Origin of the sequence: Flavobacterium sp. (assembly GCF_041392005.1) — a bacterium.
Classification (GTDB): domain Bacteria; phylum Bacteroidota; class Bacteroidia; order Flavobacteriales; family Flavobacteriaceae; genus Flavobacterium.
The window spans coordinates 1-57,671 of record NZ_JAWKMX010000009.1 but is presented as its reverse complement, the minus strand read 5'-3'; the positions used below and the strand labels follow the sequence as shown (position 1 = coordinate 57,671).

At 31.8% G+C, this 57,671-nt stretch carries 56 protein-coding genes, 1 tRNA gene and 1 CRISPR repeat array (1 of these 58 running past the window's edge); of the genes, 35 read left to right on the top strand and 22 right to left on the bottom strand.

Annotation, left to right across the window (positions count from 1 at the left end; genetic code table 11):
• From R2808_RS06350 to R2808_RS06330, 5 genes are all read left to right on the top strand, one after another.
• Positions 1-544, top strand: partial view of a ZIP family metal transporter gene (locus R2808_RS06350; protein ID WP_371270124.1) — the 3' portion only. The gene continues 173 nt to the left of window position 1, outside the view; only the last 544 of its 717 coding nucleotides appear in the window; its start codon lies beyond the left edge, outside the window; its stop codon occupies positions 542-544.
• A 111-nt stretch (positions 545-655) separates the two neighbouring features.
• Entirely contained in the window at positions 656-1,480 is an 825-nt protein-coding gene (gene murQ / locus R2808_RS06345; protein ID WP_371270123.1) for an N-acetylmuramic acid 6-phosphate etherase, read from the top strand.
• A complete protein-coding gene (locus R2808_RS06340; protein ID WP_371270122.1) occupies positions 1,480-1,980 on the top strand; it encodes a hypothetical protein in 501 nt (166 codons plus the stop codon). The genes murQ and R2808_RS06340 overlap by 1 nt, the downstream gene beginning before the upstream one ends.
• Positions 1,980-2,207, top strand: coding sequence for a DUF6095 family protein (locus tag R2808_RS06335; RefSeq protein ID WP_371270121.1), 228 nt, complete (start codon positions 1,980-1,982; stop codon positions 2,205-2,207). The genes R2808_RS06340 and R2808_RS06335 overlap by 1 nt, the downstream gene beginning before the upstream one ends.
• Positions 2,194-2,580, top strand: coding sequence for a DNA topoisomerase IV (locus R2808_RS06330; RefSeq protein ID WP_371270120.1), 387 nt, complete (start codon positions 2,194-2,196; stop codon positions 2,578-2,580). Before R2808_RS06335 ends, R2808_RS06330 begins: the two co-directional genes overlap by 14 nt.
• A 44-nt stretch (positions 2,581-2,624) precedes the next feature.
• Here the strand turns inward: R2808_RS06330 and R2808_RS06325 are convergent, their stop codons facing one another.
• The 4 genes from R2808_RS06325 to R2808_RS06310 form a co-directional block, all read right to left on the bottom strand.
• Entirely contained in the window at positions 2,625-5,273 is a 2,649-nt protein-coding gene (locus tag R2808_RS06325) for a DNA gyrase/topoisomerase IV subunit A (protein ID WP_371270119.1), read from the bottom strand.
• A 35-nt stretch (positions 5,274-5,308) separates the two neighbouring features.
• A complete protein-coding gene (locus R2808_RS06320) occupies positions 5,309-7,177 on the bottom strand; it encodes a DNA topoisomerase IV subunit B (RefSeq protein WP_371270118.1) in 1,869 nt (622 codons plus the stop codon).
• A 147-nt stretch (positions 7,178-7,324) separates the two neighbouring features.
• Entirely contained in the window at positions 7,325-8,419 is a 1,095-nt protein-coding gene (ychF, locus tag R2808_RS06315; RefSeq protein WP_371270117.1) for a redox-regulated ATPase YchF, read from the bottom strand.
• A 125-nt stretch (positions 8,420-8,544) separates the two neighbouring features.
• Positions 8,545-8,895, bottom strand: a complete 351-nt coding sequence (locus R2808_RS06310) for a 4Fe-4S binding protein (protein ID WP_371270116.1) — start codon at positions 8,893-8,895, stop codon at positions 8,545-8,547.
• Between the two features lie 120 nt (positions 8,896-9,015).
• On the opposite strand from R2808_RS06310, the gene R2808_RS06305 reads away from it, so the two are divergent.
• The 6 genes from R2808_RS06305 to R2808_RS06280 all read left to right on the top strand — a co-directional run bounded on the left by R2808_RS06305 (position 9,016) and on the right by R2808_RS06280 (position 13,862).
• Positions 9,016-10,074, top strand: a complete 1,059-nt coding sequence (locus R2808_RS06305) for an acyl-CoA reductase (RefSeq protein WP_371270114.1) — start codon at positions 9,016-9,018, stop codon at positions 10,072-10,074.
• 171 nt (positions 10,075-10,245) lie between these two features.
• Positions 10,246-11,316 (top strand): 3-phosphoserine/phosphohydroxythreonine transaminase, encoded by a 1,071-nt coding sequence (serC, locus tag R2808_RS06300; protein WP_371270113.1) that lies wholly within the window; start codon positions 10,246-10,248, stop codon positions 11,314-11,316.
• A 138-nt stretch (positions 11,317-11,454) separates the two neighbouring features.
• A complete protein-coding gene (locus R2808_RS06295; RefSeq protein ID WP_371270112.1) occupies positions 11,455-12,411 on the top strand; it encodes a D-2-hydroxyacid dehydrogenase in 957 nt (318 codons plus the stop codon).
• A 41-nt stretch (positions 12,412-12,452) separates the two neighbouring features.
• Positions 12,453-13,028: a hypothetical protein gene (locus R2808_RS06290; RefSeq protein WP_371270111.1), complete on the top strand. Its 576-nt coding sequence runs from the start codon at positions 12,453-12,455 to the stop codon at positions 13,026-13,028.
• A gap of 76 nt (positions 13,029-13,104) precedes the next feature.
• Positions 13,105-13,533 (top strand): DUF6146 family protein, encoded by a 429-nt coding sequence (locus R2808_RS06285; protein WP_371270110.1) that lies wholly within the window; start codon positions 13,105-13,107, stop codon positions 13,531-13,533.
• A complete protein-coding gene (locus tag R2808_RS06280) occupies positions 13,533-13,862 on the top strand; it encodes a DUF6787 family protein (protein ID WP_371270108.1) in 330 nt (109 codons plus the stop codon). The genes R2808_RS06285 and R2808_RS06280 overlap by 1 nt, the downstream gene beginning before the upstream one ends.
• A gap of 392 nt (positions 13,863-14,254) precedes the next feature.
• Here the strand turns inward: R2808_RS06280 and R2808_RS06275 are convergent, their stop codons facing one another.
• The 3 genes from R2808_RS06275 to msrA all read right to left on the bottom strand — a co-directional run bounded on the left by R2808_RS06275 (position 14,255) and on the right by msrA (position 16,513).
• A complete protein-coding gene (locus R2808_RS06275) occupies positions 14,255-14,524 on the bottom strand; it encodes a hypothetical protein (RefSeq protein WP_371270107.1) in 270 nt (89 codons plus the stop codon).
• Positions 14,525-15,611: 1,087 nt separating this feature from the next.
• Positions 15,612-15,914 (bottom strand): hypothetical protein, encoded by a 303-nt coding sequence (locus R2808_RS06270; RefSeq protein ID WP_371270106.1) that lies wholly within the window; start codon positions 15,912-15,914, stop codon positions 15,612-15,614.
• Between the two features lie 53 nt (positions 15,915-15,967).
• Positions 15,968-16,513, bottom strand: coding sequence for a peptide-methionine (S)-S-oxide reductase MsrA (gene msrA, locus R2808_RS06265; protein ID WP_371270145.1), 546 nt, complete (start codon positions 16,511-16,513; stop codon positions 15,968-15,970).
• Between the two features lie 181 nt (positions 16,514-16,694).
• On the opposite strand from msrA, the gene R2808_RS06260 reads away from it, so the two are divergent.
• Both R2808_RS06260 and R2808_RS06255 read left to right on the top strand, forming a co-directional pair.
• Positions 16,695-17,354: an ABC transporter ATP-binding protein gene (locus R2808_RS06260; RefSeq protein ID WP_371270105.1), complete on the top strand. Its 660-nt coding sequence runs from the start codon at positions 16,695-16,697 to the stop codon at positions 17,352-17,354.
• A gap of 96 nt (positions 17,355-17,450) precedes the next feature.
• On the top strand, positions 17,451-18,215 hold the full coding sequence (locus R2808_RS06255) for a TIGR02757 family protein (RefSeq protein ID WP_371270104.1): 765 nt from the start codon (positions 17,451-17,453) through the stop codon (positions 18,213-18,215).
• A 38-nt stretch (positions 18,216-18,253) separates the two neighbouring features.
• Here R2808_RS06255 and R2808_RS06250 read toward each other — a convergent pair.
• A tRNA-Ala gene (locus R2808_RS06250) sits at positions 18,254-18,327 on the bottom strand.
• A 72-nt stretch (positions 18,328-18,399) separates the two neighbouring features.
• Here R2808_RS06250 and R2808_RS06245 point away from each other — a divergent pair.
• Genes R2808_RS06245 through R2808_RS06210 form a run of 8 tightly spaced genes read left to right on the top strand, consistent with a single transcriptional unit; the run spans position 18,400 to position 26,384 of the window.
• Positions 18,400-19,302, top strand: a complete 903-nt coding sequence (locus R2808_RS06245; RefSeq protein WP_371270103.1) for an ABC transporter ATP-binding protein — start codon at positions 18,400-18,402, stop codon at positions 19,300-19,302.
• Positions 19,303-19,307: 5 nt separating this feature from the next.
• Complete coding sequence (locus R2808_RS06240) at positions 19,308-20,147, top strand: ABC transporter permease (protein ID WP_371270102.1); 840 nt, start codon at positions 19,308-19,310, stop codon at positions 20,145-20,147.
• A 15-nt stretch (positions 20,148-20,162) separates the two neighbouring features.
• Positions 20,163-22,181 (top strand): choice-of-anchor L domain-containing protein, encoded by a 2,019-nt coding sequence (locus R2808_RS06235; RefSeq protein WP_371270101.1) that lies wholly within the window; start codon positions 20,163-20,165, stop codon positions 22,179-22,181.
• Between the two features lies 1 nt (position 22,182).
• Positions 22,183-22,554, top strand: a complete 372-nt coding sequence (gene crcB, locus R2808_RS06230; protein WP_371270100.1) for a fluoride efflux transporter CrcB — start codon at positions 22,183-22,185, stop codon at positions 22,552-22,554.
• Between the two features lie 3 nt (positions 22,555-22,557).
• Entirely contained in the window at positions 22,558-23,571 is a 1,014-nt protein-coding gene (locus R2808_RS06225; protein ID WP_371270099.1) for a bifunctional oligoribonuclease/PAP phosphatase NrnA, read from the top strand.
• Positions 23,568-24,122: a gliding motility-associated peptidyl-prolyl isomerase GldI gene (gene gldI / locus R2808_RS06220; RefSeq protein WP_371270098.1), complete on the top strand. Its 555-nt coding sequence runs from the start codon at positions 23,568-23,570 to the stop codon at positions 24,120-24,122. Before R2808_RS06225 ends, gldI begins: the two co-directional genes overlap by 4 nt.
• A 7-nt stretch (positions 24,123-24,129) precedes the next feature.
• Positions 24,130-25,248, top strand: coding sequence for a peptidylprolyl isomerase (locus tag R2808_RS06215; RefSeq protein WP_371270097.1), 1,119 nt, complete (start codon positions 24,130-24,132; stop codon positions 25,246-25,248).
• Positions 25,249-25,256: 8 nt separating this feature from the next.
• Entirely contained in the window at positions 25,257-26,384 is a 1,128-nt protein-coding gene (locus tag R2808_RS06210) for a peptidylprolyl isomerase (RefSeq protein ID WP_371270096.1), read from the top strand.
• A 52-nt stretch (positions 26,385-26,436) separates the two neighbouring features.
• Here the strand turns inward: R2808_RS06210 and R2808_RS06205 are convergent, their stop codons facing one another.
• A complete protein-coding gene (locus R2808_RS06205; RefSeq protein WP_371270095.1) occupies positions 26,437-27,885 on the bottom strand; it encodes a glyceraldehyde-3-phosphate dehydrogenase in 1,449 nt (482 codons plus the stop codon).
• A gap of 127 nt (positions 27,886-28,012) precedes the next feature.
• Positions 28,013-29,410, bottom strand: a complete 1,398-nt coding sequence (locus R2808_RS06200; protein WP_371270094.1) for a Do family serine endopeptidase — start codon at positions 29,408-29,410, stop codon at positions 28,013-28,015.
• 187 nt (positions 29,411-29,597) lie between these two features.
• On the opposite strand from R2808_RS06200, the gene R2808_RS06195 reads away from it, so the two are divergent.
• The 7 genes from R2808_RS06195 to R2808_RS06165 all read left to right on the top strand — a co-directional run bounded on the left by R2808_RS06195 (position 29,598) and on the right by R2808_RS06165 (position 34,910).
• Positions 29,598-30,041, top strand: a complete 444-nt coding sequence (locus tag R2808_RS06195; protein ID WP_371270093.1) for a SlyB protein — start codon at positions 29,598-29,600, stop codon at positions 30,039-30,041.
• Positions 30,042-30,051: 10 nt separating this feature from the next.
• Positions 30,052-30,834 (top strand): diaminopimelate epimerase, encoded by a 783-nt coding sequence (gene dapF, locus R2808_RS06190; protein WP_371270092.1) that lies wholly within the window; start codon positions 30,052-30,054, stop codon positions 30,832-30,834.
• 102 nt (positions 30,835-30,936) lie between these two features.
• On the top strand, positions 30,937-31,569 hold the full coding sequence (locus R2808_RS06185; protein ID WP_371270091.1) for a hypothetical protein: 633 nt from the start codon (positions 30,937-30,939) through the stop codon (positions 31,567-31,569).
• A 7-nt stretch (positions 31,570-31,576) separates the two neighbouring features.
• On the top strand, positions 31,577-32,107 hold the full coding sequence (locus tag R2808_RS06180; protein ID WP_371270090.1) for a GNAT family N-acetyltransferase: 531 nt from the start codon (positions 31,577-31,579) through the stop codon (positions 32,105-32,107).
• A gap of 3 nt (positions 32,108-32,110) precedes the next feature.
• Positions 32,111-33,151: an endolytic transglycosylase MltG gene (gene mltG / locus R2808_RS06175; protein WP_371270089.1), complete on the top strand. Its 1,041-nt coding sequence runs from the start codon at positions 32,111-32,113 to the stop codon at positions 33,149-33,151.
• Between the two features lie 6 nt (positions 33,152-33,157).
• The gene (locus R2808_RS06170; RefSeq protein WP_371270088.1) at positions 33,158-34,162 is read left to right on the top strand and encodes a DUF2279 domain-containing protein; all 1,005 of its coding nucleotides are present in this window, start codon (positions 33,158-33,160) and stop codon (positions 34,160-34,162) included.
• Positions 34,163-34,259: 97 nt separating this feature from the next.
• Positions 34,260-34,910, top strand: a complete 651-nt coding sequence (locus tag R2808_RS06165) for a peptidoglycan-binding protein LysM (RefSeq protein ID WP_371270087.1) — start codon at positions 34,260-34,262, stop codon at positions 34,908-34,910.
• 1 nt (position 34,911) lies between these two features.
• Here R2808_RS06165 and R2808_RS06160 read toward each other — a convergent pair whose 3' ends face one another.
• Complete coding sequence (locus R2808_RS06160; protein WP_371270086.1) at positions 34,912-35,634, bottom strand: SAM-dependent methyltransferase; 723 nt, start codon at positions 35,632-35,634, stop codon at positions 34,912-34,914.
• Between the two features lie 221 nt (positions 35,635-35,855).
• Between R2808_RS06160 and cas9 the strand changes: the two genes are divergently transcribed.
• On the top strand, positions 35,856-39,218 hold the full coding sequence (gene cas9, locus R2808_RS06155; RefSeq protein WP_371270085.1) for a type II CRISPR RNA-guided endonuclease Cas9: 3,363 nt from the start codon (positions 35,856-35,858) through the stop codon (positions 39,216-39,218).
• Positions 39,219-39,301: 83 nt separating this feature from the next.
• Positions 39,302-43,647: a CRISPR direct-repeat array (repeat unit 36 nt; unit sequence GTTGTGGTTTGATTAAAGATTAGAAATTACGATATT).
• A gap of 106 nt (positions 43,648-43,753) precedes the next feature.
• On the opposite strand, the gene cas2 is transcribed toward cas9, so the two are convergent.
• The 4 genes from cas2 to dnaA all read right to left on the bottom strand — a co-directional run bounded on the left by cas2 (position 43,754) and on the right by dnaA (position 46,935).
• Positions 43,754-44,083 (bottom strand): CRISPR-associated endonuclease Cas2, encoded by a 330-nt coding sequence (gene cas2 / locus R2808_RS06150; RefSeq protein ID WP_371270084.1) that lies wholly within the window; start codon positions 44,081-44,083, stop codon positions 43,754-43,756.
• Positions 44,074-44,958 (bottom strand): type II CRISPR-associated endonuclease Cas1, encoded by an 885-nt coding sequence (gene cas1 / locus R2808_RS06145; protein WP_371270083.1) that lies wholly within the window; start codon positions 44,956-44,958, stop codon positions 44,074-44,076. Before cas1 ends, cas2 begins: the two co-directional genes overlap by 10 nt.
• Before the next feature lie 89 nt (positions 44,959-45,047).
• Positions 45,048-45,488 carry a low molecular weight protein-tyrosine-phosphatase gene (locus R2808_RS06140; protein WP_371270082.1) on the bottom strand — a complete coding sequence of 147 codons (441 nt, stop codon included), beginning with the start codon at positions 45,486-45,488 and terminating at the stop codon, positions 45,048-45,050.
• Between the two features lie 19 nt (positions 45,489-45,507).
• On the bottom strand, positions 45,508-46,935 hold the full coding sequence (gene dnaA, locus R2808_RS06135) for a chromosomal replication initiator protein DnaA (RefSeq protein ID WP_371270081.1): 1,428 nt from the start codon (positions 46,933-46,935) through the stop codon (positions 45,508-45,510).
• 236 nt (positions 46,936-47,171) lie between these two features.
• On the opposite strand from dnaA, the gene R2808_RS06130 reads away from it, so the two are divergent.
• Positions 47,172-47,573, top strand: coding sequence for an acyl-CoA thioesterase (locus tag R2808_RS06130; protein WP_371270079.1), 402 nt, complete (start codon positions 47,172-47,174; stop codon positions 47,571-47,573).
• On the opposite strand, the gene R2808_RS06125 is transcribed toward R2808_RS06130, so the two are convergent.
• From R2808_RS06125 to ribD, 4 genes are read right to left on the bottom strand one after another with little or no spacing between them, the layout of a single operon-like run.
• Positions 47,568-48,194 (bottom strand): YigZ family protein, encoded by a 627-nt coding sequence (locus R2808_RS06125; RefSeq protein WP_371270078.1) that lies wholly within the window; start codon positions 48,192-48,194, stop codon positions 47,568-47,570. The two genes, R2808_RS06130 and R2808_RS06125, sit on opposite strands and share 6 nt — an antisense overlap.
• A gap of 1 nt (position 48,195) precedes the next feature.
• Positions 48,196-49,053, bottom strand: a complete 858-nt coding sequence (locus R2808_RS06120; protein WP_371270076.1) for an EamA family transporter — start codon at positions 49,051-49,053, stop codon at positions 48,196-48,198.
• Positions 49,046-49,657 carry an HAD family hydrolase gene (locus tag R2808_RS06115; RefSeq protein WP_371270075.1) on the bottom strand — a complete coding sequence of 204 codons (612 nt, stop codon included), beginning with the start codon at positions 49,655-49,657 and terminating at the stop codon, positions 49,046-49,048. The genes R2808_RS06120 and R2808_RS06115 overlap by 8 nt, the downstream gene beginning before the upstream one ends.
• A complete protein-coding gene (ribD, locus tag R2808_RS06110) occupies positions 49,650-50,693 on the bottom strand; it encodes a bifunctional diaminohydroxyphosphoribosylaminopyrimidine deaminase/5-amino-6-(5-phosphoribosylamino)uracil reductase RibD (protein ID WP_371270074.1) in 1,044 nt (347 codons plus the stop codon). Before ribD ends, R2808_RS06115 begins: the two co-directional genes overlap by 8 nt.
• 79 nt (positions 50,694-50,772) lie before the next feature.
• Here ribD and R2808_RS06105 point away from each other — a divergent pair, with 79 nt between their 5' ends.
• Genes R2808_RS06105 through R2808_RS06095 form a run of 3 tightly spaced genes read left to right on the top strand, consistent with a single transcriptional unit; the run spans position 50,773 to position 52,563 of the window.
• Complete coding sequence (locus tag R2808_RS06105; RefSeq protein ID WP_371270073.1) at positions 50,773-51,249, top strand: GNAT family N-acetyltransferase; 477 nt, start codon at positions 50,773-50,775, stop codon at positions 51,247-51,249.
• The gene (prmC, locus tag R2808_RS06100) at positions 51,250-52,152 is read left to right on the top strand and encodes a peptide chain release factor N(5)-glutamine methyltransferase (protein WP_371270072.1); all 903 of its coding nucleotides are present in this window, start codon (positions 51,250-51,252) and stop codon (positions 52,150-52,152) included.
• Positions 52,153-52,194: 42 nt separating this feature from the next.
• Positions 52,195-52,563, top strand: a complete 369-nt coding sequence (locus R2808_RS06095) for a four helix bundle protein (protein ID WP_371270071.1) — start codon at positions 52,195-52,197, stop codon at positions 52,561-52,563.
• Between the two features lie 54 nt (positions 52,564-52,617).
• Here the strand turns inward: R2808_RS06095 and R2808_RS06090 are convergent, their stop codons facing one another.
• Positions 52,618-53,859, bottom strand: coding sequence for an ABC transporter permease (locus R2808_RS06090; RefSeq protein ID WP_371270070.1), 1,242 nt, complete (start codon positions 53,857-53,859; stop codon positions 52,618-52,620).
• A gap of 162 nt (positions 53,860-54,021) precedes the next feature.
• Here R2808_RS06090 and hisS point away from each other — a divergent pair, with 162 nt between their 5' ends.
• Together hisS and R2808_RS06080 are read left to right on the top strand one after the other, a co-directional pair.
• Positions 54,022-55,395, top strand: a complete 1,374-nt coding sequence (gene hisS / locus R2808_RS06085; RefSeq protein ID WP_371270069.1) for a histidine--tRNA ligase — start codon at positions 54,022-54,024, stop codon at positions 55,393-55,395.
• A gap of 1 nt (position 55,396) precedes the next feature.
• Entirely contained in the window at positions 55,397-55,750 is a 354-nt protein-coding gene (locus R2808_RS06080; protein WP_371270068.1) for a hypothetical protein, read from the top strand.
• A gap of 363 nt (positions 55,751-56,113) precedes the next feature.
• Here R2808_RS06080 and R2808_RS06075 read toward each other — a convergent pair whose 3' ends face one another.
• Entirely contained in the window at positions 56,114-56,752 is a 639-nt protein-coding gene (locus R2808_RS06075) for a response regulator (protein WP_371270067.1), read from the bottom strand.
• Complete coding sequence (locus R2808_RS06070; RefSeq protein WP_371270066.1) at positions 56,749-57,516, bottom strand: sensor histidine kinase; 768 nt, start codon at positions 57,514-57,516, stop codon at positions 56,749-56,751. The genes R2808_RS06075 and R2808_RS06070 overlap by 4 nt, the downstream gene beginning before the upstream one ends.
• Positions 57,517-57,671: the final 155 nt, after the last annotated feature.

Sequence of the window (57,671 nt, the reverse complement as noted above, 5' to 3'; positions counted from 1 at the left end):
AGCAATCGCACATGAAAATCATAACCATAACGAACATATACACAGTAGCATTGGAATTTTTATCATGATTGGAATTATTTTTCAAATCATTTTAGAATATTTTTCAAAAGGTGCTGAGCACGGTCATGTGCATTCGCACGACCATCATTATTCCATGCCTTGGTTATTGTTTTTAAGCTTATGCTTACATGCTCTTTTAGAAGGAATGCCAATAAACCAAAACCATCATTTAGCTTACGGAATTGCTATTCATCACTTTCCAATTGCTATAATTTTAACTGCGTTTTTACAACAAGCTAAACTAAACAGTAAAGCGATTTTCTTTTTTATGATGGGCTTTGCGTTAATGACGCCACTGGGCACTTACTTATCTGGAAATTTACATTTTCTAACGCATTATTATACTCAAATTTCAGGCATTGTAATTGGTATTTTATTCCATATTTCATCAACAATAATTTTTGAAAGTAGCGAAGGTCATAAATTTAATTTAGCTAAATTGTTAGTAATTGTTCTTGGTGTAGTTTTGGCTTATTTTATGTGATTTTTAAGAAAAGTATTAAAGTTAACAGAACTTACTTATTTTGAAATCTAAAATTGTTAATCTTCATATAATTTCAATATTTTATATCTTTGAATAGAAAATAGGCTACTAATGAATTTTATCAAAACCACAGAACAATCTTCAAAATACAACGACTTAGAAAAAATGTCGGTTATTGATTTGTTAGAAAACATAAACAATGAAGATAAAACCGTGCCATTAGCTGTTGAAAAAGCTATTCCACAAATAGAGCATTTAGTTAATCAAGTTGTTGCAAAAATGAAGCTTGGCGGGCGATTATTTTATATTGGTGCAGGAACTTCAGGGCGTTTAGGAATAGTTGACGCCTCGGAATGTCCCCCTACATTTGGCGTTTCTTTCGATTTAGTAATTGGATTAATTGCTGGTGGCGATAATGCAATACGTAAAGCCGTAGAATTTGCTGAGGACGACTCAAAACAAGCTTGGAACGATTTGCAAGAATGGAACATTACTCAAAATGATGTAGTAATTGGCATTGCCGCTTCTGGCACTACACCTTATGTAATTGGTGGATTAGCAAAGTGTAACGAAAACAATATTATAACTGGCTGTATTACATGTAATGAAGGAAGTCCATTGGCAAAAACAGCTCAATTTCCTATTGAAGTAGTAGTTGGTCCTGAGTTTGTTACAGGTAGCAGTCGTATGAAAGCAGGTACGGCACAAAAATTGGTTCTAAATATGATTTCTACAGCTACAATGATTCAACTTGGCCATGTAAAAGGCAACAAAATGGTTGATATGCAATTAAGCAATAATAAACTTGTGGATAGAGGCATTCGAATGATTATGGAAGAACTTTCGATAAATTATGAAGAAGCTAACAAATTATTGCGTAAATTTGGAAACGTACGAAATGCAATAAAAAATTATAAATTAAAAAATAACCCATAATGAAAACGTTTTTTTCTCTTATACTTCTTTTTGTTGGTTTGTTATCTTTTGCTCAACGCAATGTAGAAGCGAAGACTATTCCTGCAAACAAACCTATTGAAATTCAGAATGGAAAATTTTATATTGAAGGCGATTACTATTCGCATTACGATATAAAAAATCATTTAATGGTAACTAATAGCGATGCTTACAAAGCATACAAATCGTACAAAACAAAATCGTCTGTTGGCGGATTTTTACTAGGCGCTGGCGGTGCATTAATCGTTTGTGATGTAATTCGCGGACTTGCCTCTGATGTTGATTATCCGAGTAGCTTTACCTATGTTGGTGCTGGTTTAGTTGCGGTTTCAATTCCTGTTTTATCGGGCAGAAAAAAACGCTTGCAACAGAGTATTGATACCTACAATGAAACTATAACTCCTAACAAAACAATGGGTTTAAATGTTGATGTTTTACTTGTAAGTAATAGAAATGGAATTGGCTTAACTGTTACATTTTAATGGCAACAAATCGAAAATTAGCCTATAAAGCAATTCGCTATTTAGCCACATCTTTGCCTTTAATGGCAATTGGGCCAATTGTTATAAATAATGCTTTTAAAAACGAAGATCATCCTTTCTATTTCATAGTTTTAGCTATTGGAATTCTTCTTTGTATAACAGCTGTATTTTTAGCTTTTAAAGGTTTAGTAACACTTACCAATAGTTTTTTTGATGATACCAAATAAATATATAAAATTAAGCCTAATTACTTTCTGTTTTTTTTTAACATCGTGCTACGAGCAACAGCGCAATTGTACCGATTTTAAAAATGGAGAATTTCAATTTTCGCAAGAAATAGATGGAAAACTAGAAACCTCAACTTTTATAAGAACTGACAGTTTACAAATTGAAACTTTTAGAGGCATTACCGATACTTCAACCGTTCGCTGGATAAACGATTGCGAATTTGTACTACAAAAATTACACCCAAAAAATAGAGCAGAACGCAAAAGTATTCATATGAAAATTTTAACCACAACTACCAGCGGCTATACTTTTGAATACTCGTTTGTGGGCGAAACAGCTAAACAAAAAGGAAAAGTTACCTTTATAAAATAAACACCTATTTTTAAAGAAAACAGGTGTTATTTATTTTGTAAAAACTATTCTAAACTCAATGTTATTTGGCCGTCGTCTTCCAAATCGGTTTTAATATCGTCCGAAACGTTTTCTTCATCTTTTACTTCTATAGTTTCAGGTTCAGGCTCGGCTGGCTCTTCAAATGGCAACGATTCTAACAAATTAATTTGCTTAATTTTATCGGTTGTTAGTTGGTTCCCTAAAGCTTTAATCCCTTTAACCGCAATAAATTCTTCCAAATTAACTTCTAAATTTTCTTTTTGAACACCTTTTACTTTTGCAAAAATAACTTCGGCAATCGGACGCCAATCGGTGGAAATAATTTCTAAATGCGATTTTTCATGTTCCGAAATAAAAATTTCTTCTTTATTTTCGTTTTCCACTAAAAAGCGTTTTACATAATAGCGTTCTTTTTCGCCATCGTAGTAAATTGCAGATATTGGTTTGTTTGGTTTCCATTTTTCCAAAACAATCATATCGTCATCAAAATGCGTGGTCAACTCAGGAATAATGGCTTTTATTTTTCCCGATTGATTGATGATTAATAATCTATCATTAGGCTTAAATTCGCCCAAAAGTTCACCTCTTCCATCAACATTTAAACGCTGAACGGTATCATCGAACCAAATTTTACGCGGACGCAAGGTAGAAATTCCTTTTTCCTTAAGTTCAATTTTTTTGATAGCATATTTGGTAACTGTATTTCCTTTCGAACTTCGACCTTTTATTAAAATATCGGCAAAATCTAAATCCCATTTCAGTTTTTTTATACTGCCTACTTGGCGCAGTAATATAGTAACTACTTCGGCTTCTCCATTCGGATTGGCAGAAAAATAGGAAACCATACTTCCTGGTTTTTCTTGTGTTAAATCGTATTCTTTATCACGAGTAATACTCGAAACGTTGAATCGTTTTACAAATGAAGCGCCATTTTTGCCATCACGATAAATCATATTATAAATGGTTCGTTTGTCGTTTTTATCGAAAACCGCTATATGAATAATGTCTTTGCCTACAAATTTTTTATCATCCACTTTTGTAATCATCATTTTACCATTTCGTAAAAACACAATTACGTCATCAATATCAGAGCAATCGGCTACGTATTCATCTTTTTTTAGACTGGTACCAATAAAACCTTCTTCACGATTAACATACAGTTTCGTGTTTCGCAATACCACTTTTGTTGCCTCGATAGTATCGAAACTACGCAATTCGGTTTGACGTTCTCTACCTTTACCATATTTTTCTTTTAAAGTGGTAAAATAGTCAATTGCAAAATCAATTAAATGATCTAAATGATGTTTTACTTGTTCAATATCAGCTTCTAATTTTGCAATGGCATCATCGGCTTTATCCGAATCGAAACGCGTAATACGAATCATTGGAATTTGCGTTAATTTTTGCAAATCGTCATCAACAATATCTCTGATTAATATTTCTTTAAACGGTTCAAAACGCTTGTATAAATATTGGTATAAGGATTCTCTATCGCTATACAACTTGAAGTCGATGTACATTTCTTCGCGAATAAATATCTTTTCTAAATTCGCAAAATGCCATTTATTTTCAAGTTCGTCTAACTGTATTTCGAGTTCACGTTTTAAAATTGAAACCGTACGATTGGTTGATATTTTTAACATATCAGAAACACCAATAAACAAAGGCTTATTACAACTTTCGATAACACAACCTAGCGGTGCAATTGATGACTCGCAATCGGTAAAGGCATACAAAGCATCAATCATTTTATCTGGCGAAGTTCCTGCTTGTAAATGAATGAGAATTTCTACTTCGGCAGCGGTATTATCTTCAATTTTTTTAATTTTTATTTTACCTTTTTCGTTGGCTTTCAAAATACTATCAATCAATTTTGAAGTATCAGACCCAAAAGGAATTTGTGTAATTACTAAAGTGTTTTTATCTAAAGTTGAAACTTTTGCTCGTACACGTACACGACCGCCACGCATACCATCGTTATAATTGGAAACATCTGCGATACCAGCCGTTGGAAAATCAGGAAATAATGTAAAAGGTTTTCCTTTTAATATCTTAATAGAAGCATCAATTAATTCGTTGAAATTGTGTGGTAAAACTTTGGTAGATAATCCGACAGCAATACCTTCGCCACCTTGAGCCAACAATAGCGGAAACTTAACCGGAAGATGGATGGGTTCGTTTTTACGACCATCATAACTTAGTTGCCATTCTGTAACTTTGGGAGAGAATAAAACATCGCCAGCAAATTTGCTTAACCGCGCTTCTATATAACGTGGTGCTGCAGCTCCATCGCCAGTAAGAATATTTCCCCAGTTTCCTTGACAATCGATTAGTAAATCTTTTTGCCCAATGTTAACCATAGCATCGCCAATACTCGCATCGCCGTGTGGATGATACTGCATGGTGTGCCCAATGATATTGGCAACTTTATTATAGCGACCATCATCTAACTCTTTCATTGAGTGCATAATACGGCGTTGCACGGGTTTAAAACCATCTTCTATAGCCGGAACTGCACGCTCTAAAATTACATACGATGCATAATCTAAAAACCAATCTTTGTACATTCCGTTTACTTTAACAATAGAATCGGAATGTTCTACTTGCTCTTGATTTTCAGGAACAAACTCTTGGTTTTCTTCTGGATTTATATTTTGATTTTCTTCACTCATATTTCAGTTGTCAGTTATCTGTTGACAGTTGACAGTTAATTGCTTTTTAGTAATTCTTCGGCTGTATCTAATTCTACTTTGAGATTATTGATGATAAACTCTTGTCTATCAGGTGTGTTTTTTCCCATGTAAAATTCTAATAACTTTTCAATAGACATGGCTTTATCTAGCATAACTGGATCGAGACGCATATCGGCACCAATAAAATGCTTAAACTCATCGGGAGAAATTTCTCCCAAACCTTTAAATCGAGTAATTTCTGGCTTAGGTTTTAATTTTTCAATGGCATTTATTCTTTCTTCATCGCTGTAGCAATAAATGGTTTCTTTTTTGTTACGCACTCGGAATAATGGCGTTTGTAAAATATACAAATGTCCTTCTTTGATTAACTCTGGAAAAAACTGCAAGAAAAAAGTAATTAATAACAAACGAATGTGCATACCATCAACATCAGCATCGGTTGCAATTACGATATTGTTGTAACGTAAATTTTCATAATCTTCTTCAATATCTAATGCCGCTTGTAACAAATTGAATTCTTCGTTTTCATATACAATTTTTTTTGTCATTCCATACGAATTCAGAGGTTTCCCTCGAAGTGAAAAAACCGCTTGTGTATTCACATCTCGTGATTTTGTAATTGAACCCGAAGCTGAATCACCCTCAGTAATAAAAAGTGTACTTTCTAAATAACGAGGATTTTTAGTATCGGGTAAATGAACGCGACAATCACGCAATTTTTTATTGTGCAAACTAGCTTTTTTAGCACGTTCTTTGGCTAGTTTTCGAATACCAGAAAGTTCCTTACGCTCGCGCTCTGCTTGAAGAATTTTGCGCAATAAAGCATCGGCAACTTCTGGATTCTTATGTAAAAAATTATCGAGTTTTGTTTTGATAAAATCGTTTACAAACGTTCGCACTGTTGGCCCTTTTGGACCAATATCGGTAGAACCTAATTTGGTTTTGGTTTGTGATTCGAAAACGGGTTCTTCAACTTTAATAGCAATTGCTGCAACAATCGATTTACGAATATCGGAAGCTTCAAAATTTTTATTATAAAATTCTTTTAACGTTTTAACAACAGCTTCGCGAAAAGCACCTAAATGTGTTCCTCCTTGAGTCGTATTTTGTCCGTTTACAAACGAATAATATTCTTCTGAATATTGTGTTTTACTATGTGTAATAGCCACTTCAATATCATCACCTTCTAAATGAATAATAGGATAAACTCTTTCTTCTTCTAGAATATTTTCGTCTAATAAATCTTTTAATCCGTTTTCAGAATAAAATTTTTCGCCATTATAATATAAAGTCAACCCACGATTGAGGTAGGTGTAGTTTTTCAACATTTTTTCTACATACTCATTGCGGTATTTGTAGTTTTTAAAAATGGTATCATCGGCTACAAACGATACTTTTGTACCACGGCGCTTGGTGGTTTCAGCTATTTCTTCTTCTTGTGTTAAAATACCTGCTGAAAATTCGGCTACTTTTTGTTGGTTATCACGTACCGATTCTACACGAAAAAAAGTTGATAGTGCATTTACTGCTTTAGTACCTACACCATTTAAACCAATAGATTTTTTAAAGGCTTTGGAGTCGTATTTACCACCAGTATTCATTTTAGACACCACATCAACCACTTTACCTAATGGAATACCACGACCATAATCGCGTACTGAAACCAAACGATCTTTTATTGAAACTTCAATAGTTTTACCAGCTCCCATTGCAAATTCATCGATACAGTTATCAAGTACTTCCTTCAACAGTATATAAATACCATCATCGGGAGTAGAACCGTCGCCCAATTTACCTATATACATACCCGGACGAATTCGGATGTGCTCTTGCCATTCTAGGGAACGAATATTATCTTCGGTGTATTGATTTTGCTCTTGCATAAGCCTTTTTTCGGATTTTCTGCTAATATAAAAGAATTCATAAAAAAATGAAAGGGATTACGCAACAAGTTATTGACATTTTTTAAAACAAAAAAACCGTTTCATCTTGTTAACGAAACGGTTTTTGATAAAATTTTTTATTTTAATTTACACATTAAACCTAAAGTGCATTACATCTCCATCTTTTACGATGTATTCTTTTCCTTCAACACGAAGTTTACCAGCCTCTTTTACTTTTACTTCAGAGCCATAATTTGAAAAATCTTCATAAGCAATAACTTCGGCACGGATAAATCCTTTTTCAAAATCGGTATGGATCACTCCAGCAGCTTTAGGTGCCGTATCTCCAATTTTAATAGTCCAAGCACGAACTTCTTTTACACCTGCTGTAAAATACGTTTGCAAGTTTAATAATTTATAAGCGGCACGAATTAATACCGCTGATCCTGGTTCGGTTAACCCTAAATCTTGTAAAAACATTTGGCGTTCTTCGTAACTTTCTAATTCGTTTATATCGGCTTCAGCTCCAACTGAAAGTACAATTACTTCTGCGTTTTCATCTTTTACCAATTCACGCACCTGATCAACATATTTATTCCCATTAACTGCAGAAGCTTCATCAACATTACATACATATAACACAGGTTTTGCTGTAATTAATTGAAAACTTTCAAACAATTCTTCTTCATCTTCATTATTTCTAATAACAGTACGAGCCGATTTAGCTTGCAATAAAGCATCTTTAATTCGATTTAAAAGTGCTTGCTCTACTAAAGCTTCTTTATTTCCAACTTTAGCCGCTTTATTCGCTTTTTCTAAACGTTTTTCAACCGTTTCTAAATCTTTTAATTGTAATTCAATATCGATTGTTTCTTTATCACGAATAGGGTTTACGTTTCCTTCAACATGCACAATATTATCATTATCGAAACAACGCAATACATGAATAATAGCATTACATTCGCGAATATTTCCTAAAAATTGATTTCCTAAACCTTCGCCTTTACTTGCTCCTTTTACCAATCCGGCAATATCTACGATATCTACAGTTGCCATCTGCACACGCTCTGGTTTTACCAATTCTTCCAGTCTAACAATTCGAGGATCGGGCACGTTTACTACACCAATATTGGGTTCAATTGTACAAAATGGGAAGTTTGCACTTTGCGCCTTAGCATTTGACAAACAATTAAAAAGAGTCGATTTTCCTACATTGGGTAATCCTACAATACCTGCTTTCATAGTATAAGTTTTCAGTTAACTAAAAACAGTTAACAGTTTTAATAAATTTTAAGGTTGCAAATATAGTGCAATTTTAATTTTTTGGTAGCTATTAAAAATAAAAAAATCCCTCTCGGGATTTTGATTTATTCATTGTGTAAAAACGATTGTCTATTTAGTAACGTTTCTTCGTTTTCTTTATGATTATCATCTGGAATACAACAATCTACTGGGCAAACTGCTGCACATTGAGGCTCTTCATGAAAGCCCATACATTCAGTACATTTTCCAGGAACAATGTAATACAAATCATCAGAAATTGGTGTTTGAGCGGCATCAGCATCCACTTCAGTTCCATCAGGAAGAATTACTTTTCCGTGTAATTTTGTACCATCTTTCCAGCGCCAATCATCGGCACCTTCATAAATAGCATTATTTGGACATTCTGGCTCACAAGCGCCACAATTGATACATTCATCTGTTATTATAATTGCCATATTTTCAAAATTAGAAGTTAGAAATTCAAAGTTAGAAGTTTAAAAAATCTACTTAATAGTCTAACTAATTGATTATTTTTGTGCAAAAATACAACCAAAACCATTTAAAAACAAACACAAATGTTACAAAGCGAATTAAAAAAGAATTTTGTTGCACTCGGTCAATTTTTAAGTCAATTTAAAGAAAAATCTTATACAAAAAATGATGCCGTAGCAAATAATGAATTATTTTACGATCGCATGGTTGGATTAATATCACAATCAAAGTCTTACAATGGTTGGTTTACTGAAGAAAATGTAATATTTGCTCTTCAATCGTGGGCTACTGCGCTTACAGATGAAAACTTAACAAAATGGCTTTCTGCATATAATTTTGAACAAAAAGCACCTAAAAATATTGGGTTAATTTTAGCAGGAAATATTCCTTTGGTTGGATTTCATGATTTAGTTTGTGTTTTGATTTCAGGTCATAATGCTTTAGTTAAACGCTCTTCTAATGACCAACAACTTATTCAATTTATGGTAGATTATTTGACAGCTTTAGATCATCGATTTGCTGAAAAAATACAATTTATTGATGGAAAATTAGAAGGATTTAACGCAGTTATAGCTACTGGAAGTAATAATACCGCTCGTTATTTTGACTATTATTTTAATGCCGTTCCAAATATTATCCGTAAAAACAGAAATTCAGTTGCTATATTAACTGGAAATGAAACCAAAGAGCAATTAACAGCACTTGGTGAAGATATTTTTAGATATTTTGGATTGGGTTGTCGCAATGTTTCTAAAATATTTATTCCTAAAAATTACGATTTCACATTGTTTTTTGAGGCAATATTTACCAAAGGTGATGTAATTCATTATGAAAAATATGCTAATAATTACGATTATAATAAAGCCGTATTTTTAATGAGTAATTATAAATTGTTAGATAACGAATTTCTTATTCTAAAAGAAGATACAAGCTATGCTTCACCAATTGCATCGCTTTATTATGAATATTATGATTCCATTGATGCTATTTTGCAAAAAGTAAATCAAGAAGCTGATAATATTCAATGTATAGTTTCAAATGATTTACAACCCAATCATATTCCTTTTGGAAAAACACAACATCCAGAATTATGGGATTATGCCGATGGTGTTGATACAATAGCTTTTTTAAATTCTTTATAAAAATTCAAGATAAAGAACCATTTTTTTCTCATTTATTTCAAAAAAACTAATTAAAAATTATTTCGCAATCGGTTTCGTTAATAAATAAGCAAAACTTTATAAATTTTAATACGGTCATTTGTGTTGTAATTCCGAAATTTACGCCTTATTATGAAGAATAAAATTTTGATTATGAAGAAACACAATTTCAGCGCTGGACCAAGTATTCTTCCTCAAGAAGTATTTGAAAAAGCAGCACAAGCGGTTATCAATTTTAACAATACCAATCTTTCAATATTAGAAATTTCGCATCGTAGTAAAGATTTTGTTGCGGTAATGGAAGAAGCTCAAAATTTAGCTTTAGAATTATTAAATTTGACAAACAAAGGATACAAAGCTTTATTTTTACAAGGTGGTGCAAGCATGGAATTTTTAAGAATTCCTTTCAATTTAATGAAAGAAAATGGTAAAGCTACTTATCTTGACACAGGTACTTGGGCGGGCAATGCAATTAAACAAGCTAAACCTTTTGGTGAAACTGTTGTTGTTGCTTCATCAAAGGAATCAAATTATAATTTTATTCCAAAAGAATATACAATTCCAACTGACGCAGATTATTTTCATTGTACTTCAAACAATACAATATTTGGAACACAAATGAAAGAATTTCCAGAGACTCAAGTGCCAATTGTCTGCGATATGAGTTCTGATATTTTTTCAAGAACATTAGATTTTTCAAAATTTTCATTAATTTATGCTGGTGCACAAAAAAATATGGGCCCTGCTGGAACAACTTTAGTTGTTGTAAAAGAAGATATTTTGGAAAAAACGAATCGTACTATTCCTGATATGCTGAATTACAGCCAACACATTGCTAAAGAAAGCATGTATAACACACCGCCTGTCTTTGCCGTTTATACTTCTTTATTAACTATGCAATGGATCAAAAATAAAGGCGGAGTTACGGCTGTCGAAAAATTAAATGAAGAAAAAGCTGCTTTGTTATATGCTGAAATTGATCGTAATCCGTTATTTAAAGGTGTGGCAAACAAAGACGACCGTTCGTTGATGAATGTAACTTTTGTACTAAACAACCCAGAACATCAAGAAGCGTTTGATTCGCTTTGGAAAAATAATCAAATATCTGGATTAAACGGACATCGTTCTGTGGGCGGTTATCGTGCTTCTATTTACAATGCTATGCCAATAGAAAGCGTTCAGGTTTTGGTTGATTGCATGAAAGAATTGGAAAATAAAATATAGTTCAATTACAAATTATCAATTACAAATTATCAATTACAAATTATCAATTACGAATTATCAATTACGAATTATCAATTACGAATTAATAAAAGCTGAAGGTTTATTGCTTAAAGCTTATAGCAAAATAATTAAATAAGAATGAAAGTATTAGCAAATGATGGCATTTCTAAAAGTGGCATTAAAAAATTAGAGAAAGCAGGATTTGAAGTCATTACAACCAAAGTAGCTCAAGAACAAGTTGCTAATTTTATTAATACACACGATGTAAAGGTAATTTTAGTACGAAGTGCAACCAAAGTTAAAAAAGATATTATTGATGCTTGTCCAAATTTAAAAATTATTGGCCGTGGTGGTGTTGGTATGGATAACATTGATGTCGATTACGCACGTCAACAAGGTATTCATGTTATCAATACACCAGCAGCTTCTTCTGAAAGTGTAGCCGAATTGGTTTTTGCACATTTATTTTCGGGTGTTCGCTTTTTGCACGATGCGAACCGAAATATGCCATTAGAAGGCGATACACGCTTTAACGAATTAAAAAAAGCATATGCAAATGGCATTGAATTACGCGGTAAAACTTTAGGAATTATTGGCTTTGGACGAATTGGTCAAGCGGTTGCAAAAATGGCATTAGGATTAGGTATGCGTGTAATTGCTTCAGACAAATATGTAGGTGAAGCAGTAATTCGTGTTGATTTTTACAACGGCCAATTCATCAATGTAGATATCAAAACCGAGCCAATGGAAGATTTATTACAACATTCCGATTTTATAACACTTCACGTTCCTGCGCAAAATGGATACATTATTGGTCGTGATGAAATAAAATCTATGAAAGATGGTGTAGGAATAATTAATGCTGCTCGAGGTGGAGTTATTGATGAAGTGGCTCTATGCGAAGCTTTAGATGAAGGTAAAGTATTATTTGCAGGTTTAGATGTGTTTGAAAACGAACCAACTCCAGAAATGCACTTGTTAATGAATCCAAAAATATCGCTTACACCACATATTGGTGCGGCAACCAATGAAGCTCAGGATAGAATTGGCACGGAACTTGCAGAACAAATAATCAGTTTGTTGAAAAACAACTAATAATTTGTATCTTTAACCAATACTATTAAATTTAATTACAAATGATTGAACAAATTACAGAATTAGTAAAACAATTTGGCGGCGATGCCATTGTGAACAACCCATCAGTGCCCAATGAAAAAAATGATGCAGTAGCTAAAGAAACTGGCGAATCATTAATATCAAGCTTACAAAGCATGGTAGCTGAAGGCAAATTAGGCGATTTGGCTGGACTTTTAGGTGGCAAATCTGAAATTTCTATGGATAACCCAACAGTAAAAGAGTTAACCAACAAAGTTACCAATAGCTTATCGCAAAAAACAGGCATTTCTAACGAAGCTGCACAAGGTATTTCTGCTGATATGATACCAAATATTTTAGGTGGATTATTAGGTAAAGCAAACGACAAATCGGATTCGAGTTTCAATATTCAAGATATCATTAAATCGATAACTGGCGGCGATGCTAATGCTTCTGGTGGATTAATGGATATGGTTACAAAATATGGTGGGCAATTTGGGTTAGACCAAAATGGCGACGGTAAAGTAGATATGAACGATGCTATTGCAGCTGTTAGCGGTGGTGGTAAAAAAGGTGGCCTTGGTGGTTTACTTGGAAACTTATTTGGAAAAAAATAAATTCTTACACTATAAGTGTTAAAAGCTCCGAAAATTCGGAGCTTTTTTTTATCTTTATACATTGAAATACCAACCATTGAAAACTTATTGTTACATATTATTAATTGCTTTTGGATTGCTTTTTTCGTGCCACCCTAAGCCAACTATTGTACAAAACGAAAAGCCAAAACTTGAAAGCGATACCATTAAAATTGCCAACGATGAAATAGCATATGAAATTACAATAATTGATGCTGGCTTTAGCCGTTGGTTTAATTCTTATGCACGTCCTCGAGGCTTCTATTCGCAAAACTTTTTAGAAACTCGAAATATTTTTTGGGTAACCGAATGGAATCGTCGTGCACTTAATCCACAACAATACAACCCCAATTTATATGAAATACCTATTAACTACACTGGCAATACAAATTATGGCTATGAAGTAAATTATATGCTTTACAACTATTTAGTTTATTTTCAAGTAACCAACAAACAACAATTGGGCGGTTTTATACCAAGAATTTAATGAAAAAATTAAAAGAACGCTGGAACATAACCAGCAACCAGCAACTTGCTATTATATTTATTGTTTTTGCCATAACAGGCTCAACAGCAGCCTATTTATCGCGCCCAGTTACCGAAGCTTTAGGCATACACAAAAACAACCTACCTTATTTTTTGTATTTACCCATTCGATTAGTAATGATTTTCCCGTTGTACCAAGTATTACTAGTTGCTATAGGAACTATTTTTGGACAATTCAAATTCTTTTGGTGGTTCGAAAAAAAGATGCTACGCAGCATGAAACTAGGATTTATTGCCGATTTTTTTGAAAAAAAATTTGAGAAGAAATAATGCTAAAGCTTTATTTTCTATATTTGAATATATAAATTTATTACTTATAGTTAACCAAAAGTGTTGGCTATACGTATAGTTTTGTTTATTAATAAGTTAGCAGTAATATTGACGATAAACTGCAATTGAAATTATGAAAACAGACAAGGAGATAGAAGAAATAATGCACACCTATTTAAAGATAGGTAAAGAAGACGTTAGTATTTTAGATATACCTGAAATGAATGAAGAGGAAAAGTACAAATTCCAATTGATGTCTGAAAAATATACTTTTGATACAGAGTTGGAAAAGTACTTAAAGACAAAAGATTTAGAAAGGTGGAATTACTATATTAAATCAACTAATCAACCCCACGAAATATGCAACGACAGAAAAATGAGCGAAGAGAGTTTTAAATACTTTCAGAAGAAAGTTGACGAATTACAGATAGAATTGCCGTTACCCCTTCTTGATTTCCTGGACGTTCAATATTAATTTTATTATCTTCTAATCTAACTTTAAGAAAGTTGTTCCATAAAATTAATGAGTCGAATACATTTGCATTTTTATAATTAAAAACTATTTGTAAAAGTTCATTTCTAATTTCTAAAAATCTTTTTTCAGTTATATCGTGAGATAATAATTCAACTCCAAGATTTTCCTCGTGTTTCAATTTTGACATTTTAATAGTTTTTAATACTCTGCGTTATACAAAGAGTAGATTGCTAAAATAATAAGTGGTATAAAAATCATAACGAATAGTTTTTATCAAATATATAAGAAAATTATTAACTTTACAAAATCGAAGTGAAATAAAATACTACTGCTAACAATGGTTACAAGTAATTGCTTTTAAAGACTCAATCAAAACACCTGTTGCGTGCAGAAAACAGAAAAATAAATATTAACTTGGCGAACAGTAGCACGCAACTACTTGTAGCCACAAAACGTTAGAACACATTCAGCTAAAGTTAACCGAATTTTTCAGCTTCGTATAGTTCTAAAGGGTTTTGGGGAAGTTGTTATCGAAATTCAAGAGGCGATTATGAAAAACTAAATTTAGAAAAATTAGACGCACATCAACAAAACTTAAAGAAATAATAAAGAGAGGTAATAGCAAATTTAATGGCATATTAATTTTAATGTTTGGTACTTTACCACTACCCTATTTTATTCCAAACTTTATTAATAGTTTAAATAATGATGAATCTCAACAAGGAGTTTCTTTTTTAATTTTCATCTTATTACCACATTAATACTAATTACAATTGGCATAACAACTATTCTAAATAAAAAAACATATTTTGTTGCTGATGAATTTTCAATTTCTTTTGAAACTCGAAAAAATTTATTATAATGATATATTAATAATATAAGGTCTAGTATGATATCAGGAAGCGGAAGTTCTTCGAAAAAATGCAGTTGTATTGGGGACAAAAACAGACAAGGTATATTTGAATACGATTTAGCAGAAATAAATATTGATGTTAATGAAATTGGTAAAATAATAAAAAACGTCGCATAACAGCACTAAAAGTAATGGCTAAGGCAAAGGCATATCCTAAAAATCTTTTCTCCGAAAATTCAAAAGTTTGCTTTATATTTGTAATGGCTTGTGTTGGTTCAACGCCACTGAAATCAAGCCGCAAACGTTAGAACACATTGACTTCGTCGACCTTCAATTTCAGCTAAAGCTGACCAAAATTTTAGCTTCGTATAGCTACAATTTCTTAAACACAAAAAAAGCGACTTTGCAGTCGCTTTTACATTTATTTTTCTTTCTTAATAAGATACGTATAAATCCACGTTAAAGTAAACGTTGGTATAATATCTACAAACGGAATAAGCTCTTCTATTGTTCCTATAACAGCCGCAACTTTACCTGTGTTGCCTTTGTACATTTTTGCTAAAAGCAAACCCGAAATAGGTGCCCAAATTATGTCTATACTTTCGCCTATTCCTGGAAATAAATACGATAGCATACCTACAAAATCAAATAAAATACTTAACAGTAATTTAGTAGTTTTAGTAGAAGTTTTCGCATTTTGTTGTAATTGAATTTCTTTTGTCATTTTTATAATTTACTGATATTGTACTACTATATATGCAAAAGCAATGCCAAATATTATTTTAACTTTGAAGCGTAATGTTTTCGTAGTTTTTCGAGCTTTGGCGCAATTACCATTCTACAATAACCTTGTTCCGAATTGCTGTTGTAATAGTCTTGATGATACGCTTCGGCTGGGTAAAATGTGGTAGCCGCACTAACTTTTGTTACAATGGGGCTATTATATAATTTTTCTGCTGTTAACCACTTAATATAATTTTCGGCTTTTTGTTTTTGAATATCAGTCGTATAAAAAATTTCGCTTCTATACTGTGTACCCACATCGGCGCCTTGTCTATTTAAAGTAGTAGGATCGTGAGCGGTAAAAAATATTTCAAGCAAATCTTCATACGGAATTTCCACTGGGTTGTAAACAATTTTAATAGCTTCGGCATGACCCGTAGTTCCTGTACAAATTTCTTTATAGGTTGGGTTTTGTGTAGTACCACCTATATAACCCGAAGTTACTTTTTCTACACCTTTTAAATTGGTAAAAACGGCTTCGGTACACCAAAAACAGCCACCAGCAAAAATGGCAATTTGTTTTCCTTCTTCTGTTTGCATAGCAATAGGTTTTTGAATTGTGTTGCGTGGCGCAAATTGTTCTTTTTGGTTACAACTAAAAAAAGCAACACATAAAATTAGAATAAATTTCATTGTTTTAATTTTTATAAAATTACATATTTTACTTATTTTTAGGTAGATTTTAGCATAAAAATAACAAAATCTTCGTTTCTTTGTAGCTATGATAAAAGCAACTTCTATTCATAAATATTTTGATGATTTACATGTTTTAAAAGGTGTAAATCTTCATATAAAAAAGGGCGAAATTGTATCGATAGTTGGTGCATCGGGCGCAGGAAAAACCACACTTTTACAACTTTTAGGTACACTAGACAAGCCTTCTGCAAATGCCGATACACAGCTTTTTATTAACAACGAAAATGTTTTGCAATTATCCGATAAAAATTTATCTAAATTTAGAAATTTACATTTAGGTTTTATTTTTCAGTTTCATCAGTTATTACCCGAATTTACAGCACTTGAAAACGTTTGTATTCCTGCTTTTATTGCTAAAAAAGATAAAAAAGAAGCGGTAAAAGAGGCTAAAAAATTGCTAGAGTACTTGGGTTTATCGCATCGAATTAATCATAAACCAAGCGAACTTTCGGGTGGCGAACAACAACGTGTAGCTGTTGCTCGTGCCCTAATTAACAAACCTGCCGTTATTTTTGCCGATGAACCTTCGGGAAATTTAGATACACAAACCGCCGAAAATTTACACCATTTGTTTTTTAAACTTCGCGATGAACTAGGCCAAACGTTTGTAATTGTTACACACAACGAAGAGCTAGCTAATATGGCCGATAGAAAATTAACAATGGTTGACGGAAATATTGTTTAAGAGTTAAAAAGTAACACGTTGAAACTCGAAAAGCTTTACATATTTTAAAAAATCTGTCAAATTCACTTCTCGAATACAATTGCAGTAGTAAAAAAAATGACGAATAACGAACTAAAAGAATTTTTAGACGAAAAAGTTACGCTATATAACAATCCTAATTTTATAGCATCTGATCCTATACAAATTCCACATTCGTATTCGTTAAAAGAAGACATCGAAATTTCTGCCTTTTTAACAGCAACTATTGCTTGGGGAAACCGCAAAATGATTATTAATAATGCTAAAAAATTGATGAACATTTTGGGAAATTCGCCTTACGATTTTGTACTAAATCATTCCGAAAACAATCTGGAAAACCTCAACACTTTTGTGCACAGAACATTTAACGGACAAGATGCTAAAACCTTTATTCTAGCATTACAAAATATTTATAAAAATTATAACGGATTAGAAACTGTTTTTACAAAATTTCAAAACCAAAACAATCAAACAGAAAGTATTGCCAGTTTTAAAACCTTATTTTTTGAAATTCCGCATTTGCAAAGAACTACGAAACACATATCGAACCCTTTACAAGGTTCTGCAGCAAAACGAATAAATATGATGCTGCGCTGGCTTGTTCGTAACGATAAAAATGGTGTCGATTTTGGCATTTGGAAAAACATTAATCCTGCTTATTTATCGTGCCCACTCGATGTGCATTCGGGTAATGTTGCACGAAAATTAGGGATTTTAACCCGAAAACAAAACGATGCAAAAGCGTTGCTGGAACTTGATAGTAATTTACGAAAATTTGACGCTAACGATCCTGTAAAATACGATTTTGCTTTGTTTGGACTTGGCGTTTTTGAAGGGTTTTAAAGTAAAAAACGTTTTACATTTTATGTAAAACGTTCTTGTGGAGAATACGGGATTCGAACCCGTGACCTTTTGACTGCCAGTCAAACGCGCTAGCCAACTGCGCCAATCCCCCATATTGTAACAAATAACCGTACAAATGTAACAAATTCTTTTTTACATCGTCTAACTTTTTAAACTATTTACTTTGAAAACAATACTAACTATTGACAACCTCAATAAAATTTACGGCAAACGTGTTCACGCTGTAAAAAACTTGTCTTTTACAATTGAAAAAGGCAATGTTTATGGTATTTTAGGCCCAAATGGATCCGGAAAATCGACTACACTTGGAATTGTACTAAATGTAGTAAACAAAACTTCGGGAAATTTTGAATGGTTTGGCGGAACTATAGCTACACACGATGCGCTTAAAAAAGTAGGAGCTATTATTGAACGTCCAAATTTTTATCCGTATATGACAGCAGAAGAAAATTTGAATTTAGTATGTAAAATAAAAGAAATTCCGTTTTCTAAAACTGCCGAAAAATTAGAACTTGTAGGCTTGCTAGACCGCAAGAACGATAAATTTAGAACCTTTTCATTAGGAATGAAACAGCGTTTAGCTATTGCTTCTGCCCTACTTAACGATCCTGAAATATTAATTTTAGATGAACCCACAAATGGTCTCGATCCGCAAGGAATTCGTCAAATACGCGATTTAATAAAGCTTATTGCTTCGCAAGGCACTACAATTTTATTAGCATCGCATTTGTTAGACGAAGTTGAAAAAGTGTGTAGCCATGTAGTGGTGTTACAAAAAGGCGTAATGTTGTATCAAGGTAGCGTAGATAGTATAAGTAGTAACGATGGCTTTTTTGAATTAAAAGCGAACAACATGAAGAATCTCGAAACCGAAGTGAAACAGCTTGCAGCAGTAGAAAAAATAGTTTTAGAAGATGAAAAAATGTTGGTTTACTTAAAATCCGAGTTAGAAGCAAGCGAGCTAAACGATTATTTGTTTAAAAAAGGAATTATTTTACAGCATTTAGTAAAAAGAAAACACAGCCTAGAGGAACAATTTTTACAACTTACCAACCATCAATCGTAATAGTTATGTACCGTTTACTTACAATAGAATTTCAAAAAATATTTAAAAATAGAGCTAGTAAATTTCTAGTATTGGCATATTTTATCTTACTCACTTTTATTGCATTTATTGTTTCGATAGAATTTGAGATTGGCGATTTTAAACTTCGTATTGCCGATCAAGGAATTTTTAACTTTCCATACATTTGGCACTTTAACACTTATATTGCAGCTTGGTTTAAAATGTTTTTGGCAATCGTTGTGGTGTCAATGATGGCAAACGAATACAGCTACGGAACGCTAAAACAAAATTTAATTGATGGTTTGAGTAAGAAAGAATTTGTCCTTTCAAAATTCTATACTATTGTTGTTTTTGCATTTGCTTCAACAGTTTTCATTTTCATTTTATCATTAATTTTAGGCTATTCGTTTTCATCATATACCGAATTATCAATAGTATTTTCCGATTTAGACTACCTACTAGCATTTTTTCTAAAACTAGTTGCATTTTTTTCTTTTTGTTTATTTTTAGGAATTTTAGTCAAAAAAAGTGCTTTTGCTTTAGGTTTTTTATTCTTGCTTTTTGTAGGCGAATTTATGGTTACGCAATTTTTACGTTGGAATTTATTTCCAAAAACTGAAATATATCATTATGTAAGCCAATTTTTCCCTTTAACGGCAATGAGCAATTTAATTGACGAACCTTTTTCGCGATTATCTGCCATAAAAAACATAGAAGCTACTATTACTGGCGAAAGTATAGCAAGAATTTACAGCCTACAACTTACCGAAGCATTAATTGTTTTAGGTTGGACTTTAACATTTATTTGGCTATCGTATAAATTGTTACAAAAAAGAGATTTGTAGTATCTTTGCCACATTATGGCTATAAAGAAACATTTATTTTTATTTGTTTTATTTTTTTGTGGACAGTTTGCACTTTCACAATATATTAGTGTAGATGAAAATTATACTGCGCAACAGCTAGTCGAGAATATTTTATTTTCGAACTCGTGTTCTGGAACTGTTTCAAATGTTTCGGTTTCTGGTGGCAATTTTGGTACATCAGAACAAAGTTGGGGATATTTTAATGCCAATGGTTCTTCGTTTCCTTTTCAAGATGGTATTATTTTAAGCACGGGAAAAATACAAAATGCTATTGGGCCAAATTCATCACTATCAGACGATAATGCAAATGGTTGGGGCGGCGATAACGATTTAAACCAAGCCTTAAACATTAGCAATTCTATAAACGCTACCACTTTAGAATTCGATTTTATACCATCTGCTAATAAAATTAGTTTCGATTATATTTTTTCTTCCGAAGAATATCACGGAACAGCAACTTGTACCTATTCTGATGGTTTTGCTTTTCTTTTAAAAGAAGTAGGAACTTCATCGTATCAAAATTTAGCCTTAATTCCTAACACTAATATTCCAGTAAAAGTAACAACCGTTCATCCCGAAATTCCAAATGGGTGCGCTGCGCAAAATGAAGAATATTTCGATGCTTTTAATGGTACAAATCACCCAACTAATTACAACGGGCAAACTGTTGTACTTACTGCTAAAGCAAACGTTATACCTGGAAATACCTATCATATAAAATTAGTAATAGCAGACGAAGCCAATTACCGTTACGATTCGGCTATTTTTTTATTAGGCGGAAGTTTTGCTTATGAAGTAGATTTAGGCGAAAACAGAACCTTTGCTAATGAAAACCCTATATGTTATAACGAAAATTTTATGCTAGATGCTTCGGTAGTTTCGGGGGCAACTTATCAGTGGTATTTTAACGGCATTAGTATTGCTGGTGCAACTAATTCTACGCTATCTTTTAACCCGCCCTACTCGCCTGCACAAAATGGTGAGTATGCTGTAGTAATTGATCAAGGAACAACCTGTGAAAAAACTGGAAACATTTTTTTAGATTTTTCAGAAAACATACAAAGTAATCAAACTACATTTTCGTTTTGCGATACCGATAGCGAACAAGACGGCTATACTACTTTTTCTGCTGCAGACATTACTACCATTATTACCAATGCTTTTCCTACTATTAATTCAAATTATACTTTACAACTTTTCGAAAATCCAAATGGTGGAGAGCCTATTACATTACCTTATACCAATACTACGGCGCATACACAATTACTTTATGCACAAGTTACTAATGCAAATTGTTTCGCACCAAATGCTTTTCCTATAACTCTAGAAATTAATGCGTTTGTAGTTGAAAACAAAATAATAAACACTTGTAACAACTCGCCCGTAGTTCTTGAAGCTGTTACCGCTAATTCATATTTATGGAACACTGGCGAAACTTCACAAAACATAACCGTAGATGTCGCAGGAAGCTATAGTGTAACAGTAACAAACAATAACAATTGTTCTACTGTACAGCAATTTACAGTTATAAACTCTGAAATAGCCACTATAGATGCTATTATTGTTAATGATTTTTCTGCGAATAATACTGCCGAAGTTTTAGTTAGCGGAAGTGGTGCTTATAATTTTTCTCTTGACGGAATTAACTACCAAGAAAGTGCTATTTTTACTAATTTAGAAGAAGGCGAATATACCGTTTTTGTAAAAGATAAAAAAGGCTGTGGTACGGTTTCTAAAAATTTTTATGTATTAGATTATCCTAAATATTTTACACCAAATGGCGATGGCATAAACGATTTTTGGACGATTAAAAATTTGAAAAAACGAGGATTTTTAGCTGTTAAAATTTATATCTTTGACCGATATGGCAAACTAATAAAAGAAATAAAATCTAATGAAGCGGGTTGGAATGGCACTTTTAACGGCTATAACTTACCCGCTACAGATTATTGGTTTGTATTAGAATTAAACAATGAAAGAACCGTAAAAGGACATTTTTCATTAATTAGATAATATGATAAAAAACATACTATTAGTAGCACTAGGTGGTGGTTTAGGAAGCGTTTTACGTTTTTTAATGAATCTTTTTATTGCTAAAAATTTACCTACTCGGTTGTATTTGGCCACTTTTCTAGTAAATACTATAGGTTGTTTTTTTATCGGTTACAGCATTGGTTATTTTCAAAAATATACAACCGATAACGAATTTTTAAAACTAGCAATAATTACTGGTTTTTGCGGTGGTTTTACTACGTTTTCAACCTTTGGATTAGAAAATTATACGCTTATACAATCTGGAAATATTAGCACTTCATTACTTTATACATCTTTAAGTATTATTATTGGAATACTTTTTGTAACCTTAGGAATTTATCTGTCAAAATAAAATATGTTTACTACTACCGAAATTGCCGAAATAAAAAATAGTTTAAGCACACCAAAAAACATTACTATTGTATCGCACCGAAATCCAGATGGCGATGCAATGGGTTCATCATTAGGTTTATTGCATTTGTTAAAACAACTAAATCATAATGTAACTTATATTTCGCCTAATGCCTTCCCCAGTTTTTTAGCTTGGCTTCCTAATAGCGAAAAAGTAATTATATACGAAGAAAACGCAACAACAGCTCAAAAAATTGCTAAAAATTCTGATTTTATTTTTACACTCGATTTTAATGCACTGCATCGAACTGGAAATGCAATGTGCATGTTCCTAGAAACTTTATCGCTTCCTATGATTTTAATCGATCATCATGAACTACCCGATAGCTATGCAAAATATACTTTTTCCGATACGAGTTACGGTTCAACCTGCCAAATGGTTTACGATTTTATAGTAGCGTTAGGTTATGAAAACTTATTAAACAAAGACATTGCCACGTGCATTTATACTGGTATTTTAACCGATTCTGGTGGGTTTCGTTTTCCAAAAACGACTCCTCAAACCCATCGTTGCGTAGCAACGTTATTAGAATGTGGCGTTAACAATACCGAAGTTTACAATTTATTATACGACAATTCAAGTTATAATCGCTTACAGTTATTAGGACGTGCACTACAAAATTTAAAAATATTACCCGAATATAATGCCTCGTATATAACTTTAAGCAAAGCCGATTTAGCCGAATTTAATTATGAAAAAGGCGACACCGAAGGCATAGTAAATTATGGTTTAACTATAAAAGGCATTACCGTTACCGCTATTTTTATTGAAACTAACGATGACGAATTTATTAAAATATCGTTCCGTTCGCAAGGCAATTTCGATGTAAATCAGTTTGCACGAAACTATTTCAATGGTGGTGGTCATATAAACGCAGCAGGTGGAAAATCATTTTCATCATTAAGCGAAACTGTAAATCAATTTATTGCTATTTTAGCAAGCGAAAAACAAAAATGATGAAAAAAATTTTAACCACAATTTTGATACTTCTTTTAACAATTGGCTGTACCAAACAACAAGCTCGAAAACCTGTTTCATACACGCAAAATAAATTTATGAAAGAATCTATAGAGAGAAATAAAAAGCTAATTGCAAACGAAGAAACTCAAATTAACGATATTATTAAAAAAGATAGTTTACACGAATATTTTTCATCTACAAGAGGCTATTGGTACAAATACGAAAATAAAGTTGATAGCACATTGGCTACTCCTATTAGAGGCGATATTGCTTATTTCGATTATGAAATAAAAGACTTACAAAATACTATAATTTATACCAAAGAAGAACTTAAACCGCAAGAATATTATGTAGATAAAGAAGATATCGTTATAGGACTGCGCAATGCTATAAAATTAATGCGAAAAGGAGAAACGGTAACATTTTTATTTCCATCGCACTTGGTTTATGGCTATCGTGGCGACGACAAAAAAATTGGTGCTAACCAACCGCTTATATATACTGTAACCTTACACGATATAAAACCCGATTTAAACGCTAAAAAATAAAATAAATATGAAATTATTTTCTAAACTTACTGTTATTATGTTATTTTCAATAAGTTTTTTAACTTCTTGTAACAACAAATATAAAGATTTAAAAGACGGATTATATGCCAATATTGAAACTTCAAAAGGCGATATTATAGTACAACTCGAATTTAAAAAAACACCTGTAACAGTCGCTAACTTCGTATCGCTGGCAGAAGGTAAAAACCCTTTTGTTGACGAAAAATTTAAAGACAAACCATTCTATGATGGTTTAACCTTTCATCGTGTTATTTCTAAAAATAATGGCGATGAACAAGATTTTATGATTCAAGGTGGCGACCCATTAGGTAGTGGCGAAGGTGGCCCTGGCTACAAATTTAAAGACGAAATTTTTGCCGACCTTAAACATAATAAACCTGGCATACTCTCTATGGCAAATGCCGGACCAGCAACAAATGGCTCGCAGTTCTTTATTACATTAGTAGAAACCCCTTGGTTAGATGGCAAACATACTGTATTTGGTAACGTAATAGACGGACAAACAGTTGCCGATTCTATTCTTCAAAATGATGTAATTAATAAAATTGAAATTATTAGAATTGGCGCCGAAGCTAAGAAGTTTGATGCTGTAAAAATATTTAAAGAATACTACAACAAAGAAGCAAAAATTCAAAGCGAAAATAAAGAAAAAGCGCGAAAAATTGGGATTAAAAAAAGAATCCAATTTGAAAAATTAAAAATGAATGGAACTACCGATAAGTCGGGTATTATTTACGAATTCCTTAAAAAAGGCGAAGGCAACAAGCCTAAAAAAGGCACACAGGTATTCATAAATTATGCAGGTTATTTCGAAAGCGGCGAATTATTTGATACCAATTATAAAAATATTGCCGAACAATTTTATATGTACGATGCACAGCGCGATGCTATGAATGGCTATGCACCTTTCCCTTTTCCTTATGGCAACGACAGAGGCTTAATTCAAGGATTTATAAACACTATAAACTTAATGTCGTATAACGATAAAGTACAAGTGTTTATTCCTGCAAAATTAGCGTATGGCGAACAAGGCGCTGGCGATATAATTCCGCCAAACACCAACCTTATTTTTGAAATTGAAATGTTAGAAAAACCATTAAAATAATAGTAAAAATGAAATCGTTAATAATAATTTTAAGTATTACTTGCTCTTTAGTATTTGCACAAACTCCAAAAGAAGACGGATTGTTTGCTGCTGTTAAAACTAATAAAGGCGATATTGTTCTAAAATTAGAATACCAAAAAACGCCCATAACCGTAGCTAACTTTGTAAGTTTAGCCGAAGGTACAAACACCGCTGTAGAAGATAAATTTAAAGGAAAACCTTATTATAACGGATTAAAATTTCACCGTGTAATTCCTAATTTTATGATTCAAGGTGGCGATCCTACAGGAACAGGAACAAGTGGACCTGGTTATAAATTTACCGATGAAATTACCGATTTAAAACACGATAGCGCAGGAATACTATCTATGGCAAATGCTGGGCCTGGTACAAATGGCTCACAATTCTTTATTACCCACAAAGATACACCTTGGTTAGATGGCAAACATACTGTTTTTGGCAAAGTAGTAAGCGGACAAGATGTGGTTAATACAATTGTTCAAAATGATATAATAGAAACTATTACCATTATTAGAAACGGAAAAGAAGCTAAAAAATTTGATGCTGCAGAAATCTTTTCAGATTATATGGCAAATAAAGAAGCTCGCGACAATGAAATAAGAACTAAACGACAAGAACTAGCAAAAGAACAGCAAGCAATAGCTCTACAAAAACAAAAAGAATTAGAAGCAAAATTTGCACCTATTTGTGCTAGCAAAAAAGAAGAATTAGAAGAGCAAAAAGCAAAAGCTATAACTACTGCTTCTGGTTTACAATATGTAATAACGGAAAAAGGAACTGGCGAAAAACCTGCTGCTGGTAGCAATGTAAAAGTTAATTATTCTGGATTTTTAGAAAACGGACAATTATTCGATTCTTGTGTAGAAGAAGTTGCCAAGCAATTCGGAAAATTTGACGAAAGACGTGCTGTTGCAAACGGCTACAGCCCAATGCAAGCCACTATAGGCGGCGGACGATTTATTAAAGGTTTCGATGAAGGTTTAAGTTTATTAAACATTGGCGACAAAGCTATTTTATTTATCCCTGCCGATTTAGCTTATGGCGAAAAAGGAGCTGGCAATGTAATTCCGCCAAATAGCAATATTATATTTGAAATTGAAGTAGTAAATAATTAAAAAAATCCGAGCAGTGCTCGGATTTTTTTTTAAATAATAATAAATTAACCTATTAATAATACGTATAACGTCGTACTTTAGAAATGTATTTTGCCAATCGAATAACTTGGTGGCTATAACCATATTCGTTATCGTACCAAACATATAGCACAACGTTTTTACCATCGGCAGAAACAATTGTAGCATTACTATCAAAAATAGATGGAGCCGAACTTCCTACAATATCTGACGATACTAGCTCGTTGTTTAACGAATATTTAATTTGCTCAACTAAATTCCCTTCAAGAGCATATTTGCGCATGGTATTGTTTAATGCTTCTTTAGAAGTAGGTTGGTTTACTTCTAAATTTAACACTACTAGCGAACCATTTGGAACAGGAACACGAATAGCATTTGACGTTAATTTTCCTGTTAAACTAGGCAATGCTTTGGCAACTGCGCTACCTGCGCCTGTTTCGGTAATTACCATATTTAAGCCGGCAGCTCTACCTCTACGGTATTTTTTGTGCATATTGTCAACCAAATTTTGGTCGTTTGTATAAGCGTGTATAGTTTCTAAATGTCCTTTTTCTACACCATAAGTTTCTTCCATTACGGCTAAAATTGGCGTAATAGCATTAGTTGTACACGATGCTGCCGAAAAAATTGTAACCTCATCAGGGTTATACTCGTTGTGGTTTACACCATATACTATATTAGGTACACCCTTTCCTGGCGCGGTAAGTAAAACTTTATCGACACCTTTAGAGGTTAAATGACGTTTTAACGCTTCTTCTGTAGTAAAGGCACCTGTGTTATCAATTACTAAAGCGTCTTCAATTCCGTATTGTGTATAATCTATTTCTTCTGGCGAATTTGCTGTAATAATATGAACTGTTGTGCCATTTATTAGTAACGCATTATTTTCTACATCGGCTTGAACAGAACCTTGAAAATCGCCATGAACCGAATCGTGTCTTAACAATGAAGCTCTTTTTTCTAATAAAACCGCATCATTTTTATCGCGAGTTACAATAGCACGTAAGCGTAATTGTTGCCCCTTACCCATTTTACTCATCATTTCGCGCGCTAATAAACGACCGATACGACCAAAACCATAAAGTACAACATCTTTTGGTTTAATTTCAGAATAATCTTTTGCATCTCTTAGTTTATCGATAACAAAAGCTTTAGCATCGTTATATTTATCGTCTTCTAAATGGTATTCGTAAGTTAGTTTTCCAATATCAATTTTCGATGGTGGCAAATCTAAACTTTGAATAGCTTGTGCAATTTCAACCGAGTCGAAAATATTAATGGGTTTTTGAACAAATTCGCCAGCATATTCGTGTAAATTTATAATATCGCTTACATTTCTATCGATTAACTGATTTCGAAATAAGACCAATTCAATAGATTTATCGTACCATAAATCGCTAATAATTTTAATGAACTCTACACACGCCTTTCGTCTATCGGCTTGAAAAGCAAGCTCTTTTTCGTATAAAGAAGAAGTACTCATAAAATAAAAATAAAGTGTTGTTTATAATTTTTGGCAAAAATACTGATTTCAAACGTTTTCGTAAACTTTTTTGCCTAAAAAAAATCTGCACATTAAAAGTGCAGATTTTTACTTTGTTTTTATTTTGTTAAAAAATAGCCCGCATTCGTTGTCCACTTGGTAATAATAATTCGTATTGCGATCTGCTGTTTGAACCTTTTTCTTTTAAGTATTTAACTAAAGCATCTGAGCTATTTATTTTTTTACCATCAACCGCAAGTACAACACTTCCTGTTAAATCATCGGCATATTGCGCATAATCGTCATTTGTTATCGATTTAATTTTTACACCGCTGTTTATACCAATTTCTTTCTTTTCGGCGGTAGATAAATCTTCAAATTCAAAACCATTTACTTCGTAAGAGAGCAATTCTCGTTTTGATAATTTTACGGGAATATTTTTTTCTTCTTCGTTTCGTATAACAGTAACATTTACTACATCATCTGGTCGTTTGGTGTTAATGTAAGCCGAAAGCTGCGAAAAACTATTAACATTATGATTATCGAGTTTTACAATAATGTCGCCCGATTTTATACCTGCTTTTTCTGCACCCGATTTTGGTGTTACATCGTTAACATAAAACCCTTGAGTGTTTGAAATACCTATTTTATCGGCAACAGCACTATTTAATTCTTGACCTTGAACACCTAAAACACCTCGCTGTACGTTGCCGTATTGCATTAAATCTTCAATAATTTTGCGTGTAATATTTGACGGAACTGCAAAAGAATAACCTGCATAGCTACCTGTTGGCGAAGAAATCATAGTGTTAATTCCTATCAATTCGCCACGCGTATTAACTAAAGCGCCACCGCTATTGCCAGGATTTACTGCCGCATCGGTTTGTATAAACGATTGCAAACCTTCGTTACTTAAATCGCGAGCTTTTGCCGAAATTATTCCTGCCGTAACAGTAGAATTTAAATTATAGGGATTACCAACTGCTAAAACCCATTCGCCAACATTAATTGCTTCCGAATCGCCAAAAACTATATAAGGTAATTTGTCGTTTGCTTCAATTTTCAACAATGCAATATCCATTTTAGAATCGGTACCTATTAACTTAGCTTTATAACTCTTATTATTATTAAGCGTTACTTCCAATTCGTTTGCGCCATCAATTACATGATTATTGGTAACAATATAACCATCTTCTGAAATTATAACACCAGAACCTGTGCCTACTTGCTCTTGTTGCTGTACACCGCCTCGAGAACCATAGAAAAATTCCATAATAGGGTTGTAAACTCGTCGTGTAGAAACATTTTTTACGTGCACTACGCTATGTACAGCTTTATCTGCCGCCAACGTAAAATCGGTAGTAGTTTCTGTGCCTAGTGCAACATTTTTAGTATAGTTTGGTGTAGCTAAAGTAGCAACTCCGTTTGTTTGGTGTAATTTAGGTTCAAAAAACAATTTATAAGCCCCTAATGTAACAGCACCACTAAAAAGCGATACTAAAAGTAAATTTCCTAATCTTTTCATAATCTGTGTAGCTTTTAAATTCTATTGTAAAATTAATGACAAAATTTTAACAAAAAATCAGTTTAACGCACGATTAACAATGTTTAACTTTTTTTTAAGGTTAACTCTTATAAGTAATCCATCTTGTCTTACATATATACAATACTTTTCTTTAAATTTGTAGCAATAAAAACTCAATAAACAAGATATGACTTACAAATTAATACCAATTGTATTTTTATTAACACTTCTTTTTTCTTGTGGTACTAAATCACCTGAAATAGCTAAGCTAAAAGCTAAAGAAGAGGTTTTGGATTTATATCAAGAACTAAACAGTTTAAAAATTGATTATGAAAAAGAAAAAATCGAAAATGAAGCGTTAAAAAAAGACGTAAAAAACCTTAATAGCAAAGTAGACCAAAAAACTTATAGTTTTTCCACAGATACAGAGCCTGAAACTATTGCAAGCGAAGCTAAAGCGACACGAAAAGCATTAAACAAAGCCGAAAAAAACAATAGAAAATTAGCCAAAAGCAACAAAAAAATAGAAAAAATTCAACGTAAAATAGATAAAACACAAAGCGAAATAGACGAACTTAATAAAAAGATAAAATTTATAGACAACAAAAAAGTTGAAGAAATAACCAAATAATTATTTTTCTATGGAATTATCTTTTTATAAGTACCAAGGCACAGGAAACGATTTTGTAATGATAGATAATCGAAAAAATATTTTTCCTAAAAATGACAATACATTAATTAAGCATTTATGCGACCGTCGTTTTGGAATTGGAGCTGATGGATTAATTTTGTTAGAAAATCATCACTCATATGATTTTAAGATGGTTTATTATAATGCCGATGGTAATGAAAGTAGTATGTGTGGTAACGGTGGACGGTGTTTAGTAGCGTTTGCAAAACAATTGGGTATAATAACATCTAAAGCCGAATTTGAAGCCGTAGATGGTTATCACTACGCAACAATAGATACCGAAAATATTGTTTCTTTACAAATGATAAATGTTGATGATGTTAAAGTTGAAAATAATTATACCTTTTTAAATACAGGTTCGCCGCATCACATAGAATTTGTAGAAGATGTAAAAAATGTAAATGTAAAAGAAGAAGGTGCTAAAATTCGTTATTCTGATTTGTATGGAAAAGCTGGAAGTAATATCAATTTTGTAAATCAAGTTGATGGAGATACTTTTTCGGTACGAACGTATGAACGTGGTGTTGAAGACGAAACATTATCTTGCGGAACAGGAGTTACAGCTGTTGCTTTAGCAATGTATGCCAATCATAAAACAGATTCACACAAGGTAAATTTAAATGTTGAGGGCGGAAAATTAGCAGTTAGTTTTAACGAAAACAATGGAAAATTTTCAGATATTTTTCTAATTGGACCTGCACAATTTGTTTTTAAAGGTAAAGTAAACTGCTAACAACCTTAGAAACCGAAAATCAACATTTAAAAGAAGAAGTAGTTTTTTTAAGAAAGCTAGTTGAAGGAAAATTTTAAATAGAATACGTATATTTGTTTTTAAATGACTATAAAAGATGAGCTACACAATGTCTTTTCAGGAACGTACAAAGTTAGGTTTGGAACAACTATCCAAACAATTGCCAGTTACCTTGAAAACTGCACGCGAGCAAGCCAAGTGGTTAAAGGAACAAAGCACTTCAAAGAAGAAGAAAAAGAGAAATTAGAGCTTTATATTTCTAAAAATAATTTATGGTTAAATACTATTGATTTTTCTCAATATGTAAGTGAAGGAGCCGAACAAAAAGTATATTTAGTAGATTCTGAGCATGTTTTAAAGTTAAACGATTCAATTTATTATACTTCTTGGGTAGATTATTTTCACAATTTATTACTTCATAATTATTTTTTTGCTGATACTGCTTATGAGTTGATTGGTTTTACAAAAAATGATACTATTTTATATGCAGTTGTTAAACAAGCGTTTGTTTCAATTACGAATAAAACCAATTTGAACTTGGTAAAAGAATTTTTAACCCAAAATGGTTTTATAAATACTCGAAATAACGACTATTATAACAGTGAGTTAGGAATAATTTTAGAAGATTTACATGACGAAAATGTATTAACCAAAAATAATACATTGTATTTTATTGATACTGTTTTTTATGTAACTGATGTATTTTGGCAAAAATAATTTACAAATGACTTTAAAAGGAAAAAATATCTATTTACGTGCACTCGAACCCGAAGATTTAGAGTTTATCTATGCTATTGAAAACGACGAATCGGTTTGGGAGGTTAGCCATACACAAACGCCTTATAGTCGCTACTTAATTCGGCAATATTTAGAAAATGCACATCAAGACATATATGAAGCCAAACAATTGCGATTAGCAATCTGTTTAAACAATTCACATAACGTAATTGGTTTAATCGATTTATTCGATTTCGACCCACAACATAACCGTGCAGGAATTGGCATTTTAATTCATCAATTTCAAAATAGAGGAAACGGAATAGGTTCAGAAGCACTTCACTTATTAATTGAATATTCATTTTCATCATTACAACTACATCAACTATACGCAAATATTAGTACCGACAACCAAATTAGTTTACAACTTTTTACTAAATTTGGTTTCCAAGAAATTGGAACCAAAAAACAATGGAATAAAATAAATAACGTTTACAAAGACGAAATTTTATTGCAATTAATTAACCCAAAACACTAAACATTGAACATTAAAAAAATCTTAACAATAGCGGCTGTTGTAGGCGTAGTTATCGCCGCAATTATTACGTACACTATTTACAACAAAGCTTTTAGCCCTAACACAACTTTTGTACAAAACGAAGTATATGTATATATTCCTACTAACGCTTCTTTCGAACAAGTAAAAGAAGAAATTAGTCCGTTTGTAAAAGATATGGACAAATTTGAATTTGTAGCCAAACAAAGACAATATACAACCAATGTAAAATCGGGACGCTTTTTATTTAAAAAAGATATGCACAGCTACTCATTAGTACAAGCTTTACGACAAAACTTACCTGTTAGAGTATCGTTTAACAACCAAGAAACAGTAGCACAACTAGCCGGTAGAATTGCCAATCAACTAGAACCCGATAGTTTAGCCTTATACAACGCTTTTTCAAATCCAGAATTATTAGCCGATAATAATTTAGACACCGAAAACAATTTAAGTTTATTTATTCCTAATTCGTATGAATTTTTTTGGAATACATCGGCCGAAAAAATTGCTCAAAAATTAGCCAAAGAACATCGAAAATTTTGGACAGACGCACGTTTACAAAAAGCAAAAAACTTAAATTTAACACCACAAGAAATTTCCATTTTAGCATCAATTGTACAAAAAGAAACCGCAAAAGTTAGCGAACGTCCTCGCGTGGCTGGCGTTTATCTTAACCGTATGGAAACAGGAATGCCACTACAAGCCGACCCAACTATTATTTATGCTATTAAACGTGAATCGGGAAATTTTAACCAAGTAATAAAACGCGTTTTAAAAGCCGATTTAACAATTAATTCGCCTTACAACACGTATTTAAATGCTGGCTTACCACCAGGACCAATAGCCATGCCCGACATCTCATCTATCGATGCTGTTTTAAATGCCGAAAAACACGATTATCTCTATTTTTGTGCCACACCAGATAAACCTGGTTATCACGCTTTTGCATCAAATTATAACCAACATTTAGTTAATGCCCGAAAATATGCAAACTGGGTAAACAAACTCGGAATAAATCGTTAATTGTTTTTGAAACGAAATTACAGTCTATATCAGCAAGCCTTATTCCTGCTTTCGTCTTTAGTGCCGCAAAAAAAAATACTTTTTTTTGCGAAAGCTATCGCCTCAATCAGGGTTAGTTGGGCTTTCATTTTCTTACTGGCTAGCTGTTTCAGTTTTTCACAATCAAAAATAAATACATTTCTAACACCAAGCGACACGTTAAATAAAAACCGAAAAAAAGCAGTACTACTTACAGAAAGTGCTTTATTAGGCACAACATTAATTGGATTAAATCAATTATGGTATAACGATTTTGAGCAAACCTCTTTTCACACTATTAACGATAGCGACGAATGGTTGCAACTCGATAAAATAGGACATTTTTACAGCACTTACCATTTAACACGATTAGGTGCCGAATCCTTAGCGTGGAGTGGCACAACACAAAAACAGCAATTAATTTACGGCTCCACATTAGGTTTCGGTTTTTTAACCACAATAGAAATATTTGATGGTTTTTCGTCCGAATGGGGTTTTTCTTGGACAGACATGATAGCAAATGTTTCGGGTACAGGTTTATATGTATCACAAGAGTTACTATGGAACGAACAGCGAGTAACAACTAAATTTTCATTTCATACCACAAAATATGCCGTTCAAAATCCAGATAAATTAGGAAATTCATTCAGCGAGCAACTCGTAAAAGATTACAACGGACAAACCTACTGGCTTTCGTTTAATTTACATTCATTTGCAAAAAAAAGTAAACTTCCAAAATGGTTAAACCTAGCTATTGGTTATGGCGGAAACGGAATGCTCTTTGGTACAAATTCGGAAGCTCTAGAAAACGGTTTTTATCAAAATCCAAGGCGTCAATTTTATTTAAGTTTAGATCTCGATTTAACGAAAATAGAAACCAAATCGCATTTTTTAAGTACTATTTTTTCGCTATTTTCTACTGTAAAAATTCCTGCGCCCGCACTTCAAACAAATGATTTCAAAGGGTTTAAAGCCTACATACTCTACTTTTAGAAAAATTTAACACACTGTAAATCAATATTATAAAATATTTTGTATCTTTGCAGGCGAAAATTTCAGAAGGGTGACAGACACTGAGAAATAAAAATTTATGATAAAAAAAGGGTTGTATTTTTTAGGATTAACCGTCCTTGTACTACTAGTTTCGTCTGGTTTTGGAACAGCCGAAATTAATAAATTAGAAGGTTTTCATGTTAATGAAAATGAAAATTTAGTTTACAACGTAGCTGTTACAGATGTAACCAACGATTTGAACGCCGAACAAATTGTTGTTCCGTTTATGGGTAAAACCTATGTAGGTTTTAAAGAAGCCATAGCCTTTAAAGAATCGAGAGGTAAAATTCATTTGGTAAATCCTTTTGGTTATATGGGCAAATACCAGTTTGGAAAAAGCACCTTACGAACTGTAGGTATTTACGATTTTCAAGAATTTTTACGCAATGCCGATTGGCAAGACAAAGCTTTTAAAGCCTTAATTGCACGAAACAAATGGGAATTGCGCAAAGAAATTGAAAAATATTGCGGTCGCGAAATTAATGGTGTCGAAATTACCGAATCGGGCATTTTAGCGGCTGCGCATTTAGGCGGTGCTGGCTCTGTAAAAAAATACCTAAAAAGCAACGGAAGAAGAGGCTTTAAAGATGGCTTTGGTACTTCGTTGCGAAGCTACATTAAAAAATTTGGAGGTTACGATGTTTCCCACATTAAAGCCGATAAAAACGCTAAAGTAAAATTAAGTTAGTTTAGTATTTATGAATAATAAAAATGCAAGGTCGCTTATGTAAGTCGGCCTTGTTTTTTTTCCACTCTTTTATACTTTTTGTTTTAATAAATTCTGTAGGAAGCGTAATATCGCAAGCTACGCATAAATTAGTATTTGGGTGTAGTGTTTCAACTAAAGTATCGAGTAATTTATTATTTCTGTATGGTGTTTCTATAAACAATTGCGATTGATTTTTTTCTTGCGATAATTTTTCGAGTTGTTTTATAGTATTTTTTTTATCGTGAGCATCTATTGGTAAATAACCATTAAAGGCAAAACTTTGCCCATTCATTCCGCTAGCCATAAGTGCCAATAAAATAGAACTTGGACCCACAAGTGGTACTACCTGAATTCCTTTTTCGTGTGCCATTTTTACAATAACCGCACCTGGGTCGGCAACACCTGGGCAACCTGCTTCACTCATTAAACCTATATTAGCGCCGTTAAAAAGCGGTTGCATCATTTTAGTATAATCGCCTTGCTCGGTGTACTTGTTTAATAAACTTAATTGTAATTCGGATTGTTTTTTTTCGGGTTGAATACTTTTAATGAATCTGCGCGCTGTTTTTTCATTTTCTACAATATAAAAGTCGATAAAATCAATACTTCTTTTTATGGTTTGTGGCAAAACATCATCAGGATTCATTTCGCCTAAAGTTGTGGGAATTAAATAAAGTTTACCAAATAAAGATACAGGTTTCATAGTAAAAATATAAACCACAAAAGTAATAAAAAAAGTCCCACCGAAGCAGGACTAAAGATTTTCATCTACGGCATATAGCCTTATTGTGATAAGATTAAAGATTAGACAATTTTAATCTGTTACAAATGTAATAAAAAAACAGAATACGTTGATTACGGTTTTACGTAATGTTATTAATTTTCTTTTTTTTATTTTTAAAAACTTAATTAACAAACACTATTATGGCAAGAATTTTAGGATTAGATTTAGGAACGAATAGTATTGGGTGGGCATTGATAGACGATGTTCAAAATAAAATTATAGGAATGGGCAGTCGAATATTTCCTATGGGAGTAGAAAATTTAGGCGAAGGCGAAGGAAGAGAAATGTCTAAAAACGCTACCAGAACAGATGCTCGTGGGGTAAGACGTCAATTTTTCAGGAGACGATTACGAAAAAAAATATTACTGAAAGCTCTTTCAGAAAACAAGATGTGTCCACTAAAAGCTTCAGATTTTGAAAATTGGAAAAAAACTAAACAATTTCCATCTGAAAAATTAGTGGAATGGTTTGCATTAAATCCTTATGAATTAAGAAATAAAGCACTTTCTGAAAAATTATCTTTGGAGGAAATTGGTCGCATATTCTATCATTTAATACAACGTCGTGGTTTTTTAAGTAATAGTAGAAAAGGTAGCAGTGACGACGGTGCAATTTTTAAAGGTAACGCCAAAGAAGGGAAAATTGGTATTACAGAAACGCAAGAACGTATTCAAGATAAAACTTTAGGTTCGTATTTGTATGAAATTTATCCAAAAGATAAAGAACACTTTCAAAATGGGCTGGAAAGAATTCGTAACCGATATACTACTCGTAAAATGTATGTGGATGAATTTGAAATGATTTGGAACAAACAAGCTCAGTTCCATTCTGAATTATCGGAAGATTTAAAAACACTATTAGGCGGTCGAAAATTAGACGGTTACCCAGCCGATGGAATTTTATTTCATCAACGTCCGTTGCGTTCACAAAAGCATTTAGTAGGAAATTGTTCTTTTGAACCCACCAAGACTAAATGTCCTATTAGTGTTATTTCATTTGAACAATTTAGAGTTTGGCAATGGGTAAATACTGTAGAATATAATGGAAAGAAAATTTCGCAAGCTGATAAAGAAAAAATCGTTGATTTTTTGTATGCCAATGAAAAACCCGATTTTAAAAAAATAAGAAAAGCAATAGGGAAAGAAAGTGCCGAGTTCAAATTTAATTACAAAGATGACGACAAAATTGTAGGCACGCATACCATCTCTAATTTGTCTAACAAAAAGTTTTTTGGAAAAAAATGGTTTGAGTTTACCGAAAAAGAGCAAGAAGATATTTGGCACATTTTGTATTTTTTTGATAGTAAATCGAATTTAAAGGAATACGCTATCAAAAATTGGAATTTCACAGAAGAACAAGCCGAAGCAATTTCAAAATTTAACGTTAAAGACGGTTATTCTAGTTTAAGTAGAAAAGCCATTTCCAATATTTTACCTTTTTTAAAACTTGGTTTCACATATGATGTTGCGGTTGTACTTGGTGGAATAAAAAATGTTTTCGGGTCAGAATGGGAAAAATTATCCGACGAAAAAAGAAATTATTTGTTGGATAATGTTGAAGGAATAGTGCGTTCAAAAAACAAAGGCGGATTTATCGATATTATTAAAGACATTTTGAGAAATGATTATGCTGTTTCAGATAATCAAATGAAAAAATTATACCATCACTCTGCAACAATTGATGCTACTGAATTACTGAAAAAATTACCTGTAGGTAAAGAAGCAGATAAAGAAATTCAAAAAATTAAAAATCCAATTGTGATTACGGCGCTGTTTGAATTACGTAAATTAGTCAATGAGTTAATTGACGATTTTGGTACAATTGATGAAATCAAAGTAGAAATGGCACGCGACTTAAAAATATCCAAATCGCAACGCAACAAAATAAGACGCGACCAAAAACGTTTAGAAAAAGAAAATGACAGAGTTAAAGCAAGATTATTAGAGGAAGGACAACGCATTACGCACGACAATATTTTATTATATAAATTGTGGGAAGAATGTAAAAAAACGTGTCCTTATACTGGAAATCCTATTCCATTACACAAATTGTTTACAGGCGAAATTCAAATAGAACATATACATCCTTGGAGTCGTTCTTTGAATGATAGCTTTACAAATAAAACACTTTGTTACGCAGATGAGAATAGAAAAAAAGGCGACAAAACGCCATACGAATTTTATGGAAGTGACCAAGCCAATTGGTCGGCTATCAAAGAAAGAGCATTGAAACTGTTCTCTGATACTAAAGAGTATCCAAATGCTTACCAGAAATTTAAGCGATTTATACAGCAGAAATTCGATGATGATTTTACTTCACGTCAATTAAACGATACACGATATATTAGTAAAGAAGCAAAAAACTATTTATCACAAATTTGCAAGATTGTTATGGTGTCACCTGGACAAGCTACATCAAACTTACGCCAAAAGTGGGGTATGAATAACATTTTGAATGACGAAAATGAAAAAACAAGAGAAGATCATCGCCATCATGCAGTTGATGCTTTGGTTATGGCTTGTACCAAATTGTCTTATGTGCAAGAATTATCGCGATGGAATCGCTATAATCGAACTCACGAAATGAAAGATTTCCCTTTACCATGGGAAACGTTTAGACGAGATGCCGAAATTGCGGTGGATAAAATTTTAATTTCTCATAAAAAAGTTTCCAATGATATTACTATTAGAACTCACAAATGTGAAAAAAACGGCAAAACGCACATAAATATAGGCGTAGCTGCACGCGGGCAATTGCATAAAGAAACCATATTTGGTAAACGAACTTTTAATGGAGAAGAAGCTTTTCATATTAGAAAACCAATAGAATCATTAACTACTGAAAAACAATTAGACAAAGTAGTAGACGAAACCATTAAAGCCCTAATTAGAAAAAAAATTCATGAACTAGGCGGTTTTGTAAAAGGTGCAATTCCAGCCAATACATTTTTTATATCAGACGAAAACGGAATAAAGCAACCCCAAATATTTTTACCAAATAAAAATGGAGCACCAGTTCCAATATTAAAAGTAAGAATGAAAGAAAATATTGGTGGAGCCGAAAAATTAAAGGAAAATGTAAACCAATGGGTAAATCCAAGAAATAACCATCACGTTTTGATTTACAAAGATGACAAAGGAAACCTAAAAGAAGAAGTGGTAACATTTTGGACGGTTGTAGAACGCAAACGAACAGGGCAATCAGCATATCAATTACCAGTTGATGGAAAAGAAATGGTTACCACCTTGCATATAAACGATATGTTTTTATTGGGATTAAATGAAGATGAGATTAATTGGGAAAAACCAGATTATGATTTATTAAGAGACCATTTGTATAGAGTTCAGAAATTGTCATCATCTGATTTTTCATTTAGATATCATAAAACATCAACTTTAGATAATAAATCGGAAGAAAAAAGAATACAAAGTTTAAAGGCTTTTTCAAATATTAATCCGATTAAAGTGAAAATTTCGGTTTCAGGAAAAATTGAAAAGTTGTAAATTTGATAAAATAAGTTCATTGAAATAAAATTTCAAATTCTTTAACAGCTCAAACCGCAACGGAGTTTCTACGAAGTCACTCTGTTGTGGTTTGATTAAAGATTAGAAATTACGATATTATAACGAAATAAAGGAAGTAGCCGAAATAGGTTGTGGTTTGATTAAAGATTAGAAATTACGATATTCATCATAGAGTTTAATGAATATTTTTTTTGTTGTGGTTTGATTAAAGATTAGAAATTACGATATTCGAGGAAAGAAAATAATTGTTGATTTTCTTGTTGTGGTTTGATTAAAGATTAGAAATTACGATATTAATTGTAGTGGGTAAAAAAATAGCAGCATGGTTGTGGTTTGATTAAAGATTAGAAATTACGATATTTTCTGGTTACAATCAAAATGGTGATTCTGTGTTGTGGTTTGATTAAAGATTAGAAATTACGATATTAATAAATCGGCTATTTTACCCAATTTTTTAGTTGTGGTTTGATTAAAGATTAGAAATTACGATATTAAATTTAGAAAAACAAAAACAATTAAACATGTTGTGGTTTGATTAAAGATTAGAAATTACGATATTTCATCTGAAACTTATGATGATGGAGAATATGTTGTGGTTTGATTAAAGATTAGAAATTACGATATTTTATTTTAAAACTACAGCCTTCTGCTTTTGTTGTGGTTTGATTAAAGATTAGAAATTACGATATTTCTTCTAAGTAACTTATAAACTCATTCCAAGTTGTGGTTTGATTAAAGATTAGAAATTACGATATTCGAGGAAAGAAAATAATTGTTGATTTTCTTGTTGTGGTTTGATTAAAGATTAGAAATTACGATATTTTCTGGTTACAATCAAAATGGTGATTCTGTGTTGTGGTTTGATTAAAGATTAGAAATTACGATATTAATAAATCGGCTATTTTACCCAATTTTTTAGTTGTGGTTTGATTAAAGATTAGAAATTACGATATTAAATTTAGAAAAACAAAAACAATTAAACATGTTGTGGTTTGATTAAAGATTAGAAATTACGATATTTCATCTGAAACTATGATGATGGAGAATATGTTGTGGTTTGATTAAAGATTAGAAATTACGATATTTTATTTTAAAACTACAGCCTTCTGCTTTTGTTGTGGTTTGATTAAAGATTAGAAATTACGATATTTCTTCTAAGTAACTTATAAACTCATTCCAAGTTGTGGTTTGATTAAAGATTAGAAATTACGATATTCGAGGAAAGAAAATAATTGTTGATTTTCTTGTTGTGGTTTGATTAAAGATTAGAAATTACGATATTAAATCTTTGGACTTCTTGAAAATGGTATCTGTTGTGGTTTGATTAAAGATTAGAAATTACGATATTGTTGTGAATTTCAACTCATACGCAAGTTTAGTTGTGGTTTGATTAAAGATTAGAAATTACGATATTTACCAGATAAAAATATCATAGGTATATTTCGTTGTGGTTTGATTAAAGATTAGAAATTACGATATTTACCGATAGTTAAATCATAATTTTTATTATGTTGTGGTTTGATTAAAGATTAGAAATTACGATATTGCTTCTATCTGCATATTTCTTGCGTTTTCCGTTGTGGTTTGATTAAAGATTAGAAATTACGATATTAGTCGCACTTCGTGCTTGTGCGACCGACCGTAGTCGTTGTGGTTTGATTAAAGATTAGAAATTACGATATTGCTACTAAAATTTTGAAGGATTCAAACCTGTGTGGTTTGATTAAAGATTAAAATTACGATATTCAATTCTGCGGGATTAAAACTACATAAGTTGTGGTTTGATTAAAGATTAGAAATTACGATATTAAACTATCTTTAATAAATTTCAGCCCCCGTTGGTTTGATTAAACATTAGAAATTACGATATTGATGAAGCAACAACGGTAAAGTGTTATTGTTGTGGTTTGATTAAAGATTAGAAATTACGATATTTTATTGCATTCACATCAGCCGAACAATGTCGTGTGGTTTGATTAAAGATTAGAAATTACGATATTGTATAAATTGTTTTTTTCCATGTTTATAGTTGTGGTTTGATTAAAGATTAGAAATTACGATATTGCTAATTGCATTCGTAAATTGCGCTGTTGTGGTTTGATTAAAGATTAGAAATTACGATATTCACCGATAAAACCGGTGCAGTTGTGGTTTGATTAAAGATTAGAAATTCGATATTTATGGCAATGCAAGTCAACGTCGCTCGTTGTGGTTTGATTAAAGATTAGAAATTACGATATTGCAAGAAGTAATGAGAAAGCTATTTCGGCTATTGTTGTGGTTTGATTAAAGATTAGAAATTACGATATTATTTTATTAATTTCTACAGTTTGCGTGGTTTTTGCGTTGTGGTTTGATTAAAGATTAAAATTACGATATTAAAAACGGTAAGGTTTCTAAATTAGAATATGTTGTGGTTTGATTAAAGATTAGAAATTACGATATTAAGCTCAAGTTTTACAAACTGGTATTATTAGTTGTGGTTTGATTAAAGATTAGAAATTACGATATTCTTTTTTTGTTTTACTAAATAAAAAAAGCGTTGTGGTTTGATTAAAGATTAGAAATTACGATATTAACAAATTTAATATTAACACGGCGGGGCGAGTTGTGGTTTGATTAAAGATTAGAAATTACGATATTTCTAAATAGTAAGCTCCGAAAGAAGTTACTGTTGTGGTTTGATTAAAGATTAGAAATTACGATATTAGAGATAGGAAGAAAAACACATTTAGAATGTTGTGGTTTGATTAAAGATTAGAAATTACGATATTTAAGGTGCAATACTATATTCTAAAGTTTCAGTTGTGGTTTGATTAAAGATTAGAAATTACGATATTAATGTTTGCGTTTTACAAAATTAGATAAGCGTTGTGGTTTGATTAAAGATTAGAATATTACGATATTACAAGTAATTGAACGGAGCACCACCTAACAGTTGTGGTTTGATTAAAGATTAGAAATTACGATATTGTCGTTTGTAATTAGGCTTTTACTATCCTCGTTGTGGTTTGATTAAAGATTAGAAATTACGATATTTTTAATCGTTTTCCATCAACAACCTCTTGGATTGTTGTGGTTTGATTAAAGATTAGAAATTACGATATTTAGGTTATTAATAACAAAATCCACCAAAAAGGCTTGTTGTGGTTTGATTAAAGATTAGAAATTACGATATTAGCGTTCAATTTCAGACAAGCGTAAAGCGATTATCCGTTGTGGTTTGATTAAAGATTAGAAATTACGATATTTCTTAATAACACTATTATTGTCCAGCTTTTTCTGGTTGTGGTTTGATTAAAGATTAGAAATTACGATATTTGACACAGAAAAAAGGTTTAGCGATTTGTTGTGGTTTGATTAAAGATTAGAAATTACGATATTAACTCCTTAAACTTTTCGCACTTGGTGAAGTTGTGGTTTGATTAAAGATTAGAAATTACGATATTTTTCTCAACACAACTGATAGAACAAGTTGTGGTTTGATTAAAGACAGAAATTACGATATTAATATTCTTTTACCATTGCAGCTTCGGTTGTGGTTTGATTAAAGATTAGAAATTACGATATTCCATCCATAAAGTTTTCGAAGTCAACTCTTGTTGTGGTTTGATTAAAGATTAGAAATTACGATATTGCGTTTATCTTTAAGGGCTTTGGCAGCATGTTGTGGTTTGATTAAAGATTATAAATTACGATATTTACCTCTTTTAAATTCGTTTGCGATCTTCTTGTGGTTTGATTAAAGATTAGAAATTACGATATTTTTCTATAATTTAGTAATTATTTGTTATATGTTGTGGTTTGATTAAAGATTAGAAATTACGATATTTTTTCGGCTGTGATTAACTTTGTAAATTTGGTTGTGGTTTGATTAAAGATTAGAAATTACGATATTACTCCTCCATAAATTTATCGTACTCCGCTGTTGTGGTTTGATTAAAGATTAGAAATTACGATATTTAAACATTGTTACTCTCGTTACTGTTGTGGTTTGATTAAAGATTAGAAATTACGATATTAAGTTCAAAGGCAGAAAACTGAAATTGTTGTGGTTTGATTAAAGATTAGAAATTACGATATTATTTGTGATACCATCTACCTTGTGTTCTGTTGTGGTTTGATTAAAGATTAGAAATTACGATATTCATTGAAATAAAAATTACGACCAACAATTGACCTAAAGTTGTGGTTTGATTAAAGATTAGAAAATTACGATATTAAATTTATAATACCGCCTAGATAATCTAAGTTGTGGTTTGATTAAAGATTAGAAAATACCGTATTTTTTTATAAATTCATTGTGAGTTGTGGTTTGATTAAAGATTAGAAATTACGATATTAAACATTGCTTACTCAATGTGTAGCGCCTGTTGTGGTTTGATTAAAGATTAGAAATTACGATATTAGCACCGCTTTTATCAATTGATTATCAAAACATTATCGTAAATTCTCAATTAAAAAAATGCTTCTTTTTTAGCTTGATAAACTAAGATTGAAGCATTTTTTTGTTTTTAAAACAGTTCTAATTGTGTAGGCTGAACCGTTTTAGCTACCTCTGCCCTTCCCCAAAAATTCATAATATTACCAAATTGCTTATCGGTAATTCTTAAAATGCTAACTTTTCCAAATGGCGGTAATAACTTAAAAATTCGCTTTTCATGAACATCAGCACTTTCACTACTAGCACAATGCCGTATATAAACCGAATATTGCATCATACTAAAACCGTCTTTTAACAAGTTCGTTCTAAAACCCGATGCGTTTTTTCGATCTTTTTTTGTTTCTGTAGGCAAATCAAAAAACACAAATAACCACATAACTCTATACGCATTTAAATCCATAGTTTTGGATACTTTATTTTTTTACGATTACCTGTAAAACATTGCTGTAGCGAACTTGCCGTTTTTTGCAATCCTACCATTAACGGACTTTTATCGGTTTTAAAATAAACTGTTCGCGTAAGTATTTGTAACAATTCTGCTTTAATAGCTGTGTTTAACTCTTGTTCTTCATATTGTTGCATTAATTCATAAACCTTTTCATCAACAATAGGTCGAAATGGTTCCATTATATCATCGGCTAAAGCAAAAGCATTGTATTTGCTTTTATGATGAATTCCTAAAGTATTTAACAATCCGCTAGCCGAAAGTGCTCTTGCGGTTGCGGCTCGTAACAACGCATAACCGTAGTTTAAAAAATTATTAGGATAATCGCCAAATCGTTCGCGTTTAAAATCTGTTTCAAAAAATGTTTTCCAATAAAAACTAGCTGCTACACCTTCCATATTTGTTGTATCGCCACTCAAAACTTTCGATGCTAAAAAATCGAAATTATTTTTCTTATTGGTAATTTTTTCTAATAGTATTCCTTGGTTAGTAATTTTTTCTATAATAGTTTGTTGCCAAAGTTGTTTTTTTAAAGGCAAACTTGCATTTATTTGGCTTTTAAATAATTCTTGTTGAATATGATGACTGTTTAGGTTTAGCAACATTCCATTAGGTAAATGATTGGTATTGCAAAAAATAACAGCGGCATTGTTATTAACCAATAAATTAATAGCAGGAATACTAATGTATGTTTCAGCATTATCAATTACTATAAAACCAATATCTTCAATTGGAATGGAACTTTCTCTGCTTTCGGTTTTAATTTTTAATTGTAAATGTTGCGTAGTAATAGAGGCTTTATTTTCAAGTAAAATAGATTTTTTTATCATTCTAACTAGTTTTATAGTAGAACAATATACAAATTAATGTTAAAAAAATAGCCTTATATGCTGATAAATAACATTTTAGGAAAGAAAAATCATCGCAAAACTTTCTTAGCAATTACATCGCAAACGGCATCAAGCATTTTATATACATGCTCAAAACCATCTTCTCCACCATAATACGGATCGGGTACTTCTACGTTTTTGCCAGAATAAAGCTCGTTTAAAATTAAAGTAACTTTCTTTTTATGATGATCCTTTTTAGCAAGAGCCAAAACATCAGCATAATTCGATTTATCCATTACATAAATAAAATCGAAAGTGTCAAAGTCGGAAATTGTAAACTTTCTTGCTTTTTGAGTCGAAATATCAATTCCATATTTTTTAGCCACTGCAATAGAACGCTTGTCGGGTTGCTCGCCAGCGTGCCAACCTCCTGTTCCTGCAGAATCTACCAAAAAATTAGTTTGTGGTAATTTGCTTTTTAATATACCTTCTGCTAAAGGCGATCTACAAATGTTGCCCAAGCAAACCATTAATATTTTAATAGGCTTTTTAATGCGAAAATTTTTTGTTTAAATCATCTACAAACTTTCTAAACTGCTTATCGGTTGCTATTAGATTATCAACTGTTTTACAAGCGTGTAACACTGTAGCATGGTCTCTATCACCTATTTGATTACCAATATTTGCCAAAGAATTTTTAGTGTATTTTTTAGCAAAAAACATTGCCAATTGGCGCGCTTGTACTACATGACGTTTCCTTGTTTTAGATTGTAAAGTATCTAAATCTAATTGAAAATAATCGGAAACTACTTTTTGAATATAATCAATAGAAATTTCTCGTTTAACGTTTTTAACAAACTTTTCTACTACTTGTTTTGCTAATTCTAAATTAACTTCTTTTTTATTGAAAGAAGATTGCGCAATTAACGAAATAATAGCTCCTTCTAGTTCGCGAACGTTTGTTTTAATGTTTTTGGCCACATATTCTACAATCTCTTCTGGCATAGTAACGCCATCTCTAAACAATATATTTTGTAAAATAGATATTCTAGTTTCATAATCGGGCTGGTGTAACTCTGCCGATAAACCCCATTTAAACCGCGATAGCAAACGTTGTTCTATATCTTGCATATCAACAGGCGCTTTATCTGAAGTTAAAATTACTTGCTTGCCATTTTGGTGTAAATAATTAAATATATGAAAAAACACATCTTGCGTACCCGATTTTCCAGATAAAAACTGAACATCGTCAATAATTAATACATCTATTAATTGATAGAAATGAATAAAATCGTTGCGCGTATTTTTTTTAACAGATTCTATAAATTGCTGGGTAAAAACTTCGGCAGAAATATACAAAACGGTTTTTTCTGGGTGTTTATCTTTTATTTCTACTCCTATTGCGTGCGCTAAGTGTGTTTTACCAAGCCCTACTCCACCAAAAATTAACAACGGATTAAAAGATGTTCCACCCGGTTTATTAGCAACAGCCATACCCGCATTTCGAGCCAAACGGTTAGAATCGCCTTCTAAAAAATTATCGAAACTGTAATTTGAATTTAATTGCGATTCTATATTAATATTGCGAATACCAGGAATAATAAACGGATTTTTAAGCTGCGGGTCTTTTTGCACTATAGGCACATCAACCTCTTGTGTTTTTACAGCTTGGCGAGAGTTACTAGGCAACTGGTGTGTAAATGGAGCTTTATTACCATAAGTATTTTCCATTTTAATTTTATATAGTAACTTTGCGCCTGTTCCAAGTTCTTTTGTTAATGCTACTTTTAAAAGTTTTACATAGTGTTCCTCTAACCATTCGTAGAAAAATTTACTAGGAACTTGTATAGAAAGTGAATTGTTTATAAGTTCAACTGGCTGTATAGGCTCGAACCAAGTCTTAAAGGCTTGTTCTTGAATATTGTCGCTTATAAAAAGAAGACAGTTATCCCATACCGATTGCGCAGTTTTACTCATAAATTCTCTTTTACTTTTGGTTTTAGTTAAAAATCTGTTTTTTTAGAGATTAAAAAAATCAGTTTCGCGATAAATTTGGTTAGGCAAATATGTGAACATTTTTTGGTAAAAAAAAATAAAACACTATTGATTTTTTAAAAAAAATATGGTATGCAAATTAACTTTTTTATGACTCTAATTTTCTTTTTAAAAAAAGAGTAAGAATAGTCGTATTAATTTATAAAAAACACATAAAAATGAAACAATTTTCTATAAAAACAAGAGTGCGTTATGCCGAAACCGATCAAATGGGAGTTGTGTACCACGGAAACTATGCGCAATATTTTGAAATGGGTAGAGTTGAATGGTTGCGAAATTTAGGAATTTCTTACAAATCTATGGAAGACGAAGGCATAATGCTTCCTGTGGTTACCTTAACAATGAATTATAAAAAACCAGCCCGCTACGATGAATTATTAACAATTTGTACTATTTTTAAAAGTCAAACATCGGTTAAAATTGAATTTGACTATGAAATTTACAACGAAAAAAACGAGTTGTTAACAACTGGTTACTCTATGCTGGTTTTTGTAGATATGAAAACAGGAAGACCTATTGCTCCGCCAAATTATATAACCGATAAATTAACCAATTTATAATGTTTCTTTTTCTGTAATAGTAACACCATATAAACTCTCAAAAATATTGTAAATTTCTTCAACATTTTTTTTTCGAGTGGCAATTTCAATCTCGCAATTCATTTCCATTTTTTGGGAAACAATATCAATATTTTTTTCTTTAATTACACGCATTACTTTATTCATATTTTGATAATCAAAACGAATAGTAAAATGCTTGTTAATAGTTTTTTCAACAATTACTGCATTTTCGAGTGCCATTTGTGCTGCTGTTCTATAGGCTGAAATTAATCCGCCAACGCCTAGTTTTACACCACCAAAATACCTAACCACCACTACTAAAACATTGGTAACATTAAACGATTGAATTTGTCCATAAATAGGCATTCCCGCACTATTATTTGGCTCGCCATCGTCATTTGCTCGATATGAAATAGTTTCTGTTCCTAATTGAAAAGCATAGCACCAATGCCTTGCCGAATGGTGTTCTTTTTTTAATTGCGCGATAATTTCTTTTACTTCATCTTCGGTAGAAACAGGAAAAGCATAACCAAAAAACTTGCTGTTTTTCTCTTTATACAAAACCTCTTCCGATGCGGAATTTATAGTTTTATAAATATCATTTATGTCGTTTTCGTTCATTCTATTGGGTAACCAAAAATAAAGCTATAAGTGCTAATAGTATTCCAATGTAATTGAGTTTGTATAATTTTTCTTTAAAAAATAGCAACCCAATTAAAGTGGTTAGCAAAATTACACCAATATTTAGTATTGTAAAAATTGTAGCACTACTTAATGTATCTATTTGAAGTGAACGGGTGGTAAAATACAACGAAAAATAGTTGGGAATTCCCAAAAATAATCCTGCAATTAAATTTTTTAAAGCGAAGTGTTGTTTTTTGATAAAAAATAAAAATAATAAAACCGAAAAACCACTTAAAAAAGCAAATAAAAAGGCAAAGCCCGAAAATAAAGCGGTTTCACTTTTATTTAAATACGAATGTTGGGTTACGTTTATTAAAGTATCAACTGTTCCTGAACCTAGAAATAATAGAATAGGAAAACCAAAATGCGATATCGTAAAGCTTTCGTTTGGTTTTTTCGATACAAAATAAACTGAAATAATAGCCAAAAATAAACCTATCCATAAAAATAACGAAGTAGGTTCTTTTAAAATTAAAATTCCAAAAAGTGCAGGAATTACCATCGACATTTTACTGGCAACCGAAGCTACCGTTAAATTGGTAACCAAAATGGTTTTTGCCATTACATTAAAAACAGTAACAAATAATACACCTATAATTATTGCAAATGGGAACCAACTTTTATATGAAATTTCAGAAAACTGAAACGGAGTTTCGCTAAAATACAAACCTAAAAATGAAGCAAAAAAATAGTTACAAACAATAGCTTGAAAAATATTAATGTTTAAAATTTTAAAAATCTTAAATACAACGTATAAAATACTCGAAAATATAATGGTAAACAGTATATTAAGCATGCAACGATTTAAAAAGCTGTGGCAAGTGGGTTACATCTTGCGTTGCTGGGTTTAAATGCCAAGTAAGAAGACCTAATTTCTCGGCGCCTTCAATATTTTGTAGCGTATCATCAACAAACAATGTTTTTTTAGGGTTTAAATGGTGCATATTCATTATAAACTGAAAAGCCGAAATATCGGGTTTGCGAAAACCAAATTCGAATGAAAAATAAACCTTCTCAAAACAACTGTAAAAATCGCGAGCAAACGATTCGCCGTGCAAATACTCAAAACGTTCAATGTGGGTTTTATCGGCATTGCTTAATAAAAATAGTTTGTATTTATCGGTTAATATTTGCAAAAAATCAAGACGTTCTTCAGGAAAATCAAGCACCAAACTGTTCCAAGCTTTTTTAATTTCGGGCAAACTTGCATTAGGAACAAATTTTTGAATGCCTTTTAAATAATCGTTTTCTTCAATTTTTCCCTTTTCATATAAATCGTTTAACGCATCTAAATCGGTATTCCATTCTTTTAAGCCTAATTTCTTTAAAGCATCAAAAGTTTTATCTGGGTCAATATTGACAAAGATATTTCCGAAATCAAAAATAATAGCTTCAATCATAATTCTTGATATAATTTAGTTGATCATCAAATATAAACTCTTTTTTGAAAGTCTTTTTATTTAAAACAGGAGCAGATAAACCACTATTTAAATTATTTTTTCCAATAAAAATACGAGCTTCATCCCAAATTTCTGCCGAAATAAACGCTTCAAGTGTAAACTTTCCGCCTTCAATTATTATCGACTGAATATTTTCAACATATAGTGATTTTACTAAAAAATCTAAAAATTGAATATCAAATATAGCTTTTTTGTGTGAATATTTTTTACTTTCTGTTAAAAAATTAGCTTCTGAAAATATAATTGTAGATTGTTTTCCATTTTTAATTTCAAAATTTTCAGGAATTTTATTGGTTTTATCAATTGCTATTCGAATTGGATTTTTTCCATAATAATCACGTGCATCAAGCTTTGGATTATCATCTAAAACAGTTTGCGTTCCTACCAAAATGGCTTGCTCTTCGGTACGCCATTTATGTACCAATTGTCGGGAATATTGATTGGTTATCCAAACGGGACGATTTTTATTTTTAAATAATGGTGCCAAAAAACCATCGGCGCTTTCTGCCCATTTCAAAATAATAAATGGACGCTTTTTTTCGTGAAATGTAAAAAAACGCTTGTTTAATTCTCGGCATTCTTTTTCTAAAACACCAACCAAAACATTTTTCCCCGATGCTTTCAATTTTTGAATGCCTGTTCCGGCAACTTTTGCAAATGGGTCAATCGTTCCTACTACAACATTCGGAATTTCATGAGCAATAATTAAATCACAACACGGCGGTGTTTTACCAAAATGACTACAGGGTTCTAGTGTAACATAAATGGTAGCTTCTTTTAAAAGCGACTTGTCTTTTACCGAATGTACCGCATTAACTTCAGCATGAGGTTCACCAGCTTTTTTATGCCAACCTTCACCAATGATTTTTCCATCGTGTACAATAACGCTTCCCACTAACGGATTAGGATAAGTTGTTCCTAAACCATTTTTAGCTAATTGTAAAGCACGTTCCATGAAAAATTCGTGAGTCGTCATTCTACAAAAATAGTGTTTTTAACAATCTTTTGCGATAACCATGTGTGAATTTTAGTACTTTTACGCATATCTTTTTACAATGATTTTACGAAAAATACAACCTCAAGATAATGAGCAAATTGCAAAAGTAATTCGTGATATTTTTGACGAATTAAATGCGCCAAAAGAAGAAACTGCCTATGCTGATCCAATTTTAGATCAGTTGTATGATGTCTATCAACAACCCAAATCGATTTATTTTATTGTAGAACATGAGGGTAAAGTTATTGGCGGCGGAGGCTTAGCGCCTTTGGAGAATGCAACGGAAGAATTTTGCGAACTTCAAAAAATGTATTTTTCACCACAAGCACGCGGTTTAGGTTTGGGCAAAGAAATTATTGAAAAAAGTTTGACTTTTGCTAAAGAACAAGGTTTTACAAAATGTTATTTAGAAACCTTACCATTTATGCAAAATGCAAGAAAATTGTATGAAAAAATGGGATTTCAGTATTTAGAAAAACCAATGGGTTGCACGGGTCATACGAGTTGCGATGTGTGGATGATAAAAGAATTATAGATGACAATTAAGGAACAAAAAATACATTTTCAAAACGAGTTGCAATCCCTTTACGATAAGGAAGAAATTGACAGTTTTTTCTTTATAATAACGGAAAAATTCTATCAAAAAAAAAGAATTGATATTTCATTACAACCTGATTTTGAAATTACAAATACATCTGAATGGGAAAAAATAATTTCTTATTTAAAAGACGAAAAACCGATTCAATATATTTTAGGAGAAGCTTGGTTTTATGGTTTACTATTTAAAGTGAATGAAAATACCTTAATTCCTCGTTATGAAACTGAAGAGTTAGTAGAATGGATTATTAAAAGTCAAAAGTCAAAAGTCGAAAGTCAAAAGTGTGTTATATCGAGCGGAGTCGAGATGTCAATTTTAGACATCGGAACAGGAACGGGTTGTATTCCAATAAGTTTAAAAACCAATTTACCGCAAGCGGAAGTTTTTGCCATTGATATTTCAGAAAAAGCATTGGAAGTTGCTAAACAAAATGCAAAAAATAATAATGTAGATGTTAACTTTATTCAAGCAGATATTTTAAAAGTTGAAAATTTAGATAGCCTTTTAACTTTCAACTTTCAACTTTCGACTAAATTAGACGTTATCGTTTCCAATCCGCCATATGTTCGAAATTTAGAAAAAGAAGAAATAAAAAAAAATGTTTTGGATTACGAACCGCATTTAGCACTTTTTGTAGAAGATAACGATGCTTTATTGTTTTATAGAAAAATAGCACAATTGGCAAAAAAAAGTCTTAAACCAAATGGATTTCTTTTCTTTGAAATCAATCAATATTTAGGAAAAGAAACCATTGAATTATTAGAAAAATTAGGTTTCAAAAACATCGAACTTCGTAAAGATTTAAAAGGAAATGATAGAATGATAAAATGTACGAGTTAAGAATTACGAGTTACGAATTTAAGCTTTCAAAAATGTACTGAAATGAGAATAGATATGAAATCAAGAACAAAAAAGTTTACAATAGCTTGTTCTTTGTTGTGTTCTAAATTGCCGCATTCAAGAGAGTTTAATGCTTATGTAAATCAATTAATTAGAAGTTCAAGTTCGGTAGGAGCAAATTATAGAGCTTCTCAACGAGCTAAATCAACAGCGGATTTTATTAATAAACTAAAAATAGTCGAGGAAGAAGCTGATGAAAGTTTGTTTTTTCTTGAAATCATTTCTGAAATAAATACAAATCAAAAAATAAAAAATGAAATAGAATATCTTTTAAAAGAAGGTAATGAAATCTTAGCTATTGTTGTCGCTTCAATAAAAACTTTAAGAAATAATCAAAATAATAAAAAATAGCGCTTTCAAGTTTTTAAACTTCGTATTTCAAACTTCGTAAATCGTACTCAAAAACTACTCATATCGCAACGCTTCAACCGGATCTAATTTTGAGGCTTTAATTGCAGGGTATAAACCAGAAACAATGGTTACAATAAAAGTAGTAATAAATGCCGCAATAATGGCTAACCAAGGAATTGCGAACTGAAATTTAAACGCCATTGCAATACCGAAACCGCTTAAAATGCCTAAAATAATTCCAACAATTCCGCCCAATTGTCCAATAACCAAAGTTTCGGTAAAAAACTGCCACGCAATAGTGCTTCGCTTTGCGCCAAGTGCTTTTCGAATACCAATTTCACGTGTTCTTTCGGTTACAGAAACCAGCATAATATTCATTAAAGCTATAGACGAACCAAAAACGGTAATTACACCAATAACCCAAGCAGCAATACTTAACGTAGCCGTATTGTCTAACAAAGTTTGAATTAAATCGTCGCTACGTGAAACACCAAAATTTTCTGTTTCAATTGGGTTTAATTTTCGAATTCTTCGCATAGTTATAATCGCATTATCAACCGCTTCATCAAGCAAATTTTCATTAGTAACCATTACCGATAAATCGTAATTTATATTTGGTTGCGAAAAAATAGAACGCGCAATTTGATTTGGAATTAAAACCCGTAAATCTTGGCTGTTGCCAAATGTTGAACCTTTTTCCTTTAAAACACCAATAACTTTAAATTTTGCACCACGAATAGAAATCGTTTTATCTAAAGGATTCATATCTTTAAAAAGTCCTTTTTCAAAATCGGAGCCTAAAACACAAACAAAATTATTATTAGCAATATCGAACGAATTAAAGTTTCGTCCTTTTGCAATTTGCAAACCTTTATTAGGGCAAAAATTCTCATCAACACCTACAATGGCAATTTCTGGATCGGTTTTTTTATCGCTATACTTTACTTCTACATTTGAAGCAGCGGTAAACGATAACGAAGTTTGCGTAAACGGAAAATTATATTCGTCTTTAAAAGCTTTTGCTTCTGGATAACTAATTATAGGATTTATTCGTGTATCCGAATTGTTTCGGTTTATTTGAGAAGAAGCATCGTAACGACTTATCGAAAATGTATTAGCGCCCATTGAGGCAAAATCGTTTAAAATAGTATTCTGTAAAGCCGAAACTACCGTTAAAATTCCTACTAAAGCTGTAATTCCTAATGCAATAATAAAAACCGTTAGCGATGTACGCAAAACCTGACTTTTAATTGAGTCAAGAGCTATTTTTGTGTTTTCTTTAAATAATCCTACCATACTGAAGTATTAGACTACTATTTTAATTTTTTGTTACAATTTTTTAGAAAATAGAGCAAAGAGAAAAGTACAAAGAAATAGATTTTTTATACTGATGAATAAATTCGATATTTGCACTACATTTTCAAATTATCTCATTTTCAAATTATCAAATTTAGAATAATGTCAAAAAAACCAGGAATACCAAAAGGAACACGCGATTTTTCGCCTATTGAAGTTACCAAGCGTAATTATATTTTTACTATTATAAAAGCTAATTTTGAAAAGTTTGGATTTCAACCCATTGAAACACCTTCGTTTGAAAATTCGGAAACATTAATGGGAAAATACGGCGAAGAAGGCGACCGACTCATTTTTAAAATTTTAAATTCTGGAGATTATTTGGCAAAATCAAACGAACAGTTTTTAACAAATAAAGATAGCTTAAAATTAACAGCCCAAATTTCCGAAAAAGCACTGCGTTACGATTTAACGGTTCCATTTGCACGCTATGTGGTTATGCACCAAAATGAAATTGAGTTTCCGTTTAAGCGGTATCAAATGCAACCCGTTTGGCGTGCCGATCGTCCGCAAAAAGGACGTTTTAGAGAGTTTTATCAATGCGATGCCGATGTGGTAGGTTCTAATTCGCTTTGGCAAGAAGTAGAATTGGTACAATTATACGACTCGGTTTTTACCGAATTAGGTTTACAAGGTGTAACCATCAAAATTAATAATCGTAAAATTTTATCAGGAATCGCAGAAGTAATTGGTGCTAGCGATAAATTAATTGATTTTACGGTTGCATTAGATAAGCTAGATAAAATAGGTGAAGATGGTGTAAAAAAGGAAATGCTTGAAAAAGGTATTTCAGAAAATGCCATCGAAAAAATACTACCGTTATTTAATTTTACCGGAACAATTTCGGAGAAAATAAAAAAATTAGCTAATTTACTTTCAACTTCAGAGGAAGGAATGAAAGGTGTACAAGAACTACAGTTTATTTGCGATAGTATAAGTGAAATAGGTTTGCAATCGGCTACTTTAGATTTAGATGTAACGCTAGCTCGCGGGCTAAATTATTACACCGGTGCTATATTTGAAGTGGCCGCTCCACAAGGTGTTGCTATGGGTTCAATAGGTGGCGGCGGTCGCTACGACGATTTAACAGGAATTTTTGGATTAAAAAACATGAGTGGCGTTGGTATTTCATTTGGGTTAGACCGAATTTATTTAGTTTTAGACGAACTTAATTTATTTCCAGAAACGGTTTCGGCAACCTCAAAAGCTATGTTTTTAAATTTTGGCGATAACGAAGCTAAATATGCTATGAAAACCATTGCAAAACTGCGTCAAAAAAACATAAAAGTAGAACTATACCCTGATAAAGCCAAAATAGGGAAACAATTTCAGCATATTGATAAGCGAGGAATTCCGTTTGCTGTTTTAGTAGGAGCCGAAGAAATTGAAAAAAATAGTTATACCGTTAAAAACTTAACAACAGGCGAGCAACAAACTGTAAATTTTGACGCACTGCTTGAAATTTTAAAAGACTAAAATGGAAATTGATAACGATGCTAAAAAAGTACTTTGGTCGTTACAGAACAACAAACGAAACGAAGAAGAACGAAATGCCTTTAAACCGACAGGGAAAAAACCAAAATCGAACGGACCAAAATATGTAACCGTTGTGTTAATTGGGCTTTTAGCCTTAAGTTTTGTAATGACGCAGTTTCAAAAAAACACAATAAACGTTTGTATAACTTCAAACTATTGTATCGATTCTAAACGCGATACGTTTCAGTATGTTTTGTACGTTTTTATAACTAACGTAATTGTGGTTTTCGGAATTTATTTTGCTTACAAAATAGGTGTTTGGATTGGCGAAAAATTAAAAAATAAAAGGCTTTAGAAAATCTAAAGCCTTTTTTTATTCGTAGCGAAGACGGGAGTTGAACCCGTGACCTCAGGGTTATGAATTTAGCAATCAGTATTTTTATAATGTATTTACTGGGCTTGCAAGTCCATAACTTGTATGTTTTTTACAAAATCGTGTTCAATTTTATGTTCAAGATTAGAGCTTGATTATTAATAATTTTATAATTAAATTCAAATGTAAAAAATTATATGATATAAATTATTTTTTAATATTAAATCAAGTCATTTTTTACTAAATATCAAAGGTATTCGAAGCTTTTTGAAGCATTTTTTAACATCATAACCCATGAATAATAAACTACAAATACTTAATCAAAAATCCTCCAAACTAATTGCATTAATTTTGAGAGCATACAGAATAACACCTATAAAATTTTTGGCATGAGTCTTTTTCATAATATTTTTTTTTGTGATTTTCCACAGTACGAGAACTTATATATAATTGATTAGCAATCTGTTTAGTGCTTAATTCAACACAAGCTAGTCTAACAATCTCAATCTCTCGTTCTGTTAAGAAAATAGTCCCATTAGAGTCTAGGGATAAGCCTTCTTTCTTATCCCATAAAATAGCATCTCTAATTACTGAACCTAACTCATTGTCAAAATAATAATCGTGCTCCTTTATTTTACGGATAGCTTTTTCCAAATTTTCTGGAGATGAGTTTTTAGAACAAAAACCATTAGCTCCACATTCCATAACATGATGTATAGCTTCTTTAGAAGTTAATTGAGAAATAATTAAAATTTTAATATCAGGATTAATCATTTTTAATCGCTTACACACTTCATAACCATTCAATATAGGCATTTGAATATCAAGCAATACAACGTCAATAGCAGTAGTATCTACATAATCTATAAAATGTAATCCATCATCAGTATCATAAACAATATCAAAATCATCCGATGATTCTAGCAACAAAGCCAAACTTTTTCTGAAAAGTTGGTGGTCATCAACTAATGCAATTTTAATCATAATTCTTTAGGTAAATAAATAACAAAATGATTCCCAGTAACGACTTTTCTCTGCTCCAATGTAGCATGAATACTCTTCAATCGTGATTGTATATTCTGCAAGCCAGAACCAAATGATGTCTTATAACTCGACATAAAATCAAATGGCACACCATCATCAACTAACTCTAAACATATACGGTTATTAATCTCGTAAAAAAACAACTTACATTCTTGTATAGAGCCATATTTCAGCATATTGGAAGTAAACTCTTGTACTATTCTAAATAACTCATACCCTACTGAATCAGACACTACAATTTCTTTAACATTATCTTGTAGTGAAAATTTTTTATTCGAAGATTTACTCAAACGTTCAAAATAATCCTGAACTGCCATTACAAATCCACGAATTTCTATTAAAGGAGGCATAAGCTTGTACGAAATAAATCGTGTACTCTCAATGGTATCTTCCAAAGCATTGCGTGTATCTTTTAGTAGACTCTGCAATTGTTCTTCCTTTATTTTTCGTGATAGCAATAAAAAATAGTTACTAATTGCTCTCAAATCACTCTGCACACCATCATGTAAATCTTGAGCAATACGTTGACGTTCCTTTTTTTCCGAATCTAGTATTGCTTTTAATAAACGTTCAGATTCCAATTGTTTTGACTTTAAAAATTGTTTCTGGTAAAACATAACCAAAGACAATAATCCAAAAGTTAACAACAACATTACAGATGTTCCTAACCAAAATAATATTTTTACTTCACTCGGGCTTTCCATACTCCTATTATTAATAACGAACGTAAGACAAAGTTTAATAGTATATTTAAAAGCCACTAATACTGAAAATTAGATTTATCATATGTATATATAGAACTTGATACTAAAAATAAAAATACAGTTCCACAATAACAAATTATTAAACCAGAAACAAA

Bases quoted from the DNA above. Each gene is read 5' to 3' on its own strand.
- R2808_RS06125 (WP_371270078.1), bottom strand. From the start codon at position 48,194: ATGAACGAAAACGACATAAATGATATTTATAAAACTATAAATTCCGCA.
- R2808_RS06105 (WP_371270073.1), top strand. From the start codon at position 50,773: ATGATTTTACGAAAAATACAACCTCAAGATAATGAGCAAATTGCAAAA.
- serC (WP_371270113.1), top strand. From the start codon at position 10,246: ATGAAGAAACACAATTTCAGCGCTGGACCAAGTATTCTTCCTCAAGAA.
- R2808_RS06070 (WP_371270066.1), bottom strand. From the start codon at position 57,516: ATGGAAAGCCCGAGTGAAGTAAAAATATTATTTTGGTTAGGAACATCT.
- R2808_RS06335 (WP_371270121.1), top strand. From the start codon at position 1,980: ATGGCAACAAATCGAAAATTAGCCTATAAAGCAATTCGCTATTTAGCC.
- R2808_RS06305 (WP_371270114.1), top strand. From the start codon at position 9,016: ATGTTACAAAGCGAATTAAAAAAGAATTTTGTTGCACTCGGTCAATTT.
- R2808_RS06260 (WP_371270105.1), top strand. From the start codon at position 16,695: ATGATAAAAGCAACTTCTATTCATAAATATTTTGATGATTTACATGTT.
- R2808_RS06225 (WP_371270099.1), top strand. From the start codon at position 22,558: ATGTTTACTACTACCGAAATTGCCGAAATAAAAAATAGTTTAAGCACA.
- R2808_RS06240 (WP_371270102.1), top strand. From the start codon at position 19,308: ATGTACCGTTTACTTACAATAGAATTTCAAAAAATATTTAAAAATAGA.
- prmC (WP_371270072.1), top strand. From the start codon at position 51,250: ATGACAATTAAGGAACAAAAAATACATTTTCAAAACGAGTTGCAATCC.
- gldI (WP_371270098.1), top strand. From the start codon at position 23,568: ATGATGAAAAAAATTTTAACCACAATTTTGATACTTCTTTTAACAATT.
- R2808_RS06290 (WP_371270111.1), top strand. From the start codon at position 12,453: ATGATTGAACAAATTACAGAATTAGTAAAACAATTTGGCGGCGATGCC.
- R2808_RS06075 (WP_371270067.1), bottom strand. From the start codon at position 56,752: ATGATTAAAATTGCATTAGTTGATGACCACCAACTTTTCAGAAAAAGT.
- R2808_RS06185 (WP_371270091.1), top strand. From the start codon at position 30,937: ATGACTATAAAAGATGAGCTACACAATGTCTTTTCAGGAACGTACAAA.
- msrA (WP_371270145.1), bottom strand. From the start codon at position 16,513: ATGCAAACAGAAGAAGGAAAACAAATTGCCATTTTTGCTGGTGGCTGT.
- dnaA (WP_371270081.1), bottom strand. From the start codon at position 46,935: ATGAGTAAAACTGCGCAATCGGTATGGGATAACTGTCTTCTTTTTATA.
- R2808_RS06095 (WP_371270071.1), top strand. From the start codon at position 52,195: ATGAGAATAGATATGAAATCAAGAACAAAAAAGTTTACAATAGCTTGT.
- R2808_RS06255 (WP_371270104.1), top strand. From the start codon at position 17,451: ATGACGAATAACGAACTAAAAGAATTTTTAGACGAAAAAGTTACGCTA.
- R2808_RS06215 (WP_371270097.1), top strand. From the start codon at position 24,130: ATGAAATTATTTTCTAAACTTACTGTTATTATGTTATTTTCAATAAGT.
- cas9 (WP_371270085.1), top strand. From the start codon at position 35,856: ATGGCAAGAATTTTAGGATTAGATTTAGGAACGAATAGTATTGGGTGG.
- hisS (WP_371270069.1), top strand. From the start codon at position 54,022: ATGTCAAAAAAACCAGGAATACCAAAAGGAACACGCGATTTTTCGCCT.
- dapF (WP_371270092.1), top strand. From the start codon at position 30,052: ATGGAATTATCTTTTTATAAGTACCAAGGCACAGGAAACGATTTTGTA.
- R2808_RS06160 (WP_371270086.1), bottom strand. From the start codon at position 35,634: ATGAAACCTGTATCTTTATTTGGTAAACTTTATTTAATTCCCACAACT.
- R2808_RS06235 (WP_371270101.1), top strand. From the start codon at position 20,163: ATGGCTATAAAGAAACATTTATTTTTATTTGTTTTATTTTTTTGTGGA.
- murQ (WP_371270123.1), top strand. From the start codon at position 656: ATGAATTTTATCAAAACCACAGAACAATCTTCAAAATACAACGACTTA.
- R2808_RS06205 (WP_371270095.1), bottom strand. From the start codon at position 27,885: ATGAGTACTTCTTCTTTATACGAAAAAGAGCTTGCTTTTCAAGCCGAT.
- R2808_RS06295 (WP_371270112.1), top strand. From the start codon at position 11,455: ATGAAAGTATTAGCAAATGATGGCATTTCTAAAAGTGGCATTAAAAAA.
- R2808_RS06325 (WP_371270119.1), bottom strand. From the start codon at position 5,273: ATGAGTGAAGAAAATCAAAATATAAATCCAGAAGAAAACCAAGAGTTT.
- R2808_RS06275 (WP_371270107.1), bottom strand. From the start codon at position 14,524: ATGTCAAAATTGAAACACGAGGAAAATCTTGGAGTTGAATTATTATCT.
- R2808_RS06270 (WP_371270106.1), bottom strand. From the start codon at position 15,914: ATGACAAAAGAAATTCAATTACAACAAAATGCGAAAACTTCTACTAAA.
- R2808_RS06080 (WP_371270068.1), top strand. From the start codon at position 55,397: ATGGAAATTGATAACGATGCTAAAAAAGTACTTTGGTCGTTACAGAAC.
- R2808_RS06130 (WP_371270079.1), top strand. From the start codon at position 47,172: ATGAAACAATTTTCTATAAAAACAAGAGTGCGTTATGCCGAAACCGAT.
- R2808_RS06280 (WP_371270108.1), top strand. From the start codon at position 13,533: ATGAAAAAATTAAAAGAACGCTGGAACATAACCAGCAACCAGCAACTT.
- R2808_RS06195 (WP_371270093.1), top strand. From the start codon at position 29,598: ATGACTTACAAATTAATACCAATTGTATTTTTATTAACACTTCTTTTT.
- ychF (WP_371270117.1), bottom strand. From the start codon at position 8,419: ATGAAAGCAGGTATTGTAGGATTACCCAATGTAGGAAAATCGACTCTT.
- R2808_RS06115 (WP_371270075.1), bottom strand. From the start codon at position 49,657: ATGATTGAAGCTATTATTTTTGATTTCGGAAATATCTTTGTCAATATT.
- R2808_RS06330 (WP_371270120.1), top strand. From the start codon at position 2,194: ATGATACCAAATAAATATATAAAATTAAGCCTAATTACTTTCTGTTTT.
- R2808_RS06140 (WP_371270082.1), bottom strand. From the start codon at position 45,488: ATGGTTTGCTTGGGCAACATTTGTAGATCGCCTTTAGCAGAAGGTATA.
- R2808_RS06320 (WP_371270118.1), bottom strand. From the start codon at position 7,177: ATGCAAGAGCAAAATCAATACACCGAAGATAATATTCGTTCCCTAGAA.
- R2808_RS06210 (WP_371270096.1), top strand. From the start codon at position 25,257: ATGAAATCGTTAATAATAATTTTAAGTATTACTTGCTCTTTAGTATTT.
- R2808_RS06180 (WP_371270090.1), top strand. From the start codon at position 31,577: ATGACTTTAAAAGGAAAAAATATCTATTTACGTGCACTCGAACCCGAA.
- R2808_RS06120 (WP_371270076.1), bottom strand. From the start codon at position 49,053: ATGCTTAATATACTGTTTACCATTATATTTTCGAGTATTTTATACGTT.
- ribD (WP_371270074.1), bottom strand. From the start codon at position 50,693: ATGACGACTCACGAATTTTTCATGGAACGTGCTTTACAATTAGCTAAA.
- cas1 (WP_371270083.1), bottom strand. From the start codon at position 44,958: ATGATAAAAAAATCTATTTTACTTGAAAATAAAGCCTCTATTACTACG.
- R2808_RS06340 (WP_371270122.1), top strand. From the start codon at position 1,480: ATGAAAACGTTTTTTTCTCTTATACTTCTTTTTGTTGGTTTGTTATCT.
- crcB (WP_371270100.1), top strand. From the start codon at position 22,183: ATGATAAAAAACATACTATTAGTAGCACTAGGTGGTGGTTTAGGAAGC.
- R2808_RS06165 (WP_371270087.1), top strand. From the start codon at position 34,260: ATGATAAAAAAAGGGTTGTATTTTTTAGGATTAACCGTCCTTGTACTA.
- cas2 (WP_371270084.1), bottom strand. From the start codon at position 44,083: ATGGATTTAAATGCGTATAGAGTTATGTGGTTATTTGTGTTTTTTGAT.
- R2808_RS06200 (WP_371270094.1), bottom strand. From the start codon at position 29,410: ATGAAAAGATTAGGAAATTTACTTTTAGTATCGCTTTTTAGTGGTGCT.
- R2808_RS06090 (WP_371270070.1), bottom strand. From the start codon at position 53,859: ATGGTAGGATTATTTAAAGAAAACACAAAAATAGCTCTTGACTCAATT.
- R2808_RS06310 (WP_371270116.1), bottom strand. From the start codon at position 8,895: ATGGCAATTATAATAACAGATGAATGTATCAATTGTGGCGCTTGTGAG.